The 56,690-nt window shown below is 58.4% G+C and carries 54 protein-coding genes (1 of these 54 only partly in view); 30 read left to right on the forward strand and 24 right to left on the reverse strand.

Annotated features, from left to right (window positions below):
* The 3 genes in view from kdpB to kdpF are tightly spaced (at most 25 nt apart) and all read right to left on the reverse strand, a layout consistent with a single transcriptional unit that may run on beyond the window.
* Positions 1-1,758, reverse strand: the 5' portion of a protein-coding gene (gene kdpB / locus HZB23_14130) for a potassium-transporting ATPase subunit KdpB (GenBank protein MBI5845792.1). The gene continues 321 nt to the left of window position 1, outside the view; 1,758 of the gene's 2,079 nt are visible here — the first part of the coding sequence; it begins with the start codon at positions 1,756-1,758; its stop codon lies beyond the left edge, outside the window.
* A 25-nt stretch (positions 1,759-1,783) separates the two neighbouring features.
* Complete coding sequence (gene kdpA, locus HZB23_14135; GenBank protein ID MBI5845793.1) at positions 1,784-3,526, reverse strand: potassium-transporting ATPase subunit KdpA; 1,743 nt, start codon at positions 3,524-3,526, stop codon at positions 1,784-1,786.
* Complete coding sequence (kdpF, locus tag HZB23_14140; GenBank protein MBI5845794.1) at positions 3,526-3,615, reverse strand: K(+)-transporting ATPase subunit F; 90 nt, start codon at positions 3,613-3,615, stop codon at positions 3,526-3,528. Before kdpF ends, kdpA begins: the two co-directional genes overlap by 1 nt.
* 441 nt (positions 3,616-4,056) lie before the next feature.
* On the opposite strand from kdpF, the gene HZB23_14145 reads away from it, so the two are divergent.
* Positions 4,057-4,521 carry a cupin domain-containing protein gene (locus HZB23_14145; GenBank protein ID MBI5845795.1) on the forward strand — a complete coding sequence of 155 codons (465 nt, stop codon included), beginning with the start codon at positions 4,057-4,059 and terminating at the stop codon, positions 4,519-4,521.
* An 88-nt stretch (positions 4,522-4,609) separates the two neighbouring features.
* Here the strand turns inward: HZB23_14145 and HZB23_14150 are convergent, their stop codons facing one another.
* Both HZB23_14150 and HZB23_14155 read right to left on the reverse strand, forming a co-directional pair.
* A complete protein-coding gene (locus tag HZB23_14150) occupies positions 4,610-5,809 on the reverse strand; it encodes a cache domain-containing protein (protein MBI5845796.1) in 1,200 nt (399 codons plus the stop codon).
* Positions 5,810-5,853: 44 nt separating this feature from the next.
* Positions 5,854-6,228 carry a hypothetical protein gene (locus HZB23_14155; GenBank protein MBI5845797.1) on the reverse strand — a complete coding sequence of 125 codons (375 nt, stop codon included), beginning with the start codon at positions 6,226-6,228 and terminating at the stop codon, positions 5,854-5,856.
* 108 nt (positions 6,229-6,336) lie between these two features.
* Between HZB23_14155 and HZB23_14160 the strand changes: the two genes are divergently transcribed.
* Positions 6,337-7,107 (forward strand): MBL fold metallo-hydrolase, encoded by a 771-nt coding sequence (locus HZB23_14160; GenBank protein ID MBI5845798.1) that lies wholly within the window; start codon positions 6,337-6,339, stop codon positions 7,105-7,107.
* Between the two features lie 101 nt (positions 7,108-7,208).
* Here HZB23_14160 and HZB23_14165 read toward each other — a convergent pair whose 3' ends face one another.
* The 9 genes from HZB23_14165 to HZB23_14205 all read right to left on the reverse strand — a co-directional run bounded on the left by HZB23_14165 (position 7,209) and on the right by HZB23_14205 (position 15,662).
* Complete coding sequence (locus HZB23_14165; GenBank protein MBI5845799.1) at positions 7,209-7,589, reverse strand: hypothetical protein; 381 nt, start codon at positions 7,587-7,589, stop codon at positions 7,209-7,211.
* Positions 7,590-7,670: 81 nt separating this feature from the next.
* Complete coding sequence (locus tag HZB23_14170; GenBank protein ID MBI5845800.1) at positions 7,671-7,955, reverse strand: hypothetical protein; 285 nt, start codon at positions 7,953-7,955, stop codon at positions 7,671-7,673.
* Between the two features lie 501 nt (positions 7,956-8,456).
* Positions 8,457-9,779 (reverse strand): IS1380 family transposase, encoded by a 1,323-nt coding sequence (locus tag HZB23_14175; protein MBI5845801.1) that lies wholly within the window; start codon positions 9,777-9,779, stop codon positions 8,457-8,459.
* A 514-nt stretch (positions 9,780-10,293) separates the two neighbouring features.
* Positions 10,294-11,325, reverse strand: coding sequence for a 4-hydroxy-tetrahydrodipicolinate synthase (gene dapA, locus HZB23_14180; GenBank protein MBI5845802.1), 1,032 nt, complete (start codon positions 11,323-11,325; stop codon positions 10,294-10,296).
* 253 nt (positions 11,326-11,578) lie between these two features.
* Positions 11,579-12,106: a tetratricopeptide repeat protein gene (locus HZB23_14185; GenBank protein ID MBI5845803.1), complete on the reverse strand. Its 528-nt coding sequence runs from the start codon at positions 12,104-12,106 to the stop codon at positions 11,579-11,581.
* Positions 12,107-12,296: 190 nt separating this feature from the next.
* Positions 12,297-12,974, reverse strand: a complete 678-nt coding sequence (locus HZB23_14190) for a zinc-ribbon domain-containing protein (GenBank protein ID MBI5845804.1) — start codon at positions 12,972-12,974, stop codon at positions 12,297-12,299.
* Positions 12,975-13,037: 63 nt separating this feature from the next.
* Complete coding sequence (locus tag HZB23_14195) at positions 13,038-14,207, reverse strand: PilT/PilU family type 4a pilus ATPase (GenBank protein MBI5845805.1); 1,170 nt, start codon at positions 14,205-14,207, stop codon at positions 13,038-13,040.
* 1 nt (position 14,208) lies between these two features.
* Positions 14,209-15,291 carry a type IV pilus twitching motility protein PilT gene (locus tag HZB23_14200; GenBank protein ID MBI5845806.1) on the reverse strand — a complete coding sequence of 361 codons (1,083 nt, stop codon included), beginning with the start codon at positions 15,289-15,291 and terminating at the stop codon, positions 14,209-14,211.
* 47 nt (positions 15,292-15,338) lie between these two features.
* Entirely contained in the window at positions 15,339-15,662 is a 324-nt protein-coding gene (locus HZB23_14205; protein ID MBI5845807.1) for a YggT family protein, read from the reverse strand.
* Positions 15,663-15,744: 82 nt separating this feature from the next.
* Here HZB23_14205 and HZB23_14210 point away from each other — a divergent pair, with 82 nt between their 5' ends.
* Together HZB23_14210 and HZB23_14215 are read left to right on the forward strand one after the other, a co-directional pair.
* Positions 15,745-16,044, forward strand: coding sequence for a hypothetical protein (locus tag HZB23_14210; protein MBI5845808.1), 300 nt, complete (start codon positions 15,745-15,747; stop codon positions 16,042-16,044).
* Positions 16,045-16,568: 524 nt separating this feature from the next.
* On the forward strand, positions 16,569-17,414 hold the full coding sequence (locus HZB23_14215) for a hypothetical protein (GenBank protein ID MBI5845809.1): 846 nt from the start codon (positions 16,569-16,571) through the stop codon (positions 17,412-17,414).
* Between the two features lie 27 nt (positions 17,415-17,441).
* On the opposite strand, the gene HZB23_14220 is transcribed toward HZB23_14215, so the two are convergent.
* Positions 17,442-17,930 carry a YchJ family protein gene (locus tag HZB23_14220; GenBank protein ID MBI5845810.1) on the reverse strand — a complete coding sequence of 163 codons (489 nt, stop codon included), beginning with the start codon at positions 17,928-17,930 and terminating at the stop codon, positions 17,442-17,444.
* A 98-nt stretch (positions 17,931-18,028) separates the two neighbouring features.
* A complete protein-coding gene (pabB, locus tag HZB23_14225; protein MBI5845811.1) occupies positions 18,029-19,825 on the reverse strand; it encodes an aminodeoxychorismate synthase component I in 1,797 nt (598 codons plus the stop codon).
* 296 nt (positions 19,826-20,121) lie between these two features.
* On the opposite strand from pabB, the gene HZB23_14230 reads away from it, so the two are divergent.
* The 5 genes from HZB23_14230 (at position 20,122) to HZB23_14250 (ending at position 27,097) form a co-directional block, all read left to right on the forward strand.
* Positions 20,122-21,999 (forward strand): acyl-CoA synthetase, encoded by a 1,878-nt coding sequence (locus HZB23_14230; GenBank protein ID MBI5845812.1) that lies wholly within the window; start codon positions 20,122-20,124, stop codon positions 21,997-21,999.
* Between the two features lie 296 nt (positions 22,000-22,295).
* Positions 22,296-23,225: a tRNA (adenosine(37)-N6)-dimethylallyltransferase MiaA gene (gene miaA / locus HZB23_14235; GenBank protein ID MBI5845813.1), complete on the forward strand. Its 930-nt coding sequence runs from the start codon at positions 22,296-22,298 to the stop codon at positions 23,223-23,225.
* 46 nt (positions 23,226-23,271) lie between these two features.
* On the forward strand, positions 23,272-24,285 hold the full coding sequence (locus tag HZB23_14240) for a formylglycine-generating enzyme family protein (protein MBI5845814.1): 1,014 nt from the start codon (positions 23,272-23,274) through the stop codon (positions 24,283-24,285).
* A 576-nt stretch (positions 24,286-24,861) separates the two neighbouring features.
* Positions 24,862-25,518, forward strand: a complete 657-nt coding sequence (locus tag HZB23_14245; GenBank protein ID MBI5845815.1) for a TetR/AcrR family transcriptional regulator — start codon at positions 24,862-24,864, stop codon at positions 25,516-25,518.
* 187 nt (positions 25,519-25,705) lie between these two features.
* On the forward strand, positions 25,706-27,097 hold the full coding sequence (locus tag HZB23_14250) for a 2-hydroxyacyl-CoA dehydratase (GenBank protein ID MBI5845816.1): 1,392 nt from the start codon (positions 25,706-25,708) through the stop codon (positions 27,095-27,097).
* A 49-nt stretch (positions 27,098-27,146) separates the two neighbouring features.
* On the opposite strand, the gene dctP is transcribed toward HZB23_14250, so the two are convergent.
* From dctP to HZB23_14285, 7 genes are all read right to left on the reverse strand, one after another.
* Positions 27,147-28,313 carry a TRAP transporter substrate-binding protein DctP gene (gene dctP / locus HZB23_14255; GenBank protein MBI5845817.1) on the reverse strand — a complete coding sequence of 389 codons (1,167 nt, stop codon included), beginning with the start codon at positions 28,311-28,313 and terminating at the stop codon, positions 27,147-27,149.
* A 244-nt stretch (positions 28,314-28,557) separates the two neighbouring features.
* Positions 28,558-29,076 carry a cob(I)yrinic acid a,c-diamide adenosyltransferase gene (locus HZB23_14260; GenBank protein MBI5845818.1) on the reverse strand — a complete coding sequence of 173 codons (519 nt, stop codon included), beginning with the start codon at positions 29,074-29,076 and terminating at the stop codon, positions 28,558-28,560.
* A gap of 7 nt (positions 29,077-29,083) precedes the next feature.
* Positions 29,084-30,127: an FAD:protein FMN transferase gene (locus HZB23_14265; GenBank protein MBI5845819.1), complete on the reverse strand. Its 1,044-nt coding sequence runs from the start codon at positions 30,125-30,127 to the stop codon at positions 29,084-29,086.
* Positions 30,128-30,268: 141 nt separating this feature from the next.
* On the reverse strand, positions 30,269-31,117 hold the full coding sequence (locus tag HZB23_14270) for an FAD/NAD(P)-binding protein (GenBank protein MBI5845820.1): 849 nt from the start codon (positions 31,115-31,117) through the stop codon (positions 30,269-30,271).
* A 164-nt stretch (positions 31,118-31,281) separates the two neighbouring features.
* A complete protein-coding gene (locus HZB23_14275) occupies positions 31,282-32,343 on the reverse strand; it encodes a 4Fe-4S dicluster domain-containing protein (protein MBI5845821.1) in 1,062 nt (353 codons plus the stop codon).
* A gap of 17 nt (positions 32,344-32,360) precedes the next feature.
* On the reverse strand, positions 32,361-33,308 hold the full coding sequence (locus HZB23_14280; protein MBI5845822.1) for a 4Fe-4S dicluster domain-containing protein: 948 nt from the start codon (positions 33,306-33,308) through the stop codon (positions 32,361-32,363).
* Between the two features lies 1 nt (position 33,309).
* The gene (locus HZB23_14285; GenBank protein MBI5845823.1) at positions 33,310-33,741 is read right to left on the reverse strand and encodes a hydrogenase iron-sulfur subunit; all 432 of its coding nucleotides are present in this window, start codon (positions 33,739-33,741) and stop codon (positions 33,310-33,312) included.
* A gap of 59 nt (positions 33,742-33,800) precedes the next feature.
* On the opposite strand from HZB23_14285, the gene HZB23_14290 reads away from it, so the two are divergent.
* The 12 genes from HZB23_14290 (at position 33,801) to HZB23_14345 (ending at position 48,549) form a co-directional block, all read left to right on the forward strand.
* Positions 33,801-34,106 (forward strand): hypothetical protein, encoded by a 306-nt coding sequence (locus HZB23_14290; protein MBI5845824.1) that lies wholly within the window; start codon positions 33,801-33,803, stop codon positions 34,104-34,106.
* Positions 34,107-34,233: 127 nt separating this feature from the next.
* A complete protein-coding gene (locus tag HZB23_14295) occupies positions 34,234-35,460 on the forward strand; it encodes a DegT/DnrJ/EryC1/StrS family aminotransferase (GenBank protein MBI5845825.1) in 1,227 nt (408 codons plus the stop codon).
* Positions 35,461-36,115: 655 nt separating this feature from the next.
* Entirely contained in the window at positions 36,116-36,517 is a 402-nt protein-coding gene (locus HZB23_14300) for a hydrogenase iron-sulfur subunit (GenBank protein ID MBI5845826.1), read from the forward strand.
* A 9-nt stretch (positions 36,518-36,526) separates the two neighbouring features.
* Positions 36,527-37,948, forward strand: a complete 1,422-nt coding sequence (locus HZB23_14305; protein MBI5845827.1) for a hypothetical protein — start codon at positions 36,527-36,529, stop codon at positions 37,946-37,948.
* The gene (locus HZB23_14310; protein MBI5845828.1) at positions 37,945-39,423 is read left to right on the forward strand and encodes an alpha-hydroxy-acid oxidizing protein; all 1,479 of its coding nucleotides are present in this window, start codon (positions 37,945-37,947) and stop codon (positions 39,421-39,423) included. Before HZB23_14305 ends, HZB23_14310 begins: the two co-directional genes overlap by 4 nt.
* A 15-nt stretch (positions 39,424-39,438) precedes the next feature.
* Complete coding sequence (locus tag HZB23_14315; GenBank protein MBI5845829.1) at positions 39,439-42,066, forward strand: glutamate synthase; 2,628 nt, start codon at positions 39,439-39,441, stop codon at positions 42,064-42,066.
* Between the two features lie 47 nt (positions 42,067-42,113).
* The gene (locus tag HZB23_14320; protein ID MBI5845830.1) at positions 42,114-42,677 is read left to right on the forward strand and encodes a 4Fe-4S dicluster domain-containing protein; all 564 of its coding nucleotides are present in this window, start codon (positions 42,114-42,116) and stop codon (positions 42,675-42,677) included.
* 12 nt (positions 42,678-42,689) lie between these two features.
* A complete protein-coding gene (locus HZB23_14325; GenBank protein ID MBI5845831.1) occupies positions 42,690-43,514 on the forward strand; it encodes a CoB--CoM heterodisulfide reductase iron-sulfur subunit B family protein in 825 nt (274 codons plus the stop codon).
* 39 nt (positions 43,515-43,553) lie between these two features.
* On the forward strand, positions 43,554-46,592 hold the full coding sequence (locus tag HZB23_14330) for a CoB--CoM heterodisulfide reductase iron-sulfur subunit A family protein (protein ID MBI5845832.1): 3,039 nt from the start codon (positions 43,554-43,556) through the stop codon (positions 46,590-46,592).
* 23 nt (positions 46,593-46,615) lie between these two features.
* A complete protein-coding gene (locus HZB23_14335) occupies positions 46,616-47,062 on the forward strand; it encodes a hydrogenase iron-sulfur subunit (protein MBI5845833.1) in 447 nt (148 codons plus the stop codon).
* 15 nt (positions 47,063-47,077) lie between these two features.
* A complete protein-coding gene (locus HZB23_14340; GenBank protein ID MBI5845834.1) occupies positions 47,078-47,752 on the forward strand; it encodes a methylenetetrahydrofolate reductase C-terminal domain-containing protein in 675 nt (224 codons plus the stop codon).
* Positions 47,749-48,549: a methylenetetrahydrofolate reductase gene (locus HZB23_14345; protein MBI5845835.1), complete on the forward strand. Its 801-nt coding sequence runs from the start codon at positions 47,749-47,751 to the stop codon at positions 48,547-48,549. The genes HZB23_14340 and HZB23_14345 overlap by 4 nt, the downstream gene beginning before the upstream one ends.
* Positions 48,550-48,621: 72 nt before the next feature.
* Here HZB23_14345 and HZB23_14350 read toward each other — a convergent pair whose 3' ends face one another.
* Complete coding sequence (locus tag HZB23_14350) at positions 48,622-49,938, reverse strand: (Fe-S)-binding protein (protein MBI5845836.1); 1,317 nt, start codon at positions 49,936-49,938, stop codon at positions 48,622-48,624.
* 296 nt (positions 49,939-50,234) lie between these two features.
* On the opposite strand from HZB23_14350, the gene rpmF reads away from it, so the two are divergent.
* The 9 genes from rpmF to HZB23_14395 all read left to right on the forward strand — a co-directional run bounded on the left by rpmF (position 50,235) and on the right by HZB23_14395 (position 56,437).
* The gene (gene rpmF, locus HZB23_14355) at positions 50,235-50,414 is read left to right on the forward strand and encodes a 50S ribosomal protein L32 (protein MBI5845837.1); all 180 of its coding nucleotides are present in this window, start codon (positions 50,235-50,237) and stop codon (positions 50,412-50,414) included.
* A gap of 382 nt (positions 50,415-50,796) precedes the next feature.
* On the forward strand, positions 50,797-51,528 hold the full coding sequence (gene fabG / locus HZB23_14360) for a 3-oxoacyl-[acyl-carrier-protein] reductase (GenBank protein ID MBI5845838.1): 732 nt from the start codon (positions 50,797-50,799) through the stop codon (positions 51,526-51,528).
* A 68-nt stretch (positions 51,529-51,596) separates the two neighbouring features.
* Complete coding sequence (gene acpP, locus HZB23_14365; GenBank protein MBI5845839.1) at positions 51,597-51,827, forward strand: acyl carrier protein; 231 nt, start codon at positions 51,597-51,599, stop codon at positions 51,825-51,827.
* 66 nt (positions 51,828-51,893) lie between these two features.
* Positions 51,894-53,210 (forward strand): serine hydroxymethyltransferase, encoded by a 1,317-nt coding sequence (locus HZB23_14370; GenBank protein MBI5845840.1) that lies wholly within the window; start codon positions 51,894-51,896, stop codon positions 53,208-53,210.
* 12 nt (positions 53,211-53,222) lie between these two features.
* On the forward strand, positions 53,223-53,726 hold the full coding sequence (gene folK, locus HZB23_14375) for a 2-amino-4-hydroxy-6-hydroxymethyldihydropteridine diphosphokinase (GenBank protein ID MBI5845841.1): 504 nt from the start codon (positions 53,223-53,225) through the stop codon (positions 53,724-53,726).
* 163 nt (positions 53,727-53,889) lie between these two features.
* Complete coding sequence (locus HZB23_14380) at positions 53,890-54,147, forward strand: hypothetical protein (GenBank protein MBI5845842.1); 258 nt, start codon at positions 53,890-53,892, stop codon at positions 54,145-54,147.
* A gap of 118 nt (positions 54,148-54,265) precedes the next feature.
* Entirely contained in the window at positions 54,266-54,622 is a 357-nt protein-coding gene (locus HZB23_14385; GenBank protein ID MBI5845843.1) for a hypothetical protein, read from the forward strand.
* Positions 54,606-55,352 carry a prepilin-type N-terminal cleavage/methylation domain-containing protein gene (locus tag HZB23_14390; GenBank protein MBI5845844.1) on the forward strand — a complete coding sequence of 249 codons (747 nt, stop codon included), beginning with the start codon at positions 54,606-54,608 and terminating at the stop codon, positions 55,350-55,352. Before HZB23_14385 ends, HZB23_14390 begins: the two co-directional genes overlap by 17 nt.
* A complete protein-coding gene (locus tag HZB23_14395) occupies positions 55,349-56,437 on the forward strand; it encodes a general secretion pathway protein GspK (protein ID MBI5845845.1) in 1,089 nt (362 codons plus the stop codon). Before HZB23_14390 ends, HZB23_14395 begins: the two co-directional genes overlap by 4 nt.
* Positions 56,438-56,690: the final 253 nt, after the last annotated feature.

The raw sequence follows: 56,690 nt of genomic DNA on the forward strand, positions 1-56,690 counted from the left end.
GGTGAGAGCCCCCCGCGTCATGAGCATCTGCTTTCCGATCTCCACAACTTCCAGTAATTTGGTGGGGTTGGAGTCGAGGTCCACCATGTTCCCCGCCTCCTTGGCCGCCTGGGTGCCGGAATTCATGGCCACCGCGACGTCCGCCTGGGCAAGGGCCGGGGCGTCGTTGGTCCCATCCCCCGTCATGGCCACCATGTGGCCCTTTGCCTGAAAATCCCTTATAAGGGTCAGCTTGCGCTCAGGAGTCGCCTCTGCAAGAAAATCGTCAACACCGGCCTCGGCGGCTATGGCCGCCGCCGTAAGAGGGTTGTCGCCGGTTATCATTATGGTTTTTATGCCCATCTTGCGCATGGCCGCGAAGCGCTCTTTTATTCCGCCCTTCACGATGTCCTTCAAGTGGATGACCCCAAGGACTTTTTCATCCTCCGCCACGATGAGTGGTGTCGCTCCCTGGCGGGCAAGCTCGTCAACCGCCTCCCGCACCTTGGGGGCAATGGTTCCGCCTCTGGCTTTTACGAAGCGCTCCACAGCGTCCACCGCGCCCTTCCGGATTTTTTTGCCGCCTGCGTCAACGCCGCTCATGCGGGTTTCGGCTGAAAAGGGCACAAAGATCGCGGAGATTTCCCCAAGGTCCCGGCCCCTTATGCCGAAGCGCTCCTTGGCCAGAACCGTTATGCTCCTGCCTTCGGGGGTTTCGTCCGCAAGACTCGCCAGTTGCGCCGCCTCGGCCAGCCGCCTTTCGGTGAAGCCGGGCGCTGGTATGAAGTTCACCGCCTCCCGGTTTCCAAGGGTGATGGTGCCGGTCTTGTCCAGCAAAAGCACGTCCACGTCCCCCGCAGCTTCAACCGCCCTGCCCGATGTTGCCAGCACGTTGGCCCCGATCAATCTGTCCATACCCGCGATGCCAATGGCTGAAAGAAGCCCGCCGATGGTGGTGGGTATAAGGCAGACCGCAAGGGCCGAAAGCACGGTGAGGGTGACGGGGCTGCCCTGTCCGGTGGCTTTCACGGCGTAAACCGAAAAGGGGTAAAGGGTGGCCACCGCAAGGAGAAAGACGATGGTGAGCCCGGCAAGAAGAATGGAAAGGGCTATCTCGTTGGGAGTCTTGCGCCTTTTGGCCCCCTCCACCATGGCTATCATGCGGTCAAGGAAGGTCTCGCCCGCCTCGGCGGTTATGCGTATAACGAGCCTGTCCGACAATACCCTGGTGCCGCCCGTGACCGCACTTCTGTCTCCGCCGCTTTCCCGTATCACCGGGGCGCTTTCGCCTGTTATGGCGCTTTCGTCCACCGAGGCCACGCCGCCTATAACCTCTCCGTCGCCGGGTATGATTTCCCCGGCCTCCACCGCCACCACGTCGCCTTTTTTCAGAAGCGCCGAGGCCATATCCTCGGTAAGGGACTGGTCCCCTCCGGGCTGTAAAAGGCGGCGGGCCGTGACGTCCTTCCTGGTTTTCCTAAGGGCGTCGGCCTGGGCCTTGCCCCTGCCTTCGGCCAGTGCTTCGGCGAAATTTGAAAAAAACACGGTGAACCAGAGCCACACCGAAACGGCCAGAATAAAGCCCGCAGGGGCCTCTCCTCGCCCGGTTATCAAGGCGTGGATAAAAAGCGCCGTGGTAAAGGCGCTTCCGGCCTCAACAACGAACATGACCGGATTTCTCGCCATAAGGCGCGGATCGAGCTTCTTGAAAGCGTCCCTTACGGCTCCGATGACCAGGGCCTTTTCGAAAAGACGCCTTGATTTTGTTTTATCGCTCATGGAAGGGCGCTCCTTGCCAATATCGTCACTTAAAAAGCATAAGATGTTCAACTAGTGGTCCAAGAGCCAGCGCCGGAATGAAGGTCAGCGCCCCCACAAGCACCAGGGTTCCCAGAAGAAGCGCCGCGAAAAGCACAGTGTCCGTGGGAAGTGTGCCCGAAGACGCCGGAACGGTCCGCTTTCTGGCAAGGCTTCCGGCCAGGGCCAGGACAGGCACTATCACCCAGAATCGCCCGGCCAACATGCAAAGGCCCGTTGCCACGGTGTGAAAGAGGTTGGACGCGTCAAGGCCCGCAAAGGCCGAGCCGTTGTTGTTGGCGGCTGACGAGTAGGCGTACAAAAGCTCGGAAAAACCGTGCGGCCCAGGGTTCGCCACTGTGGCGTGGCCGGAAAGGGTCACGCAGGCCATTGCCGTTCCCAAAAGGACAAATGCCGGAGGGATGAGGATTCCAAGGCTGGCGGCCTGCATCTCGTAAGCTGAAAGTTTTTTGCCCAGATACTCCGGGGTGCGCCCCACCATAAGTCCCGCGATGAAAACCGCCACCACCGCGAAAAGTATCATGCCGTAAAGGCCGGAGCCAACGCCGCCGAAGACCACCTCGCCAAGCTGAATAAGCCACATGGGAATGAGGCCGCCAAGGGGGGTGAAGCTGTCGTGCGTGGCGTTCACCGAACCGTTGGAGGCGGCGGTTGTGGCGACAGCCCACAGGGCACTTTCTGCGGCCCCGAACCGCACCTCTTTGCCCTCCATGTTGCCGCCCGACTGAAAAGCCCCGGCTTTTTGGTCAACGCCAGCGCTGTCAAGGGCCGGGTTTCCCGAAAGCTCGGCCCCGGCGCACAAAAATGACAGGGGCAGAATAACCGCCATCATCACGGCGAAAAGCACGTATCCCTGGCGCTGGGCCTTCACCATGCGCCCGAAGAAGAAGCAGAAAGCGGCTGGAATCAGCAGAATTGCCAGAAGCTCCGCGAAATTTGAAAGGGGCGTGGGGTTCTCGAAGGGGTGCGCCGAATTGGCGTTATAGTATCCCCCTCCGTTGGTGCCCAGTTGCTTTACGGCCACCTGGGAGGCGACAGGCCCAAGGGCAAGGCTGACACTTTCGACCGGATTTCCGTTTGAATCGGCCACCGGGGCGGCGAGCGCGATTTCCGCCTTGGCGTCAAAGGTCTGGACAAGCCCCTGGGACACCAGAAAGACCGAGAAAACAAGGGCCAGAGGAAGAAGGATGTACACCACGCCGCGCACAAGGTCCGTCCAGAAGCATCCGATGCCGTCCTCGCTGTTTCGGGTGAAGCTCCGGGTGAGGGCCACGGCCACCGCCATGCCGGTTGCGGCTGAAAGAAAATTCTGAACAGTAAGCCCCGCCATCTGGGTGAGCTGGCTCATGACTGCCTCGCCCGCATAGGCCTGCCAGTTGGTGTTGGTAACAAAGCTCACGGCGGTATTGAAGGCCACCTGGGGTGAAACGGCCCCGAATCCCGCCGGGTTTCCCGGCAGAAAGCCCTGGAGCCTTTCAAGGGCGTAAACCGCGAAAAAGCCCAGAAGGTTGAAGATCAACAAATGTTTCGCGTAGGTCTTCCAGTGGGTGTCTGCGTCTTCCGCAACCCCCGCCATCCTTAAAAGGAGGCGCTCCAAAGGCCCCAGAATCTTACGGGAAAAACGGTTCTCCCCCCGGTAAACCCTGGCCATGTAATTGCCGAGCGGCATGGCCAACAGGGTGAGCAGCCCGAAAAAGCCGAGAATCTTTATTGCGATAAGGGCGTTCATCAGAACCACTCCGGTTTGAGAAGTGCCACAAAAAGATAGACCAGAAGCAATGCCGCCAGTATCCCGCCGGTATAGAGAAAAAATTCCATAATTCCTCCTTTCACAGCTTCAGCAGAAGCCACGAAAACCCCATGGTCAATATGAAAAAGACAACCGGAATTCCAATTGAAGTGATGTCGCTCATGTTGCCCTCCCCTTTTGGGCGGTGGGATTTTCCGGTCAACCGGAATCATCCGCCCTTTTGATACAAGGATAAGGCATGGCGCATCAGGATGGGGTAAAACTAGCGCCTAAGGGCATAAGGAAAACATAAAGGACGGGAACCGGCGAAATTTGGCGATAAGGAGGAAACGCCGGATTATCGTTCTGAAGCCTTGTTGGGGGAAAGGGCCTTTAACGGCATGAACCGACTGGTGTCACGCGGTATGGTAAATTTGCTTTTGGAAACGGGCCGGGCTATGGTGGGCCTCTTGCATCTTGTTTCAAATCCGCCCGAACCGCCCCATTATGTCGGAATGAAAGGAAGCATCATGAAACGCATATCCACGCTACGCGCCAGAGTCATCCTTCTTTGCCTCACGGGTCTTCTCCTGTTCGCGCCGCTTTCGCTCGCTGACGGATACAACCAGGGCGTCACTTCGGAAGTCCTCAAAAAGGCCGCCACCACCGCCAACGGGCAAAAAATCGCCTTTCCCGTTACGGACAAGGCGGAGGTGACCGCCGCGATGGTTTCGATAGCCCCGGGCGCTGAAACCGGCTGGCACAGGCATCCCATGCCGGTTTACGCCTACGTTCTGTCCGGGAGCCTCTCCGTTTCTCTTGAGGACGGCGGCCTGCTTTCCTACTCGCCCGGCGATGTCATCATCGAGGTTGTGGACACCCTGCACAACGGCAAAAACATTGGAAGCGATCCGGTGAAACTGGTGGTTTTCTACCTGGGAAGCGAGGGGGTTCCTCTGGCCGTAAAAGAGGCGCCTGCGGAAAAAGTCAAATAGCGGATAGCCGGTACATAACGTAATAATTGAAAATCGCCTCATGCCCCATCCCGAAATGCCTTCGAGATGGGGTATGAGGCGTTCTGCATTATTTTTCGCCGTCCTTCTTCACTTCCGAAAGCTCGGCTATGCCGTAGCACCAGCCGTTCAGTTTTGATTTCCTGAAAATGCAGGTCCTGCCCAAGCCGCCCATATCCCATTGGACCGTCCCCTCTTTCGAGGCGTGCATCTGCTTTACGGCGGCCTCCAAAGACGGGCTTCCCATCTCGGACGTGTAAACGAACAGGAAGTCCCTGTTCTGGTGAAGGGCGGTCCTGCCCAGGCCATCCATTGCAAAAAAAAGTTGGTTGGAGGGCAGCAATATGGCTTCCCGCAGCCTGTCGTTCAACGGTTCGATGAATACCGATGCTCCGAGCGCCCCGATGACCCGCCCGTCTTTTTTCACCGGGACCCCCAGCACTGCGGATTTTAGCCCGGTTGACTTTGAAATCACGAGACTGCCTGTCACGTCTTTTCCCGCCATGAGATCGGAGAAATACGGACGATCCGAAAGGGTCTTGTCCTGGCGGCCTTTTTCCACGGTGAAATAGGTTCCGTCGGGCCGGACGAAAAAATGCGCGCCCGAAGCGCCGGTCTTGGCCATTGCCGCAAGCAGGGGCCGGATGGCTTTCCAGTCGCCGCTTTTGGCCGCGCTTGTTTCTGCGATGATTGAAAGCGACGAGAGGACCCCTTCCAGTTGAGCGTCCGCAGATGAGATCAAAAGGCCCAAGGCAGAACGGGCGTCCACGGAAAAGGACAAGCCCTGGTCCATCTCGTCTTCGTACAGGCCGGAGCCCAGCCACCATGTGTCGTCCACCTTTTTCACATAGCCCAGCTTGGGGCCGATTTTGCGGGTGAGGCGGTCCTCCCAGTTGTACCGAAACCAGCCGGAGCCCTGGATGGCCAGGGCCATCAACTCCCGGATGATCTTCTTGCCGTCCGTGTCGGTGCGCTCGATGAGGTTTTTTCCCACCAATTCGGGCTGCCCGCCGTGGGCAAGTACGTTTCCTTTAAAGTCATAGGCGAAGATGTAGAGATTGCCGCGCACAAAGGGGCCGCTTTGGTTCATGAACTCGGAAAGGGCCTTTGCCTTTCCGTTGGCCTGTGCGAAATCCACGGCTTTGTCCACGAACGAGATCACATCATCCCTGGTAATCGCGCCGTTGGGGCCGTCCGCAAAGGCCGGGGAAAACCCCGCAAACAGGCAGACGACCACCGCAAGCAATGCCAACAAAGCTTTTTTATCCATTTGACTTTCCTTATTTTTGAACCGTTTTTTGAATTTGCCGAATTTTAAGCCTGGTTCACCGAAACTTCGGTGAAAAGCTCGCCGTTTTCACCCATGAGCGACTCGCCCATGTTCTTTATTGAAAGCGAAAGCGCTCCGGTTTCGTGAAGCGCCACGTGGCCGGACCTGGAAAGGGCGGAAAGTGCGTTGTCGAAGGCGTTGCCTTCCATTTCCAGGGCCTTGCGCAACTGGGCAATTTTGACCCGCTGGCCCTTTTGGGGGGCCATTTTCGACAGGGCCTCCATTATATCTGCGCCCTCGCCCGTGGCCGCCTTCCTGTTGACCGGAGAATCGGACATCCCGGTGAATTTTTTAAGCTCCGCGACTTCCTTTTCCAGCCTCTCCACACGCGCCAGAAGCGCAAGAATGCGGTCATCCATGAGTTTTCCCCCTGATTTTCGACGCTTTTTGTTGTAAGATGCATCTTAGCGCGATAACTGCCGGAGAGAAAGAATAAATTTTTCAAAACCCCTCAATTGCGATCGATAATGGAAAAAACCGAAATCAGATTCGTGGGGCACGCCACGGTTTATCTTGAAACCGGCGGCGTTTCGTTCGTGACCGACCCCATGCTTTCCCAAAGGGCACTGGTGGTAAGGCGGTTCGGCGCGCCGGGCGCTGAGGTGAAAGACCTGGCCGGAGCCTCGTGCATCCTTGTTTCACACGCGCACTTCGATCACCTGGACCTGCCCACCCTGGACCGTTTTCCCAAATCCACACCCGTAATCACTCCTCACCGGGTGGGAAGCCTGGTCAAAAAGCTCGGCTTTTCCACAGTAATAGAGCTTGCCGACTGGGAAACCCATCAAGGAGGCGATTTTTTCGTTACGGCGGTTCCGGCCCGGCATTTCGGCGAGCGCATCTACGTGGACCCCTTCAGAAAGTACCAGGGCTATGTTTTCGGAAAAAACGGGGGGCCTGCCTTTTATTTTGCGGGCGACACCGGATATTTCAACGGATTTGCGCAAATAGGGGAAAAATTCGACATCTGCTGCGCCCTTCTTCCAATCGGCGCGTACCGCCCGGCCTTCATCATGAGGCGGGTGCATCTCAATCCGCACCAGGCGGTGCAGGCCTTCAGGGACTTGAAGGCCCGGTACATGGTTCCCATCCATTTCGGCTCGTTCAAGCTCTCCCTGGAGCCGGTAAGCGAGCCGCCCCGAATGCTTTCCTCGATAGTGGAAAACGACCTTACGCTGAAGGACCGGGTTTTCATCTTGAAAAACGGCGAGAAGAAGATCATCGAAACCTGCGGGTGAGGGCTTTATTCCGTTGCCCCTGCCCGCCCGCGCCGAAACCGGAAATCGAAAACCGGGGAAGGCTGGGACTCCCCCCCTGCATGATTGGGGTGCGAGGTGTTTTACAGGTTGGCGCCGTGGAAGCGTTTTGATTCGCTGACTTCGCTCCGGGAGTTGTAGCCGTAGAGGTTGAAGCCTTCGCGGTTTTCGGGTGATGATGCGTCGTACTGGCTTCCGAATGCCTCGCCGGAGTTGACCACGGAGGTGCGGTTGCCGATGGCGTTATAGCGGTAGTCGTACTGCCAGATGACGCGGGCTCCGGACTTGTTGAGGACCTGGGTTTTCACGTCGCGCTTGTCTTCGTAGGTATACGTGGCCGTGACCGGGGTGTACGAGCCGTCCGTGCGGGCGGTGGACATTCCGGCAAGGAGGTCGGAGCCGGGCACGTAGGTGTAAGCCGTCGCGCCGGGGACCGAATTCACGTTCCATGAGACCTGGTTCATGCGGCCCTTTTGGTCGTAGCCGTAGGAGACAAAATAGCTCGTACCTGACCTGCGAATAAAACTGACTAGGGATGACACATACTAATTGTGACGCACTGTCCCGGAACATTTCAACTTTTTCGCGTTTAATTCGTCAATTTTTTGTATTGCAACGTAATAATTAAATGATAAATCATTTACATCACCCATTAATTTTTTTGCTTTTTCAAAATAAAATTTTGCATTTTCATATTCAGTTAATAATAAATAATAATGTGCGATGTAAAAATATATATTATAATTTTCTGAACCATCTTTATTAGAAATATTAGCTAAGCAAACATTTACAGAAATAATATTTTCATACATTTTAAACACATATTTCATGCTATAATTATCATCTAAGTAACCACTAATTGGAATATCTATCTAATATTCATTATTATATACTGAATTTTGATTAATTATTTTAATATTATTATAAGCAATTTTTTTCCAAACTAAATAATATAAATATGTTTCAACAATATATTGTGGCACATTTTTCAAACTTTTATTTTTAATATAATTTAAATATAATATTTTAACCCCTTCTGAAAAGTCAGAATATGATAAAAAATATTTTTTATTGTAATAAAAAAGTTTGCCACGAATTAAATATAGATTACCTGAATCCGTGACGCCTTCGTTACACACCTGTTTTCATGGTCTTGGGGGTGTCAATTTTCGAAGTTTCTCTGCCTTGACGATCCTGGAAAGGCGAATTTGAATGGTTTTATAGCTTTGATCGCCGATTATTGTACGTCAAGGCCGAATTTCACCAATTTCCGGGCATGTCTATGCCTCCTTGTTGTGTTTTGCTGCTCTGGCTGTTTTTTGCTGACCGAGTCAGCCGGGCGAAAGGGCGTTGTGGACCTGTAAAAACGCCTCAAATGCCGGGCAATTGCGTCCGAAAAGCAGCGTAAGCCTCCGGGCCGAGCGAACAAGCCGAGCGGCAATGGTCATCAACTCCTGGATTACCGTTTTTATTCTGCGTCTTTTTGCCGGGTGCCGAACGGGCGACTTGTCGCCGCAAAGCCCCATTTGGCCTATAAGCCGCAAGATATTGTAAGCAAAGCCCGCGCACGTCAGCACCAGCGCGTTGGTGGCGAATTTGCCCGAAGGCAGCCGTTCCATGTCGAGGTCGCTCTTGATTTCGCTGTGAAACTGCTCGCTTGTCCCATGGGCCTCGTAGAGCTTGATGATGTCCCCTGCGGGGAGCGCAAGGCTTGTCCACCAGCCTTCGAGCTCGATGTCAGGCACCGTCAGATATTGGCCTTTTTTGTCGATGCTGCGTTCCGTCACGCGGACCACCCGCATGAAGCGGTAATTTTTTCCTTTAAATTCATGGGCTTCGTGTACGGTCGTGACCGCGACTTTTTTTCCAGGGCGAGGCTCGGTGACCTGGCTTTCGGCGAACACCCTGTCGCGCCATTCGATGTGATTGGCCTTCCGGGGGTTCCATTTTACGATGTACGAGACTTTTTCGTGCCCGCGAAGCGCAACGAGGGTCTCAATGGCGCAGTGAGCTGAATCCAGGCGGGCAAGCAAAGGCTTTTGCGTCAGCCGCCGCGCCCTCATAACGACCCGGTTCAAAAAGGGGATGAAGTCATTTTGGCTGTGCTGGCTGCCTTCCCTGAGTTCCAGACCCACGCACCAGCCTTCTTCGCCCAGATAGGCGGCGATGGGCGCATAACCGTCAACTCCTTTGTAAGTGCGCGAAACGCCTTCCTTTTTTGTACCCCCGTTATCCATCGGAAAAACGTCCATATCCAATGGTACATGGCCGGTGGAAATTTTCGTGACCGGTGCTTTCGCAGCCTTCAGCATTTCGATTGATGCGCTCTGGACAGCCTGGGCGAACGGATCGGCATGCTGGTCGAAACGTTGGCGAAGCGACTCTTTTGAAGGAACATGCTTGATGGCAAGCGCAGCCTTGAACCAGTCGTCGCCCCGCACTCCGTCCATGGCCTCGAAGTCGCTTTTGCCCACGCAAAGTAGGCCCATGTAGCTTTTGACAACATCCTCGTGAGAGACGCGGGGCGCGCCGGGCACGCAGATCAAGCGATTGGCAAGGCCGGAGTGCTCATTTATCAAAAGCCCCACCAGGGCAAAGCCGGAATGGGGGGTAAAAAACTGAGTTTGCGATCTTCCGATTTTGATTTTCGGCATGGCTTTTCACTCACCGGGTGAATGGTTGAATGATTCGACCTTGCCATAAATAATGTTAAAAATCGAGATGTTATTTAACGATCACCGCTCTTTTTATGTAGTGCCGCTCACGGATTCAGGACAATGTGAAATTCTATATTGCAATGTGTGCATCCCAAGTGGCATTGAACGATTCCGACCCCTCACCAGACAGAATTGCGTCGCTTGGCAGTTGTGATTTTCATGACTCTGTCCTGATGGATTCATTTGAAATCGTTTGGAATGAATATACGAACTTGGGCGGAACAGATAAAGTTGCCAAGGGGTCTGAACTCTTGTCGAAGCTCAAAAAAAGAATGGTGCAACAGTATCCTCGAAGAACTTAGAAATGAAGAGCGAATAAAGGCTATCTTAGCGCCTAACAGATTATAGCATCTATGAATCTCATCATTTATAAATCAAAGTGGAACTCACTTTTATTCAAAACAAGTGAGTTCCACTTCAAAGGGCTCTGTTAATGCTTCTCGAAGACTTATCAATAATCCTCGTAGGCCAGCCCTTCCCAGGATTTGGGGTTAGACAGGCGGTCTTCCACGTTGACGCCGAAGTGGGACTCCAGGGGTGCGAAGACCCAGGAATTCTCGGCCTGGACCTTGCGGGCCGCGTCGAGGACCACGTTAAGGCCCTTTTTCGTCATCAGCCCAAGGGGCTTGCGGCAGGGGCCGGCGGGCATCCCCAGGACCCGCATCAGGGCCTTTATGGGGAGCGGATTCCTGGCCCGGCATTTCACATCGCCCTTGGCCGAGCTTTCCATGGTGGTGACCACAACGATGGAAAAGAGCGGCTTCAGGGCGGTCTCCACCCGGCGGGCCTCCTCCCAGTTACCGACGAGCGCGGCGGCCACCATGTCGGCCACCGCCTTGGGAGCCACGTTGGAAATCACCGAAATGACGCCGGAAGCCTTGATTTCCGCGCTTTCCATCATGGAAAAGGTCTTGTCGTCGTCGCCTGAGAGGATGACGAATTTATTGCCGCAAAGCTGGCGGGTGAGCTTCATGTTGTCGAAATCGCCCGTGGCTTCCTTCACCGCGCTCACGTTGGGGTGGGATTCGTTGAGAAGCGCAAGGTCCTGGGGCAGAAGCTGGGCCCCGGTGCGCCCCGGAATCACGTACGGGATGACCGTGAGGTCGGGAAAGGCCGCAGCCACGGGAGCGAGATACTCGCGCCGTATTTCCAGCGAGCTTGGGCCGTTGTAGTAGGGGTCCACCAGAAGCACCGCGCTTGCGCCGTTTTCAGCCGCAAAACGGGTTGCCTCCAGGGCCTCGGTGGTGTTGTTGGAGCCGGTTCCGGCCACCACGTCCACCTTGTCCCTTGCCCTCAGGGACACCCGGCGGGTGACCTCGTGATGCTCCACCCACGAAAGCGTGGGGCTTTCGCCCGTTGTGCCCGCCGCCAGAACCCCGGAGACCCCGCAGGCCACCTGGAAATCCACCAGCGCGTCGAGTCCTTTTGCATCCAATCCATTTGAAAACGGCGTGATGATCGCCGTATATACACCCGAAAGCATAATCCCTCCTTAAAGCCCGTCTAAAAACGCGAACTGCGGCGTCAGGCATCGCATCCCGGCTCGGTCACGTACGACCATCCTGATTTAGCCCAAGAACTCTGCGATTTCTTGGGCGGGTACGCTCCTCGCCGCTCGCTCGCCAACCTTAGCATTTCATCGTTTTTATCCAGGCTTTATGTCCAGCCGGATTTAAGCGGCTTTATAATTTTACGTAAACCGGGGCCATTTTATCCGGCCCCTGTTGATTCGACCTCTATTTGGCCTTAAGAAAATCCGCCTCCGCCTTCTCCAACTCATTCAGGGCCTTCCAGCACAGGCCCCGGTAGTAGTAGGCGGACTTCAGGTCGGGCTTTCTTGCTATCACCCTTTCAAAATCAGCCAGGGCGTCTTTTACGGACCCGGATTCGTGAAGGAATATCCCGCGCTGCATCATGTACTGCCAGCGATTTTCGGCATCGGAAAGGTCCACCGCCTGGTTGTAGTCCGAAAGGGCGCGGTCCCGGTCCTTGATGGCCCGGTAAGCGGCGGCCCTGTTGTTGTAGGCCGGCGCCAACCGGGCTGGTTTTCCCTGATTTTCCTGGATGAAGCGGGTGTAATGGATTATGGCCGCATCGTACTGGCCGCGTTCCAGGGCGTCCGCCCCCTGTTTGAAGCTCCAGTCCGAGCGCGAAGCCAGGGACTCCATCTGCACTCCGCAGCCGTAGAGCGCAAACAGCGCAAAAAGGGCGAGAACCGCGATACCTGCTTGAAGGCTTTGCCTCATGACGACGGACCCTTTCACAACCCGTTCCGGTGCGTTAACCCTTTCCAGCCCGTTATAAAAGGCTGGATACGAAGCCTGGATGCCAGTTTAAATATCGGCGATGAAGTGCAAGGAGTGCGAAAAGCCAATGAGCAAAGCGTACTAAATGTACGTGGCGGAATTGGCTTTGATGCGCGGGCACTGTCAATTCGCGTTTTTAGACAGGCTGTTACAGGCGTCCCATTTTTTTCAACGTATCGTTGAACGTGCGGTAAAAACCGTTGTTTTCCGAAACCCCGGTGCTGATGATGCTGCCAATCTCGTCGATGTTCTTCAAGTTGATGATTATATTGACGCTTTTGGTGAAGGATGCCATGTTGTCCATGGTGCGGTGTTCGGAGCATAAAAGCACCAGGAAAATCTGCCTTCGCGTGGAAATGGTGAGCCTTCCCAAAAATTTCAGCACGTGGTTGTTTTCCGCGTTGTCCGTGTCGAACATCTCGTTTAGGACAACCATGTCGAAAATGTGAAAACGCATGGCTTTCAGGGCCTCGCGGGCGGTGGACGCCTCGGTGACCCGGTAGTGCATGTTTTCCAGGGCCGCCCTCACCCGCGCCTTGTTGCCGGAATCCGCATCGCAGACCAGGGCCGTGAGGGTTCCCTCGTCAATGTAATCAAAGGGCTTGTCCGAAGCGTCGTACTGGCCGGAAATCACCTCGTCCGCCAGGTTTTTTCCAGTCTTGCCGTTTGCCGGAGCCGGGGGCTTGCCGTTGTGGTTTTTGGCCCGCGTGTCAACGGTGATCTTTTCCTTGCACTTGGGGCAGGGAACAGCCACCAGCTTGTCCTTGGGCAGTTTCTCGTCCGGAATCTTGAACTGGGCCCGGCAGTTTTCGCAGGTTATTTCCATTTTTATAAGCCTTCGCGTCCGGCGGTTGTGGAAAAACCGGCCTCTCCAGGAGGCCATGCCGCTCTATTTTATGTTTCTGCCGTAGGCGTTGTCCACTTCCAGGTGGTCTATGTCGCTGGTGGCCTCGCCGCGCGCGCTCTTCACCGAGTCGATGCCCCTGCCCACCACTGCCTTGTGGGACGCGTAGGCCGCGCCCGTGGCCTCGGTGATGAAGCCGCGCTCGTAAAGGGAGATGATGTAATCATCGAAGGTGGTCATGCCGAAGGCCGTGCCCTGCTGGATGATCTCGTAAAAGGTCTTGCCCTCGCTTTCGCCGTGAAGGATGGTGTCCTTTACGCGGATGTTGGAGCCCATGACCTCGAAGGCCGCCACGCGCCCTCCGCCCACCTTGGGAAGGAGCCTCTGGCACACGATCCACCGCATTGTGTCGGCGAGCCTTATGCGTATCTGGTTTTCCTCCTCGGTGTTAAACATGCCGAGAATTCGGTTGATGGTCTGGCCGGAGTCGATGGTGTGCAGGGTGCTCATGACCAGATGCCCTGTTTCCGCCGCCGAAAGCGCGATTTCCACGGTTTCGCGGTCCCGCATTTCGCCCACCAGGATCACCTTGGGGGCCTGGCGCATGGCGGCCCGAAGGCCCCGCGAAAAGCTGTCGAAATCCGCGCCCAGCTCGCGCTGGTTGAAGGTGGCCTTCTTGTGCGGATGCTGGTATTCCACAGGGTCTTCCAGGGTTATGATGTGGAAGCTCTCGGCCTCGTTGATCTCGTTCAGAAGGGCCGCAAGGCTGGTGGATTTACCCGAACCCGTCGCGCCCGTCACCAGGATGATACCGTTCTTCTCCTTGGCCATCTTGTGAAAGGCCTGGGGAAGGGCCAAATCCTGGATGGTGGGAATCTTGGTTTCCAGTTTTCGCAGAACCACCGAGTAGGTGCCGCGCTGGGAGAAGATGTTCACGCGGAAGCGGGCCTTGCCAGGAAGCTCGTAGGAAAGGTCGCAGGAGCCCTCGTTCAGAAGGATGTCCGTGAGACGCCTGTCCTTGTTTATGAGATTCAGGGCGAATATCTCGGTCTGAAAGGGCGTCAGCTCCTTCACCGGCGGGGTCATTTCCACCGGGTACAGGACGCCGGAGCTTTCAACCTGGAAGGGCTTGCCGGCAGTGATGTTCAAATCCGAGACGTTGTCGTAGGAATCCAGCATCTTTGTAAGGATGTGGTCGATTTCCTGCTTGCGCATGTCACGCCTCCGTGAAGTCCGTGGGCGGGTTTTTCAGAAGCGGCCTGAACCGGGCCTTGTCGTTGGCCTTCATGTAGGCGTCTTCAACGTCTATCCGACCCCTGTGCACCAGATCCATGATGGCGTCGTCCAGAAGCTGCATTCCATATTTCTTTCCGGTCTGGACCGCAGAAGGAATCTGGAAGGTCTTGTTTTCACGGATCAGGTTTCGCACGGCCGGGGTGGCGATTAGAATCTCCAGGGCCGCGCAGCGCCCCTTCTTGTCTATGCGCTTGAAAAGGGTCTGGCTTATGACGCAGCGTATGCCGTCGGCGAGCGTCGAGCGTATCTGCTCCTGCTGGCTCGCAGGGAAGACTTCGATGATGCGGTCCACCGTCTTGGCCGCGCTTGTGGTGTGAAGGGTGGCGAAGACAAGATGGCCCGTGGAGGCGGCCTCCACCGCAAGGCTTATGGTTTCAAGGTCGCGCATTTCGCCCACGAGGATTATGTCCGGGTCCTCGCGGAGCGCCCCCCTAAGCGCGTTGGTGAAGTTCTTGGTGTGGGTTCCCACCTCCCGGTGGTTCACTATGCAGCTTTTGGACTCATGGACGAATTCTATGGGGTCCTCGATGGTTATGATGTGGTCCTTGCGGCTGCGGTTGGCCACGTCGATGATGGACGCCAGTGTGGTTGACTTGCCGCTTCCGGTGGGGCCCGTAACAATGACAAGCCCGCGCGGGAGGGAGGCGAGCTTGGACACCACCGGGGGAAGGCCCAGCTGCTCGGCGGTCTGTATCACCTGGGGAATTTCGCGGAAAACCGCAGCAACCCCGTATTTCTGCATGAAAAAGTTGGCCCTGTAGCGGGCCACGCCCGGAAGCTCGTAGCCGAAATCGAGATCGCCCGTTTCCTCGAAGATCTTGATGCGGTCTTCGGGTGTGATCTCGTAGAGCATTCCGCGCAATTCGTCGGATTCCAGGACCTTGTACTTGATGCGCTCTATTTCGCCGCGTATGCGCAGGGCGGGCTGCTGGCCGGAGACAAGGTGAAGGTCCGACGCCCCCTGCTCGTGCATGAGTTTGAAAAATGCATCAATCTTGGCCATGAAACAGCTCCTTTGGAGTCAACGAATGCGTTTGAAGTCAAACTGATTCAATAAGCAAATGAACCGGCGCCGGGCGCCATGGTGTGAGCCAGGGTGAAAAGGGTTCTCACCAGGAAGTATTTCAGAAAATAGATGGCCAGAATGAGGACAAAGGGGGAAAAATCGATCCCTCCGCCGCTGACAGGGAGCCTCTTCCTGATCTGGTACAACACGGGCTCGGTGGCCCGGTGGATGAAACGCACGATGGGGTTGTAGGGGTCGGGGCTGACCCAGGACAGGAGCGCGGCAACTATCACCAGCATCATGTAGGCCGAAAGGCCCATGTTTAAAACATAGGCCAACGCCTCGAAAAAAAAGCGGAATACGAACATCGCAACGCCTCGTTATTGGCTTGTTTGAATTTTACCTAACAGCCCGTTGGAAAAGGCTGTATGAAAAGCCTGGATAAAAACGATGAAGTTCAAGGAGTGCGAAAAGCCAATGAGTAAGCGTACTTTTTCGTACGTGACGGAATTGGCTTTGATGCACGACACAGCAATTCGCGTTTTTAGACAGGCTGCTAAGGGCCTTTTACGAAGAATCGGAAAACCCAACCTTGTTGACGAAAGCCGGTCTGCGGCGCTCCTGAAAGACCCGTGTGCAGGATTGTTCCAGGATTGCACGGCAACAAGTCCATTTGGCCAGAACTATCATGCCGGGGCCTGTAAAGTCAAGGACCGCAATGCCGCCCTATGGCCGGGCGCATTAGATTGACGGCGGATGGGATTTCCGCTATTGCCCGTTACATACATATTCGTTTCATGATCAGGCTGCGCGCCCTTGGGCGCGGAAACTTCAAATACAAACCGGGCGGATTTTTCGGGATGACGAAAGCCAAGGCCGCGACAACGATCAGAAATCATCTTTCGCCCGGAAGGTTTGCGGCTTTCACGGCAAAAGCCGTATTTTGCGCTTATGTCGCTTACAAGCTCATACTGGCCGCAATAGGCATATATTCTTTTGCCACATTCTGCATTATTACGGCGTTTCTGCTGTATCCCGCCTGTTCCGCCGTTTCATTTTTCGTAAAAGACGCAGAGCGGAGAAAAATACAATTTGCTTTTCTTGTGTTTTTCCTTGCCCTTGTCTCCGCAGAATCATATTTGAGATGCTTTGACAGAAGATTCGCAAGCTACGGCGAAAGAAACGGCTCTCATGAATATACTTCGATATACAGTTACAACATATATAAATATGTCACTGAAATTTTTTTTGACGAGCGTGAGATCAGGGAAAAAATGAGCCGCACAGTGAATAAGGAATTCCATTACGAGTCCTCGTTCAATTTCATCAACATGCGGGATATCGAGCATCCCTTGCGAAAAGCCCCGTACGAATACAGAATCGCGGCCCTGGGGGATTCCTTCACGGAAGGCGTGGGAGTCGCGCAGGACCAGACCTGGCCGCGCCTTCTTCAAAAGATGCTTCCCTCAGTCAATGGCCTTCGCACGAGGGTGATGAACTGCGGCATCGTCAGTCACGACACCGTGGACGAACTTCAGGTGCTCCGTGAAAGGGTTCTGGCTTTCCGGCCCGACATGGTGATCGTTGCTGTGAACAGCTCGGACATAACGGACATCGCCACAAAAGGCGGCCAGGAAAGAATCGGCAGGCCCTTTTACAGGCCGCCCGGAAGCCCCTGGTGGGAATTTCTCTTCGGTTCGAGCTTTCTGGTGAGGCATTTTGTCCAGGGCATCTTAGGCTATGACTGGACCCTGAAAAGCAGCGCCGAATTAAAGGCGGGCGACGCGAGGGCTCTTGACGCCATATACCAGACCATCATGGATTTCGCGCACCTGTCCGGGGAGCGCGGTTTTGCGCTGGTGGCGGTTTTTCATCCCATGAAACACGAGCTTGAAAAAGGCGGCTGGCCCCTTGACGGCCTTATCGGAAGACTGGCGGGTGAAAAGGATATTCTCGTGGTGAACCTTCTGGAGTATTACAAGGCCGAGTGCGCGAAATCAGGCGTACCGGCTTCGGACATCTACTGGCCCGTCGATCTGCACCACAACGCCCGGGGCTACGAACTTTTCGCCCGGGGCGTTGCGGAGGCCATCTCAAAAACACCCGGAATAAAAAATTGAGGTCGGCGTAACGGGTTCCGAACCACCTCACCCGCAGCACCGCTTGTACTTCTTGCCGCTTCCGCAGGGGCAGGGGTCGTTCCTGCCCACCTTGGGGCCTTCGCGCCTTATGGTCTCCACGGGCACCGGGTTTCCGTCGAAAAAATACCAGGCCCCGTCCTTTTTCTTAAACTCCGCAAGCTCGTGATGCCTCACCCGGTTGCCCTTCTGGCTGTAAACCGCGACGAATTCAACCAGCCCGGTTTCGTCGTCAGGCCCGCCCTTTTCCGCCTTTTCGATGGATAGCCCGTGCCACTGGCTTTTTTTGGACCAGGAAAGTGAGCTTGACTCGTCGAACTCACCGGTTTTTTCCGGGTGGGTGGTGTTTTTGAGAAAATCGATCTTTCCGGTGGCGTAGGCCGTGTAGCGGCTCCTCATAAGCTCTTCAGCCGTTGCGGCGGGCCTTTGGCCCTCGATCAGCGGTTCGCAGCACTCGGAGTATTCACGGCCTGATGTGCAGGGGCATGGGTTTTCCATTTAATTTTTCCTTTTCGCGCCTTGCGGGTCGCAGAGCATGATCTGTTGTTATAATTTGATCCGTCGGATATCCTTGTTAATTTTTCCGTTCCCGCCTGTCAAGCCGAATCCCCAGTCTCGGCCAAACGGGCTTTCACAAGCCCCCTTACGGAGTTGGCCAGAAAGAGGGCGTCGGCGCTTTCGATAAAGCCCCGGTCCATAACCCGCTCCCTGATTTTCCCCTCTGCAAGAAGCCTCGCCCGCAAAGTTCCCGGAAGAAGCCCGCTTGAGACGGGCGGAGTGTACAGATTTCCGTCCTTTTCCGCGACAAGGTTGGCGATGGCGGTTTCGGTGACCTCACCGCGCTCGTTTACAATGATGGCGTCGAAAATATCCGGCGCGGACCTCCTGGCTTCCGAAAGGGCCTTTTCGTAGATTTCCCGCCTGGTTGTCTTGTGCCGGAGCATGGGGTCGGTGGAATCGACCGCAAGGGGCGAAAAGGCCACGGAAACGGCCTCGGTGAAAGCCTGGGGAGCCGGGCCGTGGGTCGCCTCCACCAGTCCGTCCTCGTTTAGCAGAAGCCTCACCCGGCGAGGCTCCGGGCCGAATCCTGCCGTGAGGTCGTCCAGGGCGTCGGCCACCGCTTTTTGGTCGAAGGGAAAGCCGAAAAAGGCCGCCGAATCTGCGAGACGGGCCAGATGCTCGGAAAGGAGCGCCCAGCCAACTTCGGGGGTCCACAAAAGGGTTTCCAGGAGGGAGAACCCGTGCCTGCGCCTCGTGAGCACGGCGGCCTTGATGTTGCACTCCTCGTATTCCTCGGCGGGCTCCGAATCCCAGACTATGCCTCCGCCCACGCCGTAGAGGGCCTGCCGGGCCAAGCGGTTCACCACCACCGTCCTTATGGCCACGTTGAAACGGGCGTAATTGCCAGGACCCAGGAAGCCGCAGGCCCCGGTGTAGACCCCGCGCGGAGTGGTTTCCAGCTCCGCGATTATGTTCATGGTGTTGACCTTGGGGGCTCCGGTGATGGAGGCGCAGGGGAAAAGGGCGGAGAAAAGCTCCCGGAACCCGGCGCGGGTCCTGGCCGTGACGGTGGAGGTCATCTGGAGAACCGTGGGGTAGCGCTCCACGGAAAAAAGATGCGGGACCTCAACCGTGCCTGTTTCGGCCACCCGGCCCAGGTCGTTTCGGATCATGTCCACTATCATCACGTTTTCGGCGCGGTTTTTCTCCGAGTTGTAAAGCCAGGCGGCGGACGCCTCGTCCTCGGAGGCCGTGCCCCCGCGCGGGGCCGTGCCTTTCATGGGGCGGCAGGTCACGTTTTCACCCTGGCGCAGAAAAAAGACCTCCGGAGAGGCCGAGCAGACAGCGAAATCGCCGGTGTCGAAATACGCCGCGTAAAGGCATTGCTGGGAGGAGACAAGGAGCCGGAACCACTCGAAATCGCAGCCTTCAAAAGGGGCGGACAGGCGAAGGGTGTAGTTCACCTGGTAGGTGTCGCCGTTTGCAATGTGGTCCTTCACCCTTCTGACGGCGGCCTCGTACTCAGCGCGGGTGACGGAAGAAGCGAAGGCGCCGGGCGGCGAAAAACCGGGGCCGGGCGGCGGAAGCTCCACCACTTCCGGCGCGTCGTAGATGCCGAACCACAGTAGCGGCGGGGCGTCGGAACCGGGCGTAACGGCGCGAAAGGCGGGGTCGAAGGCCGGGGATGCCTCGTAGGAAACAAAGCCTGCGGCGAAGCGGCCCTTACCCTCCACCTGGGCCTCGACTTCCGCCAGGGCAGGGAGAACCTCGGAAAGCCCGTGGGCGCGGAGAATCCCAAGGGGGCGCGAAAACTTCAGCCAACCGCCTTTTTCCGGGTCGAAAATTATTGATGTGCCCGCAAAGGGGGCATCGATTTTGTCTGTAAAAACCACGCGGCCAAATTCCATCGGTAACGTAAAAAACACGGACTTGCGCCGGAACATTTCCCGGCCCGCCTGTTAGCCTCTTTACCTCACGATTTCAAGAGCCGCGATAAAATTCCTCCGCCCGGTCACGGAAAAGGCAATATGGTAAATCGTGTTGAAACTATATCCCCCTTGTGATTAGATAGGGAGATTCGATCCTTTTCAAGCGCATCTTTTCCTTTTGAATCACGTTTCGGAAAACGACACCAATCGGTTCGGCGGCATCCCCTTTCCATAACCATTTGAGGGTAAAGGAGTGCATCATGGAGCTTGGGCAATTTGTCATCAGGAATCTGGCCGACATAGCGGAAATCGAGAAGGTCCCCTACAGGCAACGGGTTCCCGAAAACAGCACATTCGAGATTCTGGAAAAGGGCGCGGCCATAAACCCCGACGCCACGGCGATTAGCTTTCTTTTCAACGGCGACGCCTACGAAACCCCCATAACGGTGCCCTACCGGCAACTTATCGGAAGAATCCGCCAAGCCGCCAACATGTTCCACGATCTCGGAATAGGCCCCACGGACGTTGTGACCTACCTTCTGCCCTCCATTCCCCCCACCCATTACACCCTCTGGGGGGCCGAGGCCGCAGGAATCGCCAACCCCATAAACCCGCTCCTGGAAGCCGGAACCATCAAGGACATCTGCCTTGCGGCAAAAACCAAGGTCCTGGTCTGCCTGGGCGATCTTCCGGGAACCGAAATCTGGAAAAAGGTGGATTCCATTCGAAAGGAAATCTCCACCTTGAAGGCCGTTATAAGGGTGATGGGGCCGGGGGACGAGGCGGAAGGAATCTACGGATTTGACGAGACCATCGCAAAATACCCGGACGACAGGCTCACCTTTTCAAGAAACATCGCGCCTGACGACATAGCCTCCCTGTACCACACGGGCGGAACCACCGGCACCCCCAAGCTCGCCCGGCGCACCCATTACAACGAAGTCATAATGGCCTACGACATCATGCTCATGGGCGGATTTCAGCCAAGCGACACGGTGATGTGCGGCCTGCCGCTTTTCCACTGCAACGGAACCATTGTCACGGGGCTCGCGCCTTTTTCCGTGGGCGGCCATGTGGTGCTGCTCTCGCCCCTGGGCTACCGCGACCCCACCATCATGAAGAACTTCTACAAGATAGTGGAAAAGTACAGACCCTCGCTTTTCTCGGCGGTTCCCACTGTCCTGTCCGTTCTCCTTGACCTTCCGGTTGGCGGGGCGGACATTTCAAGCCTCCGCTACGTGGTGTGCGGGGCCGCGCCGCTATCCGTCGAGCTTTTCAAGCGCTTCGAGGCCCACACCGGCATGAAGATTCTGGAAGGCTACGGCCTCACCGAAGGCGCGGTGGCCTCGGCCATCAACCCCAAGGAGGGCGAGCGCAAGGTGGGCTCGGTGGGAATAAGGATGCCCTACCAGAACGTGAAGATCATAAGCGTGGACGAAAACGGCAAGCTGGCAAGGGAGCTGCCCACGGGCGAAATCGGCTGCGTTTGCATCACCGGCCCCAACATCTTCAAAGGCTACGTGGAGGAGCGCCACAACGCAACCATATGGCCGGAGGAAGGCTGGTTCAACACGGGCGACCTTGGGCGGCTGGACGAGGACGGCTACCTCTGGCTTACGGGACGCAAGAAGGAGCTCATCATTCGCGGAGGCCATAACATCGACCCGGCGGCGATCGAGGAGCCCCTCTACAGGATGCCTTCGGTGAAGATGGTTGCGGCCGTGCCCAGGCCCGACCCCCACGCGGGCGAGGTCCCGGTGGCCTACGTGGAGATCGCGGCGGGCTCAGGGCTCACCACCGAGCAGATAATGGAATGGGCCAGGGCCAACGTGGGCGAAAAGGCCGCCATACCCAAGGAGATCATCATCACCCCCCAGATTCCCCTTACGCCGGTGGGAAAAATCTTCAAGCCCGCCCTTCGCTGGGACGCCACAAAGCGGGTCTACGACGAGGAACTGGCGGGTCTTGGCGACGCGGCGGAATCAGTAACCGTAACGGTGGGCGAGCACAAGGTTTACGGCACCGCCGCGAAAATCACCGTGAAGGCGTCGAAGGGCGTTTCCGCCGATTCAATCAAGGCGAAGGTGGCGGAGATTCTGGCTCGCTACACAGTTTATTATGAATTGACCGTGGAGTAGCAGCCTTCCTGAAAATGTGAACTCAAGAAATGAACAGGTTCCGCTATTGCCTGGTGTATATTCGGTTCCTTTTTTTCGGGAAGGCGATTCGTTGATTTCGTCATTCCGGCGAAAGCCGGAATCCAGTCTTTTGACGCTTGCAGGGTTTTTTCTGGACCCCGGCTTCCGCCGGGGTGACGAATGTTCTCTCTCCATCGAACTTGGCGACTTTTCAAACAAATGGCACTATACATTTCTCCCGGAAGGGGTAGGCGACCTGCCGTCCCCCTTCCGGGGTCAGTCAAACGGCGGATTCAATGATCCCTCTCATAATCGTGGCCGGTCCGACGGGCGTGGGCAAGACGGCGGCGGCGATTGAGATTGCCAGGGCGCTTTCCGCCGAAATCGTATCGGCTGACGCAATGGCAGTTTACCGTTACATGGACATAGGCACCGCCAAGCCCACCAAGGCCGAACGCGAGGCGGCGCCGCATCACCTGATCGACGTGGCCGACCCGGACGAAGATTACGACGCGGCCCGTTTCGCGGCAGAGGCGGCGCGGGCCATCGGCGATATTTCCGCAAAGGGCCGCCCGGTGGTGGTGGCGGGCGGTACGGGGCTCTATCTCAAGGCCCTCCTGTACGGGCTTTTCGACGAGGGGGCGAAGGACCCGGCGGTGCGGGAAAATCTGAAGCAGGAGCTTGCCGAACTGGGGCCGGAGGCTCTTCACGCGAGGCTCGAATCACTCGATCCCGCCACCGCCGCGAAAATTCACGTGAACGACTCCTATCGCACGGTACGCGCCCTGGAGGTAATAAGCGCCACGGGAAGGCCGGTTTCCGAGTCCCGCGCCTCCCACGGCTTTTCACGGCCCCTGTACCGGCATCTTTTTTTCTGCATCAACGATGACCGGGAGGCGCTTTACGAACGGATCGAAAGGCGCGTCGCCGCCATGATGGAGGCCGGGCTCCTGGACGAGGTTCGGGGCCTTCTTGCGCGCGGCTGCGGGCCGGAGCTTAAGTCCATGCGCTCCATCGGCTACAGGCACATGGTGGAGGCGCTCACGGGCGTTTCGAGCCTCACCGACGCCGTAACAAGGCTTTGCACCGACACCCGCCGCCTTGCCAAAAGGCAGCTTACCTGGTTCAAGGCGGTTCCGGGCCTCGTGTGGGTTTCGCCGGGCGACACGGCCCTTATGATTGAAATGGCGGCCCGGCACATCGGGCTTGGGGAGAAGTCCGTCTGATCCGGTTTTCCGAAAAATCGCACCACCTTGTCGAGAGGAAAATTCCATGCAGCGACCATCGGGGATTCTGACCGGCCTTGCCGTAATGGTCACCCTCCTGGCTTTTTGCCCGGCGCTCTCCCAGGCTGCGAAAAAGGCCCGGCCAGCCCCGGAAAAGCCTGTCGCCAGGGAGGTTTCCTTTGATCTGGGCGGCGGCGTTTCGCTCGACATGGTAAAAGTGGCTGGCGGCGCGTTCAAAATGGGCTCCCCCCTCTCCCCCCGCCAGACTGCCAAACAGTACAAGGGCGACCCTGAAACCTACCTCGACCACGGCCCGGTTCATCAGGTTTCGCTCAAGGGCTTTCTGATGGGGAAATTCGAGGTAACCCGCGCCCAGTTCGGGGCCTTTGTAAGAGCCACGGGTTACGTGACAGAGGCGTGGGACGCGGGCTTTATGGAGGGCCTCGACTGGAGCGGGGACGCCTGGTCGCCCAAGGAGGGGCTTTACTGGAAAATGCCCGGCTTTCTCCAGTCCAATTCCCACCCGGTGACGGGAATCAGCCACAACGACGCCGTGGCCTTCTGCAAGTGGCTTTCCGAAAAGACCGGAAAAAAATTCCGGCTTCCCACCGAGGCCGAGTGGGAGTGCACGGCCAGGGCCGGAACTTCCACGGAATTTTTCTGGGGCGACGAAATAGCCGGCGGCAAAGGCTTCGGCAACTTCTGCGACGAGACGGCCCAGGCCGAGGCCGAAACCCAGGGCACCCGCTTTTCGGTGAACTTCCCCTTTGAGGACGGCTACGTGTTCACTTCCCCAGTGGGAAAATTCAAACCCAACGCCTGGGGCTTTTACGACATGCTGGGAAACGTCGAGGAATGGTGCTCCGACTGGTACGAGGCCTATTATTACGACGTCTCCCCCAAGGCGGACCCGAAAGGCCCCGAAACCGGGGAGGCGCGGGTGGTTCGCGGCGGCAACTGGTACCTGGCCCCGGCCCTGGCCCGAAGCGCCTACCGTTCGGGCTACCCGCCCGAAAAGGCCTGCGATCAAGTAGGCTTCAGGGTGGCCTGCGACATATAAAGGCTGTCGAAAAACGCGATCCGCTGTGTTGTGCGTCAAAGCCAATTCCGTCACGTACTTTAGTACGCTTGACTCATTGGCTTTTCGCACGCCTTGCGGCTCATCGTTTTTCATCAGCCTTTTTATAGCAGTTTTCATAATTCCGTTCCGTTTCGATGGACGCCATGATGTGGGTGGCGCAGGCTTTCTCGTTGCCGGGGGGCTTCGCACAAGAGGTCAATCGGCGCGGATTTATGAAAAACGCTATAGTTGGAGTTTTTCAACAGGCTGATAAGGCCCTCGGAATCCCTGATCGAATATCCGCAGCAGTTTTCGCCATACCCATGCCGGTCATCCTCCGCCACAAAAAATGCGCCGACGCAAGCCGCACAGGCCTTCACCGCCCTCCCACAATCAGACACGCTCCCGAAGCCCTTCTCTCATACCCTCAATACTTTCTTGACAAAGAGTCAACCAACCGTATAGTTTAACCGATCAGTTGACATTTGCTTTCAGCTTCAAGCCAGCCGCCCTTTCCCATCCCTGAATCACGCCGGGCAGGCCCGTGAAGCCGGACCTTTGTGGAGGAACCCGCCAATGCCGCCCAAAAACGGGGTATCGAAACAGGAAGACACCGTGCGCCGGATCATCTCCGGGGCCACCAGGGTTTTTGCGGCGTCGGGCTTTTCCGGGGCCAGCGTGGATGAAATCGCCGCCGCAGCCGGAGTCAACAAGGCCACCATCTACTATCACGTGGGCGACAAGGAGGCCCTCTACGGCGCGGTTCTCCACGACGTGATAGGCAACACCGTGGCCAGGGTGGCCGCAGGGCTCTCAGACGACCAGAGCCCCCAGGAAAAGCTCGCAACCTACATAAGGGGCATAGCGGCGACGGTGGAGGACTACCCGCCTCTACCGCCCGTCATGATGCGGGCCGTGGAATCCGGGGGCCGCAACCTCCCACAGGAGGTGGCCACCGACCTTGTGCTCATCTTCGGAATGCTCATGGCCATCCTTGAGGAAGGCGAGGAAAAGGGGGTCTTTGCCGGGGCCAACCCCTTCGTGGTTTATCTCATGATCCTGGGGGCCCTTGCCTTTCACCGGAACGTGGAAGCAACCTGGGACGAGCAGAAGAAACTTTTCGCCATGCTGAAGGAACTGGACTCCGGGCTTTACGACAAGCTGGAGCAGATGGTGAAGGGCAACGTGGCGGATGAGGTAGTGCGGATGGTGTCAAAAAGCGTGGGAGCATAACATCAGCCTGTCTAAAAGCGCGAACTGCTGTGTCACGCATCGCGGCGCGGGTCGTCATGTACGACAAGTACTATTCCTTCCCGCGCCGCTCGCGTTCCTTGCATTTCATCGCTTTTAGACAGGCTGATTTCAGGCTTCATATCAATGCTTTTTCAAGGCCGGTTACAATCATTCCGGGGAACGACCCATGAAGAACAGTAAATTGAAGCCCCTCTCGGTATGGCGCTACCAGCGGAACCAGTTGAAGCTGCTCCTTTTTCTGATGCGCTATCCCAGGATTTTCAGCGCAATGCTGAAGGCGGGCGCGCGTTTCATGCCGGAGCGGGAAAACGGGTGGAATTCAGGCCCACGCCACAGCTTCTCCATGCTGGGGGGCGGCCTCGTGAGCCCTGAGGACCTTTCGGCCATGAGGCTGGTCTACCTGGATTACCTGGACCACATGAACGCCATCCTGGATTCTGCCGAGAATGGGGAAAAGGTGGTCTGGAGCGAGTTCAACCTTTCCAACGAGCTTTTGAGGGTCATGGGCGCGGTCACCTACGTGCCGGAGGCCCTTTCCATAATGGGCCACCACATGGGAACCGACGTTGTGGTGGACTTCATCGAGGCGGCGGAAAAGGAGGGGCTCCCGGCAGAGTATTGCTCCGCCGGAAAGGCCGCCATCGGCGCACATCTTCTGGGCCAGGCCCCGCCCCCGGACCTCATCGTTTCAAGCTCCCACCCCTGCGACTCGGTGGTTTCCAGCTACCAGGTTTTGCAGTACCTTACAAAGGCCCCCCTGTTCACCCTTGACACCCCCTACTGGGACAACGAGGAGAGCTACGCCTATTACGCCAAAAACATTCTGGAGCTCATAGGCGTTCTTGAGGAGAAGCTGGAAAAGAAGCTGGACTGGGACAAGCTGGCCGAAACCTGCGAAACCATGAACGAAACCAACCGCTTTCTTTCCGAATACACCGAAATGGCCAAGCTGCGCCCTTCCCCGGCGAACCTGACCTGCCTTCTTTTGGGATGGCAGCACGGGGTATGCACAATGGGCTCCCCCAGGGCTGCGGCCTACGCCAAAATCATAAGGGACAACGCCAAAAAGCGCCTGGACGAAGGCCGCGGCTTCATTGCCGATCAGAAGATCCGCATCATCTGGTACGACATCCCCATAGCTTTTCATTTCCTGGAGCCCTGGCTCAACAGGACCTTCGGGGCCGTCACCGTGGCGGATTTCATGGGCCGGGTGTCCCAGGGGGAGATCGACACGCAAAGCCGGGACACCATTCTTCACGGACTGGCAAAGGCGCACTTGAACATCGCCATGGCCCGCCAATGCCGTGGACCTGCGGAGTTCTTCACGGGCGAGCTTTCAAGGATTATAGAGGAATACAACGGCGACTGTTTCATCTTCACCCGTCACCAGGGCTGCAAGACGAGCTACGCCATGGGAAAGCTGGTGAGCGACGTGTGCCGAAAGGCCGGGCTTCCGGCTCTTTTTCTGGCTACGGATTCCTTTGACAAGCGGTGCGTCAACGAGGAGCAGGTGAAGCAGCAGTTAAGCGATTTCTTCCGGGAAAACGGGCTGGCGTGAAAAATGGGGGCAGGCCCGCATTGCCGGGCCGACCCCCATCGAACCTTCCTCATTTCCTCTTAACCGTTATTATGTCGCCGTCCTTAAGGCCGAATTCGGACATGGTCTTTATGACCTGTTCCTCCAGCCCGGCCCTCTGGCCCGGCTCCATGTTGTAGGTTCCGGGCAGGTAGCTCATGGCCAGTACGTCGTCCAAGGTCAGGCGCTTTCCGGCCCTGAACTCCTCCAGGAGCTTTACGATTTCATCCAGAAAGTCCTTGTGGTAGAGCTTGCCCTGGGTCTTGCCCCAGACCTCGCGGGTTTTTGCCATAAGGGCCTTCACCTCGCCCGGGGCCATGTCGGTCCTTCTTACCCCGTATTTTATCATGGACTGCAAAAAGCGCTCGTTGTCCTTCCTTATCAGGTTGCAGTAGCGGAAGCCTATCACCATGCGCTTGGTGTAGAAGTCGCTGCGGTAGCTGTCGGGAAGAGACTCCCAGGTCTTTAAGTTGAGTATTATGGTGGCGGGCGAATACCGTATTTTCACCGGGTTCACGTACTTGATGCTGGAATAGAGCTGTGCGCCGACCACCCAGACCGCAGGGCCTATGGACGCCTCGGCCACGCCGGAGCGCACCGCCGCCGGAAGCTCCGGCACGTTGACCGGAATGGGCTCCGCTCCAAGGACCTTCAGCATCTCCACCTCCATGGGCCCGTACCACGTTACGAACTTGGTGCCCCTGAAGGACTCCACGGTGTTCAGGGGGCGGTGGCTGGAGTATATCTGGTCGAAATCCTGGTCTATCCAGCCGATCAGAAAATAGCCGTTCCGGGCCATGAGCTTATCAAAGCTCCTGGCCATCTTCACCCTCACGTAATCGGTTTCCAGGTAGTTGCGGAAAAGAAAAGGCAGTTCCAGCGCCGCCATGTCCGGGCAGGCCATCACCGTGCCCTGGGCCGAAAGCCCGGCTCCCTGGAGCTGGCCTATCTTCATCTTCTGAAGATACTGCTCCTCGTCGCCCATCACCCCGCCCCAGTAAATCTTGACCTTGAGGTCGCCCTTGGTGGTTTTTTCCATTTCCGGAAAAACCAGCTCCTTCATGTGCTTGGACCAGCCGATTCCGTCCGGGGCCAGGGTGGCGGTTTTCCAGTTGTACTTGGGCGGCTCCTTGCCAAAAGCCGCAGACGCCGCAAAAACCAGCAACAGCATCAGAATTGAAGCGATGGATCGTTTCATGAGTCCCCCCTGTGGATTGCCGGACGGAAATTGACTGACATGTCAGTCTAGTGATTGATATATTAAAACCCGGAATCCGTCAACAGAATTATTTTTATGGGATTTGACGGAATCGACCGGAAGGAGATGAAAGGTCAGACGCCTTGGACTGCGCTTTTTTCATGCGCCGGGTGCGCCGGGCGCAGTCGGCCAACACCCTTCTGACAAAAATTTTACGCTGAGGGGTCGGGCGGTCTCCCCTGCTCTATTTTTCTATCCCCACCCTGGCCATCACGCCCCGGTCGTAGTAGTGCTTCACGGCCTTCATTTCGGTCACCAGATCGGCGGCCTCGATGAGCCGGGGATGGGCGTTTCTGCCCGTGAGCACAAGCTCCACCCCAAGGGGCTTTTTGGCCATCAGGGCCAGAAGCTCGTCCACGGAAAAAAGCCCTATGGCCGAGGCCACGTTGGCCTCCTCCAGAATCACCACGTCGAAAAGGCCTGATTCGACGGCCTCGGAGACCTCCTTCAGGCCCTTGCGGGCGGCCCGGATTTCCTCGTCCGTGGGCAGGCCCTTCACGAAGCGGCCAAGGCCGTACTGCCTCACCGTTATCAGGTCGGAAAAACGCGAAAGGGCCTTTATTTCAGAATACTCCCCGGATTTCATGAATTGGCCGAGAAAGACCTTGAATCCCGCCCCGCAGGCCCTCAGGCACAGGCCCAGGGCCGCAGTGGTCTTGCCTTTGCCGTCGCCGGTGTATATCTGGATGTATCCTCTTTCCATACGGAATTCAGCCTCTATGAAGATCGTTCCAGCCCTTTGACGCCTCCCTGCCCCCGGTGCGGGTTATGACGAAGCACCGGGCGTCCTTCACGCCTTCGATGAATTTTCTGCCTCGATCCGGCCCCATGACGAAAACCGAGGTGGAAAGGGCGTCGGCGGCGGTGACCGTGGGGGCCGCCACGGACACGCTGGCGCTGGTTGCGGGGCAAGCGCCGGTCTTGGGGTTGACTATGTGGTGATAGAGCTTTTCCCGGTCGAAATAGACCTCGTAATTGCCGGAGGTGGCCACCGCGCCGTCGTTTATGCTGATGGCGTCGGCGTTCTTGGTGGATTCGGGGTCGCGCACCGCTATGGTCCAGGACGCGTTTCCGCCCTTTCCGCCCACGGCCCTTATGTCTCCGCCCGCGTTCACCAGAAAATGCGCCGCGCCGCTCTTTTTGAGGCTTTCGGCCCCGGCGTCGATTATGTAGCCCTTGGCGATGCCGTCGAAGGTGACGCTCATTCCGGGTTTCGCTAGGCTTATTGTGCGCCCGGAAACCGCGAGGCCGCCGCCGTCCACAAGGGCCAGGGCGCGGGAAAGCGCGGCGGGCGTCGGCGGAAGGCCGGTGGCGGTGAAGGAATCCTTGTACAGGTCAACCACCGGGGCTACCGTCACGTCAAAGGCTCCGCCGGTGGATGCGTGGAAATGGCGGGAGGCTTCCGCCACGTCCAGAAGCTCCTTCGGGGCGTCATTGATTCTGCCGTCGCGGTTCAGGGCCGAAACCGCCGAAGACGTATCGAAGCGGTCCATTATGCGGGTCAGCCGCCTCATCTCGTCAAAGGCTTTCCCCATGGCGTCGTCGGCGCGGCTCCGGCTTTCGTCCATCACCGTGATGACCGCGTAGGTGCCCATGACGCTTATGTTACGGGTCACCTTGTAAAGCCCGCCTCCGAAGGCCACGGCCTCGGACACGGGGATAACCGCCGCCGCCGTTGCGGCAAGTCCCAGAAGGCCCGACATCTTGAGAAACTCCCGCCGGGTGTAATCATTCGTCTTTTTCCGTGAATCCATGCAAGACCTCTTTCCGTAACAGCAAATACTTTGAGAGTGAATTTAGAACCTCTCGAAACGGCAAATCTGACCTATGTTGGGTGGTTCTGCCCGAACTAAACCTTGCCCCCCATAATTACATCACCTCGCACAGGCCGCCTGTTAATACTCTTTGGGCATGGTGTTCAACTGCTCCAGCGTAAACACCGGGCCGTCCTTGCACACGAAGTCATTGCCGATGTTGCACCTGCCGCACATGCCTATACCGCATTTCATGCGGTTTTCAAGGCTCATTATTATGTGGTCGCGGGCGTAGCCGAGCTTATCCAGAACCGGCTGGGTGAACTTTATCATAACGGGCGGCCCGCACACTATGGCGTAGGTGTCCGGGTCCCCCTTGGGGGCCTTGGCCTCGGTTATGGCCGGGACGAAACCCGTGTTGTACTTCCAGTCCGGGTGGCCCGCCGCCGAATCCACGGTGATGTGCATTTTGATGTCGTCCCGCGCCTCCCATGCGGCCAGCTCGTCGCGGTATAAAAGCATCCCCGGAGTGCGCGCGCCGTAAACCACGTGGATGTCCCTGAATTTCTTACGGTTGGCCGGGTCCAGCATCATCACGATGCTTGACCGGAGGGTGGTGAAGGCGAAGCCGCCGCCGATTATCACCACGTTTTTGCCTTCCAGCACCTCCCATGGGTACCAGTTGCCCAGAGGCCCCCGGATGCCCATGACGTCGCCCTCCACCATGTCGTGAAGGGCCGAGGACACCAGGCCCACCTTGTTCACGGTGAACATGACGAAGCCCTTTTCGGTGGGGGAGCTTGCGATTCCTATGGGGATTTCGCCCTTTCCGGTCACCGAAAGCTCGGCGAACTGGCCGGCCTTGTACTGAAAACGGTTTTCGTCCTCGGGGTTCACGTAAACGAAGCGGAAGGTTTTCTGGTTCCGGTCTTCGGTTTCCACCGTGACCCTGTCGATTTTAACCGGAATCGGAAGATATGGATTTTCCACCGTCGTTAGCCTCGAACTGTCTGTTAAAAAATGAGGTTACTTAAGGCCGACTAAAAACGATGAAATGCAAGGAATGCGAAAAGCCAATGAGTAAGCGTACTTTTCGTACGTGACGGAATTGGCTTTGAAGCATGACACAGCAGTTCGCGTTTTTGGGCGGCCGGTTAAAGACTGCAAGCGTTATCCGGTTCGTATTCATTCATCAAGGATGCTATCCGGCGGATGTCTATGTTCACCGGGCAATGGATCACGCACCTGCCGCAGCCGGTGCAGTGGACGCCGTTCCCGTACCTGTCGCCGTAATATTTCAGCTTGTGCATGAACCTCTGGCGCACCCTGCCGGTCTTTTCGGGGCGCGGGTTGTGGCCCGACCCGTGCAGGGTGAAGAGCGGAAACATGCACGAGTCCCAGTTTCGCAAGCGCACGCAGTCTGTTCCGTGCGTTTCGTCCTGAATGTCGAAGCACCAGCAGGTGGGACAAAGATAGGTGCAGGTTCCGCAGTTGATGCAGGCAAAGGCCGCGTCCGCCCAGAACGGGGCGTCGTATAGGGCGAGGATGGTCTTTTTGCCAATCTTATCCGTATTGATTACGGAGGAGATTTTCCCCTCGGCCTCGCGCCGGGCGTCGGACAGGGCGGCTTCGGCATCGGCCCCTGCTTCGGTTGTCCAGCCTGCGGCCAGCGCCAGGGCCTCGCCCTTTTCCGTCAGCACCTGGGTCAGGAAGCCGTCTTCATGATCCGTGAGAAGGATGTCCAGGCCCGTTGTGTCGCAGGGGCCGCCCCCAGTGGAGGTGCAGAAACAGGTGGAGCGCGGATCATTGCAGGAGTGGCCCACGAAGGTCGTGGCCCCGTAGCCTTTTGTCCACCAGGGGTCCTTGTACTCCGCGTTGTCGAAGTTGGGCGCAACCAGGGTATAGGCCCGCGCGTCGCAGGGCCTTATTCCGAAAACCGCCCTTGGGGAAAAGTCCTTTTCTATCTCCTTGTAAACGTGGTGATCTTCCCTGGCGGGGTCGAGGCAAGCCCTGAACATCTTTTCCGAGGGCGGGTAGACCACGCCCTTGGCCGAAAGCCGGGTGTTGGCCACCGACATCTCCGGCATGACCCCAGGCGGAAGAAGGCCCATGACGTGATGAAAGCGCTCCTGGACGGGCCCGTAGACGCGGTATGAACCGGCAAGGGCCGCAACGCCGTCGGCAAAATTTTCGCGCGAAACAAAAAGGTGTCGCATGGGCATACCTTGCGAAGTCACTTTATGAATTCCTGGGGGTCATCCGGCCTGAAGGTGTCCAAAGGAGGCCTTACGCCCGGCAGCACCCCGGCCTCAAAGCCGTAAAGCTCCTCGCAGTCCTTGACGAGCTTTTTGGTGAACTGCCGCACCGGGATTCCCAGGGGGCAGGCCCGCTCGCAGGCCCCGCAGTCCGTGCACCGGCCCGCGCAGTGAAAGGCCCTTAGAAAATGAAAGGTGCGGGTGTCGGTTTTGTCCAGGCTTTTGCCCACCCACTGGGGCCTGGAATCGTCAACAAAACAGGTGGGGCAGTAGCAAAGGGGGCAGGCGTTGCGGCAGGCGTAACACCTTATGCAGCCCGCGATCAGTTCCTCGAAGTGGGTCCAGCGCTCGGCGGCGCTCATGGCCTCCACCGCGTTCACGTCCGAAAAGCGGTCCGCGTTCTCCTGCTCCGGCACGGGGGGGGTGGCCATCTCGTCGAAAATCACCGGGTTCCTGTGAGTGCAGGTGACGCAGTTGTCCTGAAGCACGTTTTTCTTGGGTATGGACATCTCGCCGGAGGCGGTGGATACCCCAAGGGTCTTGCCCTGATCCAGGGCGTCGATGACGTCCCTGCCCGCCTTGGAGCGAAGCTTTCTGCGATCCGCCATGCCGGTGCACGGGACCCCTATGATGTAGAGGTTTTCCCGTTTGACCTGGTTTTCCAGGAGGTGATTGACGATGTTTCTGCTGTCGCAGCCCTTGGCGGTGATGCCGATCCTTCCGGAAAGGCCCGGAAGGTAATTGGCGAGGTTCGCGCCGCAGAAGCCGTTGAAGACCAGGAGGTGCGCGTCATCCGCACTGCGGATGAGGCAGGGCTCGGCCATGAGGGGAATGGTCCCCTCCCGGAAACCGATAACGCAGTCCACCACGTTTTCCGACAGGAGCCGGGCGGCGATGGCCTGGATTTTCTCGCTCACGTCTTCCATGTCAGGGTATCTCGGCCTCGGTTTTTATGAAATGCTTTGCTGGCCCAAGGGCCTTCACCTCTTCGGTGATCCTTGTGACGACGTCCTGGAACTTGGTGGACTCGGCTGAGGATATCCACGAAAAATGGAGCCGTCCGGGCTCGATTCCCATGTGTTCGAGAAGATTCTTGAAAAGGGCGAATTTCCGTCGTGCGTAGTAATTACCTTCCAGGTAATGGCAGTCACCGGGATGTCACCCGGAGACCCACACGCCGTCGGCCCCTTTCCGGAAGGCCGCCAGAAGGAAGTCGGGCCTCACCCTGCCGGAGCAGGGAACCCGTATCACCCGGACGTTTGAGGGGTACTGGAGCCGCCCCACCCCCGCAAGGTCAGCCGCACCGTAGGTGCACCAGTTGCACAGAAACGCCACTATCTTGGGTTCCCACTCGGACATGGCCGCCGTCTCCCTTTCAGGACTTGTAGCTTGAGCCGGGCCGCCGGAATTTCCATCCGATGGCCCCCTACTTCTTTATAGCCAAAATGCACATGGTGTCAAAGACTTTAGGGCCGCTTGGGCGACAAGCCAGTCTTGACAAGGCGGCCATGCCGGAATTACTCATGAATTCGGCATGGAGCAAACCAGGAATTTTTTTCTTATATTTCGGGGAGCAGGGTTTGGTTCCATTTTTCGGGCTCCCCGAAACGTTGGATGTGGTGGATTGTAGTATTTCTCCCTTCGGCCAGATTCCCTTAAAAACGGAAAAGAACCATGCTCCGCTTAATAACAGCCTGTTGAAAAACACCAATCATACAGGATGATGAAAAACGATGAGCCGCAAGGCGTGCGAAAAGCCAATGAGTCAAGCGTACTAAAAGTACGTGACGGAATTGGCTTTGACGCACAACACAGCGGATCGCGTTTTTCGACAGCCTGATAAGGACGGACATGAAGGTTCCCTTCGGCACCCTGACCATAACGGAAAGCGCCAAAAGGCGCATAAACGAGGCCCTGGATTCGGGCCGCCTGACCCAGGGGCGATACGTGCAGGAGCTGGAGGAGCGCTTCGCCCTCCTTGCCGGAACCCGGCACGCGGTGGCGGTGTCCTCCGGGGCCGACGCCTTAACCCTCGCCCTAGCGGCCCTCCACGACAGGGGCGCGAAACCGGGCGATCACGTCATAGTCCCCGCCCTATCGTTTGCCGCCACCGGAAACGCTGTGCTGGCCGCCCGTCTCACCCCGGTTTTCGTTGACGTTTCGCGGGACACCTTAAACATCGACCCGGAGAAAATCGAGGAGGCCGTAACAGCCCGCACCCGCGCCATTGTGGCGGTGCACCTCATGGGTAAACCCGCCGAAATGGACCGGATAAACGAAATCGCCCGAAAGCGCGGCTTAGCCGTAATCGAGGACGCAGCCGAAGCCCACGGAGCCTTCTACCGGGGCCGCCCGGCGGGGTCCTTAGGAGCCATGGCGGCCTTTTCCCTCTACGCGGCCCACGCGATAAGCTGCGTTGAAGGGGGCATGATCACCACGGACGACCCGCAAGTGGCCGAAATACTTCGCTCTCTTCGCGCCCACGGCAGGGCCTGCGCCTGCGAGACATGCGCGCTTTCCTCGGAAGGGACGCCCTGCCCCAAAAGGTTCGACCGCAAAACAGGCCGGGACATCCGCTTCCATTTCCCGCGCATTGGCTATTCCTCCAAGATGAACGAGCTGGAGGCCGCCGTGGGCCTTGGCTGCCTGGACGTTTACGCCGATATCTCCGCCCTCCGCAGGGCCAGCCTTCTAAGGCTCATGGAGGGCCTCTCCCGTTTCGCGCCGCTTCTTCGCACCATCCGGGAGGAAGCCTGGGAGATCATCGGCCCCCACGCCTTTCCCATCATGATCTCCGAAAATGCCCCCTTCACCCGCGAGGACTTCACCCGCCACCTGGAGGAAAACGGAATCGAGACCCGCACCCTGTTCGATTCCATGCCCACCCGCTGCCCCGGCTTCGCCTTTTTGGGGCACAAATACGGCGACTTTCCCGAAGCAGAGTACCTGGGCCGCATGGGCCTTCACATCGGCGTTCATCAGGACCTGGACCTGCGCCACACGGACCACGTTTTATCCGTCATTGCCGGGTTCCTCGAAGCCGGGCCGGGCAGGCCGAAGTTACAGCAGATGCCATAATTCCCTTTCCCTGGTCCTGTAGAAGGCTCTTTACGCCAATCCTCTTGTGCTGCGCACCCCGGCAACCAGAAAGCCTGCGCCACCCAATGAGTGGCGGCCATCGAATCGGCATGGGTCATAAGCCACGTATTCTAATGAAGCGGATGTGTCGCAAAGCCTTCTTCAACAGTATGACTTTATTTTTTAAAATTACTTCATTTTTACTCATCATCGGCCCCAGGACAGTTCTACTTAATACCGATAGCAAATTATAAGTATTTCTTATCATTGAAAATTCTGTTGACATCCCCCCGATCTCTCCGTTAAGCATCCCCCTTGGTGGTTTCAAACGTGTCCGTGCGTTAAGTCATTCGGATGGACTTGGGGGGTCTTTCCCGTTTCGGGGCGGACACCCTTTTTTTACGGATCAAATTACTGCCTCTTGCGGACGCCTTAAAGGGCGTTAAGCAGCCTGTTGGAAAAGGCTGGAAGCAAAGCCTGATGAAAAACGAGAAGTTGCAAGGCCAAACTGCAAGCCAATGAGTAAGCGTACCCGCCCAAGAAATCGCAGAGTTCTTGGGCTAAATCAGGATGTTCGTACGTGACGGAATTGGCTTTGAAGTGCGAACACTGCCAAATCGCGTTTTTCGACAGGCTGTTAGCTCAAAGGAGTTTCATGGACGACAACATCCCCCACGTGGTGGGCTTCTGCTGCCAGAACGCCATAATCGACGACCCGACGCTAAAGGCCGCCGAACGGCTTGATTACGAGCCGGAAGTGCGGGTGGTCTTCGTGCCCTGCTCCAGCAAGGTGGAGACCCTTTCCATAATAAAGGCCTTCGAGGCCGGTGCTGAAGGCGTCTTCGTGTTCGGCTGCGACGGAACCCATTGCCGCATGACGGACGGCAACAAGAGGGCGCAGCGCACCGTCAACTACGCCAAAAGCCTTCTTACCCAGGCCGGAATCGATGAAGCGCGCCTTTCCATGTTCACCATCGAGAGCGGCGAGTGGAAAAACTTCCGGGAAGCGGCGGGCCACATGGCCCAAAGAATCGCCTCCCTTCCGCAAGGTCAGTGAAACAAGCCCATGCCGAAAAAATACCATATAGATATCAAGGAAGCCCCTGCCCGTTTCGTGCCGGTGGGAAGAAGCACCATCCTCGACTGGGAGGGCGGGTGCCTTCGCTGCTTCAAGTGCGTGAAGCGCCTGTGCATCTACGACGCTTACAACAAGCGTGATTTCGACGCCACGCGCCTTGCCGACACCATAGACTCGGTGTGCAAGAACTGCCTTCGGTGCGTCCAGATGTGTCCGGGCCGGGTGATCTCGAAAAAGGAAAACCCGGAATACAAGCTTCTGGGCGACTCCTACTGGACCGCCGACATTATCGTGAAACAAAGCGAAATGGCGGCCACCGGCAAGATTCCAGTTTCCGGCGCGGGCTACAGAGGCCCATTCACCGGCCCCGGATTCGACTCGATGTGGACGGACATGTCCGAAATCGTGCGCCCCACCCGGGACGGCATCCACGGACGCGAGTACATAAACACCTCGGTTTCCCTTGGCCGCAAGCGCCAAAACCTTTCCTTCGACGAAAGCGGAGCGCCCGTCATAGCCCCCCTTTGTGAGCACGAAATTCCCGTTCCCATGATCTTCGCGGCGCCGCCTTTGAACATCCTGAGCGAAAACGTGCTTAAAACCTTTGCGCTTGCTGCGGAAAACCTGGGAATGCTCACCGAGATACCGGTGAAAAACTGGGGGGACTTCCTTACGCCCCACCTGAAAAGTCTGGTCCCGGTAATGGGGATTAACGACGTTGACGCCTGGGCCGATCTCATAGCCAAGGTTCCCATGGCGGGGTTCGTCGCCAACGAGGTGGTTCCGGACGACTTCGTGGAAAAATTCAAGGCCCGTTTTCCGGGCACCCTTTTAATGGTGAAGATTCCCGCCGATGAGCGGGCCCCGCGCCGGGTTCCCGCCTTTGCCGAGGAGGGCACCGACGTCATGTGCCTTGTGGCGGACGTCAACGGAAAGGGCATGGGGGAAAACTCCGGGAAATTCATCAGCCAGATCACGCGTGAGGTCCACGGCAGGATGGTGGACCTTGGCGTGAGGGACTCCGTCACCCTTCTCCTGCAGGGAGGCGTGGCCCTGGCCGAGCACGTGGCCAAGGCTGTGATCTGCGGCGCGGACGCTGTGATGGTGGACCTTCCGGTGCTGCTGGCCCTGGAATGCACTTACTGCGGGCGCTGCAACAAGGGGCTGGCCTGCCCGGTCCAACTGGAAAACGTGAACCCCGAATGGGGCAAAAAGCGCGTGGGCAACTTCATGGCGGCCTGGCGCAACCAGATAATAGAGGTTCTGGGCGCAATGGGCATACGCGAAATAAGGCGTCTGCGAGGGGAAGTGGGCAGGGCCATGTTTTTCGATGATCTGGAGCGCGACACCTTCGGGCGTCTTTTCGGCAAGAAAAAGGCGGTGCCTGCCAGCGAAGGAGCCAATCCATGAATTTTCAGCCATCCCCCTTCGTCGCGCCCCCGGAAGTCATAACCACCAAGAGCCGCTTCCGCAACGCCATAGGCAAGTACCGCATCCGCCGCTCCAACGCCTGCATCGCCTGCGGCCGCTGTATTGAAGCCTGCCCCCACGGCGTGCATCATATCAGAAACCACAAGCTCGCCCCGCCCGACGACTACCTTTGCGTGGGTTTCGAGTGCAAAAAATGCGTGGACGAGTGCCCCCAGAAGGCCCTTAGCCTCGACGTCAACCCGCTCATGGAGGTGATCGGCGACAGGCGCTGGACGCCCGATCTTCTCGTTTCCACCTGGTACATGGCCGAAACCGGCGAGATGCCCAAGGGAGGGGTGGAGACCGAAACCGGCGGCTCCGACGGCGGCTTCGACAAGCTCCGGTTCGTCTACAAGAACGAGCTTCCTGCGGACTTCAACCCGGCGGATTTCAACACGTCCATAAAGCTCAACCGCAAGGACGACGGCAGGGACGAAGGCGTAATCGGGCTTCCCATCTACGGCGGCGGCATGAGCTACGGCTCCATCAATCTCATGGCCATCATCGCCCGCGCGCGGGCCTGGAAGGAGTGGAACTCCTTCACCTGCACCGGAGAGGGCGGATACCCCGAAGAGCTTTTCCCCTACGACGACCATGTCATCACCCAGGTGGCCACCGGGCTTTTCGGCGTGCGGGAGGAGACCATCCAGCGGGTGCGCATGGTGGAATTCAAATACGCCCAGGGCGCGAAACCCGGCCTTGGCGGGCATCTGTTAGGCGACAAGGTGACCCCAAAGGTGGCCCGGATGCGGGAGGCGGTGCCGGGCAACCCGCTCTTTTCGCCCTTCCCGTTCCACTCGGTCTATTCGGTGGAAGACCACAAGAAGCACATCGACTGGATCAAGGAAATCAACCCCCGCGCCATGGTGTCGGTGAAGGTTTCCACCCCCTCGGACGTGGACATGGTGGCCGTGGGCTCCTACTTCGCAGGCGCGCACATCGTGCATCTGGACGGCTCATACGGCGGAACCGGGGCCGCTCCCGACATCGCCAAGAAAAACATCGCCATGCCCATCGAGTACGGCATCATAAAGGTCCACAATTTCCTCAAAGACGAGGGAATCCGTGACGCTATAACCGTCATCGCTTCGGGCGGAATCCGCACCCCGGCTGATGTGGCGAAAGCCATAATGCTTGGGGCCGACGGCGTGGTGATAGGCACAAGCGAGATGGTGGCATTGGAGTGCATCCGCTGCTCCTACTGCGAGTCGGGCCGGGGCTGCGCGCGTGGTATAGCCTCCACCGACCCTGAGCTTTCCACCATGATAGACGTTGAGTGGGCCACAAAGCGCCTTGTGAACATGCTGGCCGCATGGCGCACGGAGCTTTGCAGGATCATGGCCAGAATGGGGATGAAGGATATACGCGAAATGGTGGGACGAACGGACTGTCTGAGGCATTTAGATTATGAATAGGGACCGAACCTTATCATGAATACACCTTCTTTCGCCGATCTTATAAGCCGCTCCCGGCGACGCCTTTATAATGATGTCATGCCCCCAATGCGCTCCAAGGACGCAGAGGAAGGCGGCTGCGGAGTCACCGGCTTCGCCTGCTCGGTCCCGGTTGGCGGAAAGCACATATTCGAGCCGAGCCGTCTCATGCACAACCGGGGAAACGGCAAGGGCGGCGGCATAGCGGCGGCGGGGCTGGTGGCCGAAGACCTTGGGGTCACCCGCGAAATCCTGGACAATTCCTTCCTGGTCCAGGTGGCCTACCTCGATCTTGACGCCCGCAAAAAGGCCGAGGAGGAGGGGATTTTCCCCTGCTGCGAGGTTCTGGCGGCAAGCCAGATTCCAACCCTGGATGATTACCGGGAAATCCCCGGCCTTGAGGTGCGCCCTCCCGACGTGTGGCGGTATTTCGTGCGGGTCAAGCCCGACGTGCTCTCCCGTTTCGCGCAGGAAAACGGCCTGGAAAACCAGGACCCGGACAAGGTTGAAAACGAGTGCCTGTGGCAAAACACCATAAGATTCAACAAGGCGTTCTACGACCCCCACGGCGACAAGCTGGCCTTCATCGTGAGCCAGGGCCGCAACATAATGATTTTGAAGATAGTGGGCTACGCCGAGGAGGTCGCCAAATACTACCGCCTGGACGACGTGCGCGCCCACATCTGGATAGCCCACCAGCGCTACCCCACCAAGGGCCGGGTGTGGCACCCCGCCGGGGCTCACCCCTTCATGGGGCCTGACATAGCCCTGGTCCACAACGGCGACTTCGCCAATTATCATTCGGTGTGCGAGTATTTGCGCCAGAAAAACATCCACCCCAACTTCCTTACGGACACGGAAGTCGCGGTTCTGATGTTCGACCAGTTGAGCCGCACCTACGGCTATCCGCTTGAGTACGTGATAGAGGCGCTCGCCCCCACCACGGAAATGGACTTCGACCAGCTTCCCGAAGACAAGCAGCGGGTCTACCGCGAACTTGGCCACATGCACATCCACGGCTCGCCGGACGGCCCCTGGTTTTTCATCATCGCAAGAAACAACCTTGCAAAAAAGCAGTTCCAGCTTATCGGCATAACCGACACCGCAATGTTGCGGCCCCAGGTTTTCGCCCTTCACGACGGCGCGGTCCAGGTGGGGCTGGTGTGCTCGGAAAAGCAGGCTCTCGACGCCACCCTTGCAAGCCTTGCCGCCGAAGACCCAAGGGTCTGCCCGGTTGCGGACAAATACTGGAACGCGCGCGGCGGAAGCCACACAGACGGCGGGGCCTTCATCTTCACGGTGGCGGACGACCCGGAAAAGCCCGGCGAAAAAAGGCTCTCCTGCGCCGACAAGTTCGGGGCCGCCGTCCCCCTTCCCCAGGGCCAGGAGGAATGCGACGTAACCGTCGCTCCCAAGCCGCTGGCCGATTCGGCGGCGGTTTCGGCAAGCCTCGAAGCGCTTGCGAAAACCGGCGACGCGACCGGGATTTTCAGGGCGGTTACGGAAAAAATCGCCACCGGCACCTTTGACGATCTTCGGGGCACTGCCTCGATTCTGGCCGAGATCGCCAAGAAGGGCGATGCGGAAAAGTCGGCGGTCATCGAGGCCCTCACGCTTCTGAACGACCGCCGTTACCCCACGGGAAAACTGAAGCGCCGCTCGGTTCTGGACATAATCCACAACACCCTGACCGATGTTTTCGACGCGGTGGCTCCCATCGGCTCAGAAAGCGAAAGCCGCTTTCGGCTCATCACCCTTCAGACAGTCAATAACCTTGTCGCCCCGCACTGCGCCGACGCTGTGCTTGTTCTGAACGCGGCGGGTTTCGAGCCGGAGGGCGATGACTGCGACGCGCGCCTGCAGGTGGCGGCCTTTAAACTCGGCTGGCGCAAATTCATCTGCTGCGGATACCGGGGACAACGCTTCCTTGGCTGCGGCATGGGGCCGAACACCGATGACGTTGAATTCGACGTTTACGATTCCTCCGGCGACTACATGGCAAGCGGCATAGACGGCATGACCATCAGGGTCCACGGAAACGCACAGGACCAGTTGGGCCAGATCATAAAGCGCGGAAAATTCGTGGTTTTCGGCGACGTGGGCCAGACCTTTTTGTACGGGGCCAAGGGCGGCGAAATCTACGTCATGGGCAACGCCGCAGGACGGCCCCTCATCAACGGCGTGGGACGGCCAAGGGTGGTCATCAACGGCACGGCGCTTGATTATCTGGCCGAATCCTTCATGGCGGGCGACCCCCACAAGGGGGGAGGCTTCGTTGTGCTGAACGGCGTCACATTCGACAACGACGGAAAAGTGGTGCCGCTTTCCAACCCTTATCCGGGCAGCAATCTCTTTTCGCTGGCGTCCGGCGGGGCCATCTACATCCGGGACCCTCACCGCTCGCTGGTTGACGAGCAGCTTAACGAGGGCGCTTTCATGGAACTCGATAAGGCCGACTGGCGGCTCATCGCTCCTTATCTGGCGGAGAACGAGCGGCTTTTCGGAATCGAGGTGGAACGCGACCTTCTTTCCGTGGACGGCGTCGTCAGGGAGCCTGCCCAGGTTTACCGCAAGGTGGTGCCGAAGAAGGTCTACATGTTGGCAAGAGAGTCTGTGGAAGAGTAGGCGGTTGCCAAAAACATAAGCTGATGCAAGGGCTTCAAGGAATAAATATGAACCTCGAAAACGAAGCAGTCGCTTTCGATACATCTTACGCGGCAGGCTGCGCCGAAAAAAGCGGCGTGGACATCTTCGCCTGCTACCAGTGCGAAAAATGCACCAACGGCTGCCCGCTTGCCTTCGCCATGGACGTTATGCCCCACGCCATTATCCGCATGATGCAGGCGGGGCTTATGGATGAGGTGGAAGATGCCGTGACTCCCTGGGTGTGCGCGTCCTGCGAGACCTGCGTCACCCGCTGCCCGAACAATATCGACGTGCCGCGCCTGATGGATTTTCTGAAGCAGGAGGCCATCAAAAAGGACATCGAACCAAAGGTTCCAGAAGTGGCGGCTTTCCATAAAACATTCATGGACAACATCCGGCTTTTCGGGCGGGTCCAGGAAACGGCCCTCATGGGGGCTTATCAACTTAAAGGCATCCGGCAGGCCGCCGACCTCATTAGCGCCCCGGTCATCGAAAACGTCAAGCTGGGCCTCAAAATGGTGGCCAAGGGCAGGATGTCGCTTATTCCCAAGTTCGCCAAGGGGAAGAGCCGCATAAAGAAGTTGTTCTAAGGAGAAATCTTGATGGACTTGACCTATTATCCCGGCTGCTCCCTCGAAGCCACGGCCAGGGATTACGACGAGAGCATAAGGGCGGTGTGCGAGGCCCTGGGGATACGGCTCCACGAGCTTATAGACTGGACCTGCTGCGGCGCGACTTCCGCGCATGTGACGAGCGACAGGCTTTCGGTCCTGCTTCCGGCCTCGAACCTTCCGGCGGCGGAAAAGGCGGGCTACGACGTTCTGGCTCCATGCCCACTGTGCTTCAACCGCTTGAAGCGCGCACAGAAGCCGGTAGGCTCGAACGTTTTGGTGACCGACCTCAACTCGCTCCTTTCGCGGAATGAAGTTCTTGCCTCCATAAAAAGCGCCAAAAAGGCCGATCTTTCGGGCATCAAGGCTGTATGCTATTACGGATGCATGGCCAACCGGCCCCCCAAGGCGCTTGAAAGCGGCGACTGCGAAAACCCGGTCGGCATGGACAGGGTGGCCGAAGCCTGCGGAGTCACCGTGATCGACTGGTCCTACAAGACCGACTGCTGCGGCGCGAGCTTCGCGGTGTCCCGCCCAGACATCATGACCACACTGGTGCGCAAGCTCTACGACAGGGCCCTGGAAGCCGGGGCCGGGTGCATTCTGGTATCATGCCAAATGTGCCAGGCCAACCTCGACATGTACCAGGACCGCATGAATAGGGACTTGGGAACGTGCTACGACATTCCCATCATCTACATAAGCGAGATAGCGGGAATGGCCCTGGGCCTTGAAAAGCCGGAAGGATGGTTCAAGCGGCACCTCACGGACCCGATGAATTTTTTGAGGTCCAAGGGCGTGATCAAAGCTGCATAAGGCGCTTTTGTCTTTTAGTCTGTCAGGACGGCGGAGCAAATGAGCGAGACGATAAAAAAAGACCCCACGGGCGCGGTAATGGTGGTGGGCGGCGGCATCGCGGGGATACAGGCGAGCCTTGATCTGGCCGATTCCGGCTACCTTGTATATCTGGTGGAGCGTAAAAGCTCCATCGGCGGGCGCATGAGCCAGCTGGACAAGACCTTTCCCACCAACGACTGCGCCATGTGCATGGTCTCGCCCAAGCTCATAGGCGTGGCGGGCCATCCCAACATCCGCATCCTTACGCTTTCGGAGCTTGTGGGCGTTACCGGGACACCCGGTTATTTCACGGCAACAGTGAAAAAGCATCCCCGTTACGTGGACGAGAGCCGTTGCGTGGGCTGCGGGCTGTGCGCGGAAAAATGCCCCTCAAAGGTTTCCGACCCATACAACCAGGGGCTAACGAAGCGCCGCGCCATTCACTTACGGTATCCCCAGGCCGTGCCCCTTGTCTACTCCATTGACGCCGAACACTGCCTTCATCTCACAAAGGGCAAGTGCGGCAACTGCGAAAAGGTTTGCAAGCAAAACGCCATCAATTTCGACCAGAAGGAAGAAGTGGTCGATATTCCCGTGGGCAGCGTGATCCTGGCTCCGGGCTTCGATCTTTTCGAGGCTGAAAAGGCAGGAGAGTACGGCTACGGGCGGTATGAAAACGTCATAACCACCATGGAGTTCGAGCGCTGCCTTTCCGCCACCGGCCCCACGGACGGCCACATCACACGTCCTTCCGACAAGACCGTGCCCAAGAAAATCGCGTGGATACAGTGCGTGGGCTCACGCGAGCGCCTGCGTGAGGGCCGGGCCTTCTGTTCTTCGGTCTGCTGCATGGCCTCTGCCAAGGAGGCCGTGGTGGCGAAAAGCCATCATCCCGAAATCGAACCCACCATTTTCTACATGGACCTGCGCGCCCAGGGAAAGGGCTTCGACGCCTACTGCGAGAGGGCCAGGGAAACCAACGGCGTAAAGTACGTGCGGAGCATGATCTCCCGGGTGGCGCAAAATCCGGTCACCAAGGATTTGATTTTAACGCACCTTGACCCCGCCACCGGAAAGCCCGTGGATGAGAGCTTCAACATGGTGGTGCTGGCGGTGGGCATGAAGCCTTCGGCTGAGTCGGCGGAACTCGCGTCGCGCCTTGGAATCGAGGTCAACGAGTTCGGTTTCGCCAAGACCAAGCCGGAAGCGCCCCTCGTGACTTCCAAGGAAGGCGTTTACGTGTGCGGCGCTTTTGCGGGCCCCAAGGACATTCCGGAGACCGTGGCCGAGGCGTCCGGTGCTGCGGTGCGGGCCATGGAGCCAATAGCGGGGGTGAAGGGCTACGAAATTTCCACTCCGGCAAAGCCCGCCGAACGCTCCCTTTTCGGCAAGAAAACCCGGGTGGGCGTTGTGGTGTGCTGCTGCGGAACCAACATTGCCGGGGTGGTGGACGTTGAGGCCGCCGCAGCCTACGCCCGGACCCTCCCGGAAGTGGAAGCGGCGGAAGTGATGCTTTTCGCCTGCTCCACTGATTCCAAGGCCGCCATCAAGGACATGATCGTAAAGAACCAGTTGAACCGAATGGTCGTGGCGTCATGTTCCCCCAAGACCCACGAGGAGCTTTTCCGCTCCACCCTGGTGGAGGCTGGCCTCAATCCGTATCTGATAGAGATGGCCAACATAAGGAACCAGTGCTCCTGGGTCCATGCAAAAGACGGCGCGGCTGCGACTGAAAAGTCGAAAGAGCTTATCCGCATGTCCGTGGGGAGAGTCAAGCAGCTCACCCCCATCGAGGCCAAATCCGTGCCGGTTGTTCACACGGCGCTGGTGGTGGGAGGCGGATTGAGCGGTATGACTGCGGCCCTAACTCTTGCGGGCCAGGGCTACGTTACCCACCTTGTGGAAAAGGACGAGGCCCTTGGCGGTCGCTACAAGAACTCCGAGCCACTGGCTGACTGGGACCAGGCAAGGCACGTCGAGGACCTCATCAGCCGGGTGAACGCCCACCAGAAGGTTCGGGTACATACCGGCTCGGTGGTGGAGAAGTCAACCGGGCAGGTGGGCAACTTCGTAAGCCGGATAAAGACGGCAGACGGAGCGGAAGTGATTGTGAAGCACGGAGCCGGGGTCATCGCCACGGGAGCGGTGGAGGCGGCCACAACCGAATATCTTTTCGGCAAAAGCGACAGGGTTCTGACCCAGACGGCGCTTTCCGGACGGATCAAGGCGGGCAGGGCTTCCAAGGGAAAGGGCCTCACCGTCATGATCCAGTGCGTGGGAAGCAGGAACGCGGAGCGCCCCTACTGCTCGCGCACCTGCTGCACCCAGGCGGTGGTGAACGCCATCAAACTCAAGGAATCAAACCCCGCAGGCGACGTCATTGTCCTTTACCGGGACATAAGAACCTTCGGCTTCATGGAGCTTTTGTACGAAAAGGCCCGGAAACTGGGAGTGGTGTTCATCCGGCACGAGGCTGAAAATCCGCCCGAGGCATTCATGGAAGGCGGGGCGCTCAAGGTCCGTTTCACGGAACCGGCATTGGGGCGCAGGATGACGGTGGCCCCGGATCAACTGGTGCTTTCCACGGGCCTTGACCCGAACCCGGCCTCGAAGCAGATTTCATCAGTTTTCAAGCTGACGGTGGACCCACAGGGATTTTTCCTTGAGGCCCACCCCAAGCTCCGGCCCCTAGATTTCACATCCGACGGACTCTTCCTCTGCGGCGACGCCCACGGACCCAAGTTCCCGGAAGAATCCATCGCGCAGGCTCTTGGAGCGGCGGGGCGGGCGGTGACCATACTTTCACGCGACGCCATAACCGTGGGGCCGGTTTCCGAGGTTGACCCGGAGCTTTGTGCGGCCTGCCTCACCTGCGTGCGCACCTGCCCCTATTCCATACCGGCCATCAACGAAAAGGGCGTCAGCTACATAGACCCGGCCCGTTGCAAGGGCTGCGGCATGTGCGCCGCCGAATGCCCTGTTGGGGCCATCTCGGTGCAGAATTGCAGCACAGGGCAGATTGAGGCGAAAATGTCCGCACTTTTCAGAACCCCTTAAAAACTCAGGGGAAAGTTTTTATCATGACTGAACAGTTTGAACCGGAAATCGTGGTCTTCTGCTGCAACTACTGCTCCTACGCGGCGGCGGACCTTGCGGGATCCATAAGAATGGATTACCCGCCCAACATAAAGATAATCCACGTGCCATGTTCGGGCCGGGTGGACGCCATAACGCTTCTGCACACCCTGGAGGCCGGAGCCGACGGAGTGTACGTAACCGGCTGCATGGAGGGCGACTGCCACTTCACCACCGGCAATTACAAGGCCAAAAAGCGCGTGGCATACGTGAAAAAGATAATCGCGGATGCCGGGATCGAGCCCGAACGCGTGCAGATGTTCAACATATCGGCCTCCGACGCGCCGCTTTTCGCCCAGGTGGCCAATGACATGACGGAAATCATCCGCAAGCTGGGGCCAAACCCGCTCAAGGCGGACAAGAAGAATAACCCGGCTGAAAAAGCCGCCTAGGAAGGGAGCCATTTCATGATAGTGGCGGAACACAAGCCCATCAGGGAGCTTCTGGCCCTTGTGGAGGGCTGCGACAAAATACTGATGGCGGGCTGCAAGGGCTGCGTTTCGGTCTGTAACGCCGGCGGCCAGAAGGAAGTGGCTATTTTGGCCTCTGCCCTTCGCATCGCGCGGAAAAAAGCGGGCAGGCCCATCGAGATCACCGAGCTTACCCTTGACCGCCAGTGCGAGCCGGAATTCATCGAGTGGCTGGAGGAGCCCATAAAGAAAAGCGGCGCGCAGGCTGTGATGTCCCTGGCGTGCAGCATCGGCCCCCAGTACATCGCGGAAGCCTATCCGGGGCTTATGGTGGTTCCCGGCCTCAACACCACCTTCATGGGCGGCACCGAAAAGCACGGAATATGGGCCGAGTACTGCTCCTCCTGCGGAAACTGCGGGCTGGTCAATTTCGGCGGCCTCTGCCCCGTCACCCGCTGCGCCAAGGGCCTTTTGAACGGCCCCTGCGGCGGCTCGGTGGATGGCACCTGCGAGGCCAACCCTGACACGCCCTGCATCTGGGACATGATCTACGAGCGCTTAAAGGGCCTTGGGCAGCTTGACCGCCTGGAAAAAGCAATCGGCCCCAAGGACTGGTCAACAAGCCTTTCGGGCGGCCCCCGGAAGATCGTGAGGGAGGACCTTACCCTGTGAGCACATCAAGCCGTCTGAATGATACCCTGGCGGGCGGAGGCTTCGCTGTCCTTGCCTTGGCCCCTTCCGTGTGCGGAGTCGATCTTGCGCCCGTGAAAAACTTCGCCGCCTCGGTAAAAGGCAAGGTCACCGCCGTAATCGCCCCGGATAACGCGGGGGCTGCGGTTTCCGCCTCGGCCCTGGCGGTTTCCCGCACCCTTTTGTACGCCGACGTGGAGCCGGTGATGTGCATGGCAACCCGCGACCGCAACCGCATGGCCCTGTGCGCCGATCTTCTGGGAGCCGGAGCCCTTGGAATCGTGAACATCTTCGTGACCAACGGCGTTCACCCGAACATCGGTTCCATGCCGCAGTCGATGCGGGTTTACGATGTGGACGCAGTGCTGATGCTTGCCATAGCCAACAAAATAATGGCCGAAAAGGCCCTGCCCAACGGAGAGGCCGTGACCGGTGAGCCCAATTTTTTCCTGGGCGCGACCGCCAACCCCTTTGTTAAATCGGCGGAGCTTCATCTTTCGGTGCTAAAAAAGAAGGCTGCGGCGGGTGCCAAGTATTTCATCACCTCGCCTGTTTACGATGTCGCGGCTTTTTCCTCCTGGATGGACGGCATCAAAAAGGCGGGAATCGCCGACAAGTGCGCCGTAATCGCGGGCGTTCCCCTTTCCAAAGAAAAGTACGGGGACGAGGCCGTGGCCAAATGCCGCGAAACCATCGCCGCCGTCAAAAACGTGCCCGGTTGCCGTGGAGTGGCCATAATGGCCCCTGGCTATGAGGAAATGACTGCCCAGGTTTTATAGTACGCTGATTCAAGGATGACCGGCAGGGGGGAGCGGGGCTGAGGCCTTTCTCCCCTTTTCCGTTCCAAGCCTTCAGGATGGCCCCAAAAGCCTTTCCAGGAGCACCAGGGGATGCAGCACACCTGTCTTTCCGGCCCTTTTCAGCCTGTAAACCCCCTCGGTGAATTGCAAAAGGCAGCCGGTGCAGCCGGTGACGACAAAATCCGGGGCCGCATCCATCACCTTTTTTCCGTAGGGTTCAAAAATCTCCATGGAAAGATCGTGGTGCTTCGCGTTGAAGCTCCCCCCGTGGCCGCAGCAGGAGGCGGGGACGCCCTCGCTCACCAGCTCGATGGAAGGCATCCCGGCAAGGAGCCTTCGGGGGCTGTCGTCCGCCCCGGCTCCGAAGCGCAGGTGGCAGGGCGCGTGATAGTGGACCCTTAACTGCGGCCCCTTGGTGGCCGAAAGCCGGGCGGCGATGTCGGTTTCGGAGTGGAGGAAGCGGAGGGCGTCCCGGTGGAGCCGGGCGAGCTCCAGCGCTTTGCCGTAAAGGGGATCGTCCGGGCCGATGAGGTCGGGCCAGGAAAGCACCTGGTGGCCGCAGGAGGCGCACACCGTCAACAGGGCCTTTATGTCCATGCCGGAAAAGGCCTCCACGTTCTGGCGTGCAAGAAGGCGCGCGGTCTCGTAATCCCCGGAGGCCAGGGCCGGAAGCCCGCAGCAGCCCTGGGTGCGGGGGGCCAGGATATTGTGGCCCGTAAGCCCCCCCAGGCGTGACAGGGCAAAGGAGGCGTCAGTAAATATGTGGTTGGCCCCGCATCCCACAAAAAAGCCGACGTTTTTCGCATCGGGCGAAAAAACCGCCCCCACGGGCGGCGAATCCAGAAAGGAGCGGGCGGCCAGGGCGGGTATCACGTCCCGGCCCGCAAGGACCGAGGCCGGAAAGCGGAGGAAAAGCCCGCTGGTGTCTGCTATCCTGCCTGAAACCAGGGCTGCGGCCAGCCTGCCGCCCTTTCGGAGGATTTCGCCCGCAAGGTCGCCCCTGGTGAGCGCCGCAAGCTCCAGCCTGGCCTTTAGCGAGGCCCCGCCTTCGGCGAATTTTCGCCTGCGAGCCCCGATGAACTCTCCCACAGTGTCGACCCTGGCCGCGCACACATCCGAGCATGCCCCGCACAAAAGGCACCTGTAAAGCGCATCGCCCGGCACTTCAACCGGGCTTTCGCCGTGATCCTTCGCCCAGCGCAGAAGGGCCAGCCTGCCGCGCGCCACATCGGCCTCCCGAAGCGTTGCGCCGTAAACCGGGCACACGCTCATGCACTGGCCGCAGCGCACGCATCCGGGCGAGCCCGGCGAGTCCCCGCCGTCTTTTTCGGTTTCCGTCATTTTTTTGATCATGCCTTTTTCGAGCATCACGAAATCCTTGTAATCCCATCCACAAGCGAAAGGCAAGGACCACGGCCCGGAAAACCGGCGGGCATGAAATTTCGGAAGCCTTCAATCGGTCAATTCATCCCGATCTCTTATAAAATGATGTTCTTTCTTGACAAGGCAGCCCTTTATGGAATATCAAATTTCGCTTGCAGGGCCTTCGGCCTGCTTTGACAAAAAAACTTACGGAACCATAAAACAAGTCCGGCAAACATCCGATAACGGCCAGCGCGGCCCTTTTACGGGTTTTAAGGCCGGGCCGCACAAGGAGTATTGAAATGCCTCTTCCAAAGCACCGGCACTCCCGGCAGAGACGCGACAAAAGGCGCACCCACGACAAGCTCGAAGCGCCCATGATCGTAGTGTGCCCCCAGTGCAAGGCACCCAAGCTGCCCCATCACATCTGCCCCAACTGCGGAACCTACAAGGGCAGAAGCGTGGTTGAGACAAAGGAATGATCTCCGGGCCGGACCCCGGCATGGGGTCCGGCCCTCATTCTTGCGGCGCATCCTCTTTCGTCCGGGGCTGCGCCGAAAATTTCAGGCCCCACCCGCCGCCCCACCAAGCGCGGGGACTCAGGGGGCGTCAGCGAAAACCGGCAGGTTCCGACGCCCTCGGCCACGGCCCTTTCCCGGCCCCCACTTTACCCGGCCATGGCCGCGCACCCGCCCCGTGAGGCTTAAAACCGCCGGACGGAGATAACGGCATGTCGGTCCCCCAATCCCCAGGTTTTCCGCTTACCCAAGAATCCGAAACAAGCCCCGAAGCCCCGGCCTTTCCTTGCGAACGTGGCGCGGCAAAGGCCCTTTTGCGCCCTGTCGCCGAAAGCGGGGCCGCCTGATGGAAGAAACCCCCACGGCGGTGGTGTCCGGCGGATCGCGCGGAATCGGAAGGGCCATCGTCATCCGGCTCGCATCCCAGGGATACAGGGTCTTTTTCAACCACTTCGACCCGGACGACGGATTCTGCCGCCAGACCGAGGAGGCCGCCCCCGGCTCCAGGGGCTTTAGGGTCAACGTGGCGGATTCCGCAAAGGTTGCGGAATTCTTCGACACGGTGGTAAAAGAAGCCGGACGCTGCGACGTGTGCGTGAATAACGCCGGTATCACCCGCGACGGCTTTCTGCTCCGCATGAAGGAAGCCGACTGGGACGATGTGATTGCAGTGAACCTGAAAGGCGTTTTCAACTGCCTGAAACACGTCGGCAAAATAATGATGAAGCAGAAATCCGGCTCCATCGTTAACATCGCCTCGGTGGTGGGCCTTACGGGCAACGCGGGCCAGGCCAACTACTCGGCCTCCAAGGCGGGCGTCATCGGCCTCACCAAGAGCGCGGCCAGGGAGCTTGCCGGATGGAACATAAGGGTCAACGCCGTGGCCCCCGGCTTCATCGAAACCGACATGACGGCGGTGCTTCCGGACAAGGTGAAGGACCAGTTCATCTCCCAGACCCCGGCAAAACGCATGGGGACGGCGGAGGAAGTGGCCGACGCGGTGATGTTCCTGGCAGGCGATCAGGCGTCCTTCATCACGGGCCACATTTTGAGTGTCAACGGCGGCCTTTATATGTGAATGACAACGGAGGCTTTCACCGGGCGGGAAGAAGCCGGGAAGCGCTCCGACAAAAGAGAGGAAAGTAAATGTCCATCGAGGAAAGAGTCAAAAAAATCATCGTCGAAAAACTCAAGGTGGAGCCCGACGAGGTGGTGCCCCACGCCAAGTTCATCGAAGATTTGAAGCTGGATTCCCTGCATTTGATCGAGCTCATCATGACCATGGAGGAGGAGTTCGAGATGGAGATATCCGATTCCGACGCGGAAAAAATCAAGTGCGTCCAGGACGCCGTGGATTACATAAGAAATCACGCCTAAAACCGTTCGGCCCTCCAAGCGGAATCATGCCCGAAAGGCTGTGCAAGGCCACAAGGCTTTTCCCGTATGCGGTCCGAGCCGTTGAACAATGATCACTGGGGCCTCTCGCCCCGCCCGAAAAGGAAGAAACCCGTGGACCTGGAAATCATCGGAAAGGCCGATCCCGAAATCGCAAAAGCCTTGGCTCTTGAGCTTGACCGCCAGAAATACACCCTGGAGCTCATCGCCTCGGAAAACATAGCGTCCCGCGCGGTCATGGAAGCCCAGGGAAGCGTGATGACCAACAAGTACGCCGAAGGCTACCCGGAAAAACGGTACTACGGCGGCTGCGAATACGTGGACGTGGCGGAAAAGCTCGCCATCGAACGGGCTTGCAGGCTTTTTTCGGTGGATTTCGCCAACGTGCAGCCCCATTCGGGCTCCCAGGCCAACATGGCTGTGTATTTCGCCATGCTTGAGCCCGGAGACACGGTTCTCGGAATGAACCTCGCCCACGGAGGCCACCTCACCCACGGAAGCCCGGTGTCCTTTTCTGGCCGGATATACAATTTCGCCCACTACGGGGTGAAAAAGGAAACCGGGACCATAGATTTCGACCAGTTGGAAGCCCTGGCAAAAGAGCACAGGCCCAAGCTCATCGTGGCCGGAGCCAGCGCCTACCCGCGCACCCTCAATTTTCCCGAATTTTCCCGCATCGCAAAAAGCGTGGGCGCGAAATTCATGGTGGACATGGCCCACATAGCCGGGCTCGTGGCCGCCGGGGTCCACCCTTCCCCCTTCCCCCACGCCGACGTGGTGACATCCACCACCCACAAGACCCTTCGCGGGCCTCGCGGCGGGCTCATCCTAACCCAGGATGCGGCCCTTGCCAAGAAGCTCGACAGCCAGATCTTCCCCGGAATCCAGGGCGGGCCCCTCATGCATGTCATCGCCGCCAAGGCCGTGGCCTTTGCCGAGGCGCTCACCCCCGAATTCAACCGCTACCAACAGCAGGTGGTGAAAAACGCCGCAACCCTGGCGGCCCGGCTTTCCTCCCACGGCCTTGCCCTGGTTTCGGGCGGCACGGACAACCACATGATGCTGGTTGACTTAAGAAGCATAGGCGTCACAGGGAAAACCGCCCAGGCGGCCCTTGAGCTTGCCGGAATCACCGTGAACAAGAACGCGGTGCCCTTTGACACCGAAAAGCCCACCATAACGTCGGGCATCCGGGTGGGAAGCCCTGCTGTGACCAGCAGGGGAATGAAGGAGCCCGAAATGGAGATCATCGCCGATCTCATAGTAAGGGTCCTCAAGAGCCCCGAAGACGCGGAGCTCGCGGCAACCGTGCGGGCCAGGGTGAAGGAGCTGTGCACGGCCTTTCCCATCTACCAGGGCATGTGACGGGCGGCCTTTATGGTTAAAGCGGCCCTGGGATACGGCTCCAAGATCGGGGAGCGCGAGGAGAACCTGAAAAGGGGCCTGGCCCTTCTGGAAGAGGGCGGCCTTGTCAGGGTGCTTGCGGTGTCCCCCCTTTATTTCACCAAGCCCGTGGATTACGAGGACCAGGACTGGTTCGTGAACGGCGCGGCGGTGGTTGAGACTTCTCTTTCCCCACGCGAGCTTCTGGGGCTTCTGAAATCCGTGGAAACAAGGGTGGGGCGCACTAAAGGCGGGGTGCGTTTCGGCCCAAGGGTGCTCGACATGGACATCCTTCTGTACGGGGATGAAACGGTGAGGGAGGACGACCTTGAAATCCCCCACCCGCGCATGGACAAAAGGCGTTTCGTTCTGGCCCCCCTTTGTGATATAGTGCCGGACTGGGTTCATCCCCTAAGGGGCATCACGGTTCGCGGCCTTCTGGACGCCCTTGGAGAAAACCCGGGCGACGTGGTCCCCTTGGGAAATGGTCCATCTTAGGGGCTGTTTCCAAAAAAACTTTTACAGCCGGTTGCGTCTTCATCCCTTCCGACTGTGTTGCGCTCCTTGCGGAATAGCTGGCTATTACTCAGTCGCGCGCCTTGTCGGAAGGGCGAATAAGCAACCTTACGTGTGACAAATTTTTTTCGGAAACAGCCCCTAAATGATAAGACTTCTTCTTGTCGGAGCCGCCTTCTACTTTCTGTACAAGCTCTTGAAGGAGGCGGTGAATCCGGGCCCCGGCCCATCCATTCCCCGCACCCGTAACCAGCCGGACGCCATTGACGACGTTATGGTGAAGGACCCTCAGTGCCAGGTCTATTTCCCCCTAAGGGAAGGGGTCCCGGCCACGGTGGACGGGAAGACCGAGTATTTCTGTTCAACGGAGTGCCGGGACAAGTACCTTTCCGGTCGCGGCTGATTCGGAGCTTATCCGTAACTAAGCTCTTACTTTCCCCCCCCTTGCGGCCATGCCCACCATGCCCCTGTATCGACGCCTGATTTCCAGCCGAAAGCGAGCCCCATCAGGGTTCACCCTCATGGAGGTCATGGTGGCCGTCACCATTCTGGCCATCGCCCTCTCCGCCGTTTTCAGGCTCCAGAGCCAGTCGGTGTTCATGGCCTCCAGGGTGCGCTTCGACACGGTGGCCCCGCTTCTGGCGCAGAAGGTGATGGCCCGCATCATGACGGCCAAGGCCGACCAGGTGGTTTCCGATTCCGGGGATTTCGGCGCGGATTATCCCGGTTACACCTTCAAAACCGAGGTCACCGAAACCAGCGCCCTGCTTCTGGGGGACACCTCGAAAAACCTGAAACGCCTCTCGGTGACGGTCATTTACGACAACGGTGTCTATCGCTACAAGGCGGAGGGCTTCCGGCTTGTATCCGCATCCTGACCACCCCCGCCGCCCCTCGTTCCCAAGGCCGCCAAGCCCGGCTTCCGGCTTCACCCTTGTTGAAATCCTTCTGGCCATCACCGTGTTCGGCCTGGTTTCCGGCCTCATTTTCGGCTCCTACTCCAAGACCCTGGACAACATCGAGCACACCGACCGCTCCATTCACGGCTACTCCCAGGCCAAGACCTGCCTGGAGCGCATGACCGCAGACCTTGAGGCCATACGGGTCAAGAGCCTCGCCGATTACAAGCCGCCCGAAACGAGCTTTTCCGACAACGACCCCTGGCGGGTGGAAGGCACGGAGCGGGAGGGCGGCGGGGATTTCCCAAGGCTTTCCTTCGCGTCCCTGGCCCACGTGGACTTGGGCGGAGACGGCAGGGAGGGGACGGCCTCCATCACCTATTACGTCACCAAGGAGGCGGAGGGCCGCACGGGCTGGGTGTTGCGCCGCAAGGACGCATTCATGGCCGAGCTTTTCGGGGAAGGGCCAGGGTCCGCCCCCATCCTTTGCGACAACGTGAAGGCCCTGAAATTCATCTATTACAGCGCGGAAGGCGACGAGAGCACTTCCTGGGACTCCGACTCCGACACATCCTCCTTCACCACCCCAAGGTCCGTGGGGGTGATTCTGGACATCGTGGGGCCGAACGGCGCGGACGGCGCTCCGGTGCGTTTCACCACCACCATCAACCTGCCCTCGTGGCGGGACAAGCCCCCGGAGGCATCATGAAGGCCGCCGCCCTGCGCGGGCTTATTCGCAAAAGCCAGCACGGCATGGCCCTTTTGCTGGCCCTCACGGTCATCACCATACTGATAGGGGTGACGGTGGAGGCCCACCGCAGGGTGCGCAACGTGATGACCAAAACCGCCGCGTCGGGCGAGCGCCAGCGCCTGAACTTTCTGGCAAGCTCCGGCATCCAGGTCGGAATGGCCATGCTTTTAAAGGACAAGGCCGCAGGCGAGACAGACTCGATTCAGGAAGACTGGGCAAGGCCCGAAAAACGGGACGAGCTTCTGGCCCAGCTTGGGGTGACGCCCGGAAGCCTTACGCTTGAGATCACAGATCTTTCGGGCCTCATCCAGGTCAACGCCCTGGTGGTGCAGCCGGACGGCAAGGACTTCGTGAAGGCCCAGGCCGAGCTTTGGGACCGGTTTTTAAGGCCCGTCGTCTCCCTCCAGGAAACCGCCGATCTGAACCTCACCACAGACATCATAAACTGCCTGAAAGACTGGCTGGACAAAAACGACGACGACGCCCTGACAGGCCTGAACGGGGCCGAATCGGACCACTACGAGGGCCTCGATCCCTCCTACAAGGCCCGGAACGGCCCCATGCGCGACGTTTACGAGCTACTCATGGTAAAGGGCATGACGCCGGAAATCTTTTACGGCACGGAGAAACTTCCGGGCATAGCACCCTACCTAACGGCCTTCGGCGCCCTCACCACGGGAACCGGGGACAGCAAGACCCTGGAATATCCGGGCCACATCAACATCTCCACCGCCCCCCTGCCGGTCTTAAAGGCCCTTCTGCCGGTGGAGAACGCCGATCTGGCCGAGTCCCTGATCGCCTACCGGGAAATGAAGGAGAGCGAGACCTACGTCAACGACGTGACCCAGCTCACCTGGTACAAAAACGCGCCCGGATGCGCGGACTTGGCCATCGACCAGAGCCTGGTTTCGGTGTCCTCGGACCTTTTCGAAATCACGGCCACGGGGCGCAGCGAGGCCATGATCACCAGAGTCAGCGCGGTGGTGTCCAGGGAAAAGGACGCCGAGGGCAACTATTCCTGCCGGGTCCTGGCCTGGAAGTGAGGGTCGCGGCGGGCGGCTTTCCTGTTTATCTAAGCAGGGCCACCGCATATGGAAATTTTTCGTGAAGGACTTGGAAACGCGGGTGGCGCAGGCTTTCTCGTTGCCAGGGGCCGAAGGCCAAGAGGGCTTTTTCTGGGCGCTTTGACTATTTTTTGAGCGCTGTTCTTCTTGTGCTGCGCACCCAGGCAACGAGAAAGCCTGCGCCACCCCTGTCCGAGTCTCCCCTGCATCTTTCCAAATGCGGTCGCCCTGT

Source organism: Deltaproteobacteria bacterium (assembly GCA_016235345.1).
Taxonomy (GTDB): Bacteria; Desulfobacterota; Desulfobacteria; order Desulfobacterales; family Desulfatibacillaceae; genus JACRLG01.

What these genes read in the sequence shown, in the direction of transcription:
- HZB23_14175 (MBI5845801.1), bottom strand. Translation starts at nt 9,779, where the DNA reads ATGCCGAAAATCAAAATCGGAAGATCGCAAACTCAGTTTTTTACCCCC.
- HZB23_14340 (MBI5845834.1), top strand. Translation starts at nt 47,078, where the DNA reads ATGATAGTGGCGGAACACAAGCCCATCAGGGAGCTTCTGGCCCTTGTG.
- HZB23_14280 (MBI5845822.1), bottom strand. Translation starts at nt 33,308, where the DNA reads ATGGAAGACGTGAGCGAGAAAATCCAGGCCATCGCCGCCCGGCTCCTG.
- HZB23_14160 (MBI5845798.1), top strand. Translation starts at nt 6,337, where the DNA reads ATGGAAAAAACCGAAATCAGATTCGTGGGGCACGCCACGGTTTATCTT.
- HZB23_14290 (MBI5845824.1), top strand. Translation starts at nt 33,801, where the DNA reads ATGGCCCCCTACTTCTTTATAGCCAAAATGCACATGGTGTCAAAGACT.
- HZB23_14210 (MBI5845808.1), top strand. Translation starts at nt 15,745, where the DNA reads ATGAAGTTCAAGGAGTGCGAAAAGCCAATGAGTAAGCGTACTTTTTCG.
- HZB23_14335 (MBI5845833.1), top strand. Translation starts at nt 46,616, where the DNA reads ATGACTGAACAGTTTGAACCGGAAATCGTGGTCTTCTGCTGCAACTAC.
- HZB23_14305 (MBI5845827.1), top strand. Translation starts at nt 36,527, where the DNA reads ATGCCGAAAAAATACCATATAGATATCAAGGAAGCCCCTGCCCGTTTC.
- HZB23_14370 (MBI5845840.1), top strand. Translation starts at nt 51,894, where the DNA reads ATGCGGTCCGAGCCGTTGAACAATGATCACTGGGGCCTCTCGCCCCGC.
- HZB23_14325 (MBI5845831.1), top strand. Translation starts at nt 42,690, where the DNA reads ATGGACTTGACCTATTATCCCGGCTGCTCCCTCGAAGCCACGGCCAGG.
- HZB23_14315 (MBI5845829.1), top strand. Translation starts at nt 39,439, where the DNA reads ATGAATACACCTTCTTTCGCCGATCTTATAAGCCGCTCCCGGCGACGC.
- dapA (MBI5845802.1), bottom strand. Translation starts at nt 11,325, where the DNA reads ATGCTTTCGGGTGTATATACGGCGATCATCACGCCGTTTTCAAATGGA.
- HZB23_14245 (MBI5845815.1), top strand. Translation starts at nt 24,862, where the DNA reads ATGCCGCCCAAAAACGGGGTATCGAAACAGGAAGACACCGTGCGCCGG.
- HZB23_14330 (MBI5845832.1), top strand. Translation starts at nt 43,554, where the DNA reads ATGAGCGAGACGATAAAAAAAGACCCCACGGGCGCGGTAATGGTGGTG.
- HZB23_14265 (MBI5845819.1), bottom strand. Translation starts at nt 30,127, where the DNA reads ATGGATTCACGGAAAAAGACGAATGATTACACCCGGCGGGAGTTTCTC.
- HZB23_14310 (MBI5845828.1), top strand. Translation starts at nt 37,945, where the DNA reads ATGAATTTTCAGCCATCCCCCTTCGTCGCGCCCCCGGAAGTCATAACC.
- HZB23_14250 (MBI5845816.1), top strand. Translation starts at nt 25,706, where the DNA reads ATGAAGAACAGTAAATTGAAGCCCCTCTCGGTATGGCGCTACCAGCGG.
- HZB23_14320 (MBI5845830.1), top strand. Translation starts at nt 42,114, where the DNA reads ATGAACCTCGAAAACGAAGCAGTCGCTTTCGATACATCTTACGCGGCA.
- HZB23_14275 (MBI5845821.1), bottom strand. Translation starts at nt 32,343, where the DNA reads ATGCGACACCTTTTTGTTTCGCGCGAAAATTTTGCCGACGGCGTTGCG.
- HZB23_14195 (MBI5845805.1), bottom strand. Translation starts at nt 14,207, where the DNA reads ATGCGCAAGCAGGAAATCGACCACATCCTTACAAAGATGCTGGATTCC.
- HZB23_14170 (MBI5845800.1), bottom strand. Translation starts at nt 7,955, where the DNA reads ATGAAATATGTGTTTAAAATGTATGAAAATATTATTTCTGTAAATGTT.
- HZB23_14205 (MBI5845807.1), bottom strand. Translation starts at nt 15,662, where the DNA reads ATGTTCGTATTCCGCTTTTTTTTCGAGGCGTTGGCCTATGTTTTAAAC.
- HZB23_14295 (MBI5845825.1), top strand. Translation starts at nt 34,234, where the DNA reads ATGAAGGTTCCCTTCGGCACCCTGACCATAACGGAAAGCGCCAAAAGG.
- folK (MBI5845841.1), top strand. Translation starts at nt 53,223, where the DNA reads ATGGTTAAAGCGGCCCTGGGATACGGCTCCAAGATCGGGGAGCGCGAG.
- rpmF (MBI5845837.1), top strand. Translation starts at nt 50,235, where the DNA reads ATGCCTCTTCCAAAGCACCGGCACTCCCGGCAGAGACGCGACAAAAGG.
- HZB23_14380 (MBI5845842.1), top strand. Translation starts at nt 53,890, where the DNA reads ATGATAAGACTTCTTCTTGTCGGAGCCGCCTTCTACTTTCTGTACAAG.
- HZB23_14215 (MBI5845809.1), top strand. Translation starts at nt 16,569, where the DNA reads ATGAGCCGCACAGTGAATAAGGAATTCCATTACGAGTCCTCGTTCAAT.
- kdpF (MBI5845794.1), bottom strand. Translation starts at nt 3,615, where the DNA reads ATGGAATTTTTTCTCTATACCGGCGGGATACTGGCGGCATTGCTTCTG.
- HZB23_14190 (MBI5845804.1), bottom strand. Translation starts at nt 12,974, where the DNA reads ATGGAAATAACCTGCGAAAACTGCCGGGCCCAGTTCAAGATTCCGGAC.
- acpP (MBI5845839.1), top strand. Translation starts at nt 51,597, where the DNA reads ATGTCCATCGAGGAAAGAGTCAAAAAAATCATCGTCGAAAAACTCAAG.
- HZB23_14260 (MBI5845818.1), bottom strand. Translation starts at nt 29,076, where the DNA reads ATGGAAAGAGGATACATCCAGATATACACCGGCGACGGCAAAGGCAAG.
- HZB23_14145 (MBI5845795.1), top strand. Translation starts at nt 4,057, where the DNA reads ATGAAACGCATATCCACGCTACGCGCCAGAGTCATCCTTCTTTGCCTC.
- HZB23_14395 (MBI5845845.1), top strand. Translation starts at nt 55,349, where the DNA reads ATGAAGGCCGCCGCCCTGCGCGGGCTTATTCGCAAAAGCCAGCACGGC.
- HZB23_14300 (MBI5845826.1), top strand. Translation starts at nt 36,116, where the DNA reads ATGGACGACAACATCCCCCACGTGGTGGGCTTCTGCTGCCAGAACGCC.
- HZB23_14155 (MBI5845797.1), bottom strand. Translation starts at nt 6,228, where the DNA reads ATGGATGACCGCATTCTTGCGCTTCTGGCGCGTGTGGAGAGGCTGGAA.
- fabG (MBI5845838.1), top strand. Translation starts at nt 50,797, where the DNA reads ATGGAAGAAACCCCCACGGCGGTGGTGTCCGGCGGATCGCGCGGAATC.
- dctP (MBI5845817.1), bottom strand. Translation starts at nt 28,313, where the DNA reads ATGAAACGATCCATCGCTTCAATTCTGATGCTGTTGCTGGTTTTTGCG.
- HZB23_14165 (MBI5845799.1), bottom strand. Translation starts at nt 7,589, where the DNA reads ATGAACCAGGTCTCATGGAACGTGAATTCGGTCCCCGGCGCGACGGCT.
- HZB23_14350 (MBI5845836.1), bottom strand. Translation starts at nt 49,938, where the DNA reads ATGCTCGAAAAAGGCATGATCAAAAAAATGACGGAAACCGAAAAAGAC.
- miaA (MBI5845813.1), top strand. Translation starts at nt 22,296, where the DNA reads ATGATCCCTCTCATAATCGTGGCCGGTCCGACGGGCGTGGGCAAGACG.
- kdpA (MBI5845793.1), bottom strand. Translation starts at nt 3,526, where the DNA reads ATGAACGCCCTTATCGCAATAAAGATTCTCGGCTTTTTCGGGCTGCTC.
- HZB23_14230 (MBI5845812.1), top strand. Translation starts at nt 20,122, where the DNA reads ATGGAGCTTGGGCAATTTGTCATCAGGAATCTGGCCGACATAGCGGAA.
- HZB23_14240 (MBI5845814.1), top strand. Translation starts at nt 23,272, where the DNA reads ATGCAGCGACCATCGGGGATTCTGACCGGCCTTGCCGTAATGGTCACC.
- HZB23_14150 (MBI5845796.1), bottom strand. Translation starts at nt 5,809, where the DNA reads ATGGATAAAAAAGCTTTGTTGGCATTGCTTGCGGTGGTCGTCTGCCTG.
- HZB23_14220 (MBI5845810.1), bottom strand. Translation starts at nt 17,930, where the DNA reads ATGGAAAACCCATGCCCCTGCACATCAGGCCGTGAATACTCCGAGTGC.
- HZB23_14385 (MBI5845843.1), top strand. Translation starts at nt 54,266, where the DNA reads ATGGAGGTCATGGTGGCCGTCACCATTCTGGCCATCGCCCTCTCCGCC.
- HZB23_14200 (MBI5845806.1), bottom strand. Translation starts at nt 15,291, where the DNA reads ATGGCCAAGATTGATGCATTTTTCAAACTCATGCACGAGCAGGGGGCG.